General features: G+C 65.9%; 43 protein-coding genes (2 of these 43 cut by a window edge). 18 read left to right on the forward strand and 25 right to left on the reverse strand.

Features of this window, described 5'->3' with window-relative positions; all coding sequences use genetic code 11:
• From ACNFIA_RS14295 to yaaA, 14 genes are all read right to left on the reverse strand, one after another.
• Positions 1-202 carry the start of an Ig-like domain-containing protein gene (locus ACNFIA_RS14295; RefSeq protein ID WP_416785805.1) on the reverse strand. It extends 1,124 nt beyond the left edge of the window, so only the first 202 of its 1,326 coding nucleotides appear in the window; it begins with the start codon at positions 200-202; the stop codon falls past the left edge of the window.
• Positions 203-416: 214 nt separating this feature from the next.
• Positions 417-1,859 carry a mannose-1-phosphate guanylyltransferase/mannose-6-phosphate isomerase gene (locus ACNFIA_RS14300; protein ID WP_259757112.1) on the reverse strand — a complete coding sequence of 481 codons (1,443 nt, stop codon included), beginning with the start codon at positions 1,857-1,859 and terminating at the stop codon, positions 417-419.
• A gap of 348 nt (positions 1,860-2,207) precedes the next feature.
• Entirely contained in the window at positions 2,208-2,858 is a 651-nt protein-coding gene (locus ACNFIA_RS14305; RefSeq protein WP_259757111.1) for an alginate O-acetyltransferase AlgF, read from the reverse strand.
• 80 nt (positions 2,859-2,938) lie between these two features.
• Positions 2,939-4,123 (reverse strand): alginate O-acetyltransferase, encoded by a 1,185-nt coding sequence (locus tag ACNFIA_RS14310; RefSeq protein WP_416785809.1) that lies wholly within the window; start codon positions 4,121-4,123, stop codon positions 2,939-2,941.
• An 11-nt stretch (positions 4,124-4,134) separates the two neighbouring features.
• Complete coding sequence (locus ACNFIA_RS14315) at positions 4,135-5,697, reverse strand: MBOAT family O-acyltransferase (protein WP_416785811.1); 1,563 nt, start codon at positions 5,695-5,697, stop codon at positions 4,135-4,137.
• A gap of 354 nt (positions 5,698-6,051) precedes the next feature.
• Positions 6,052-7,167, reverse strand: coding sequence for a mannuronate-specific alginate lyase (locus ACNFIA_RS14320; protein ID WP_259759722.1), 1,116 nt, complete (start codon positions 7,165-7,167; stop codon positions 6,052-6,054).
• Between the two features lie 92 nt (positions 7,168-7,259).
• Complete coding sequence (locus tag ACNFIA_RS14325) at positions 7,260-8,672, reverse strand: alginate O-acetyltransferase (protein ID WP_416785815.1); 1,413 nt, start codon at positions 8,670-8,672, stop codon at positions 7,260-7,262.
• A gap of 13 nt (positions 8,673-8,685) precedes the next feature.
• Positions 8,686-10,401, reverse strand: a complete 1,716-nt coding sequence (gene algG / locus ACNFIA_RS14330) for a mannuronan 5-epimerase AlgG (RefSeq protein WP_416785818.1) — start codon at positions 10,399-10,401, stop codon at positions 8,686-8,688.
• 104 nt (positions 10,402-10,505) lie between these two features.
• Positions 10,506-11,939, reverse strand: coding sequence for an alginate export family protein (locus ACNFIA_RS14335; protein WP_259759720.1), 1,434 nt, complete (start codon positions 11,937-11,939; stop codon positions 10,506-10,508).
• Between the two features lie 101 nt (positions 11,940-12,040).
• A complete protein-coding gene (gene algK, locus ACNFIA_RS14340; RefSeq protein ID WP_259757098.1) occupies positions 12,041-13,438 on the reverse strand; it encodes an alginate biosynthesis TPR repeat lipoprotein AlgK in 1,398 nt (465 codons plus the stop codon).
• A gap of 13 nt (positions 13,439-13,451) precedes the next feature.
• Positions 13,452-14,624, reverse strand: coding sequence for an alginate biosynthesis protein Alg44 (locus ACNFIA_RS14345; RefSeq protein ID WP_416785821.1), 1,173 nt, complete (start codon positions 14,622-14,624; stop codon positions 13,452-13,454).
• Between the two features lie 33 nt (positions 14,625-14,657).
• Positions 14,658-16,139: a mannuronan synthase gene (gene alg8, locus ACNFIA_RS14350; protein ID WP_416785824.1), complete on the reverse strand. Its 1,482-nt coding sequence runs from the start codon at positions 16,137-16,139 to the stop codon at positions 14,658-14,660.
• 132 nt (positions 16,140-16,271) lie between these two features.
• On the reverse strand, positions 16,272-17,582 hold the full coding sequence (algD, locus tag ACNFIA_RS14355) for a GDP-mannose 6-dehydrogenase (protein WP_259757093.1): 1,311 nt from the start codon (positions 17,580-17,582) through the stop codon (positions 16,272-16,274).
• 1,237 nt (positions 17,583-18,819) lie between these two features.
• The gene (gene yaaA, locus ACNFIA_RS14360; protein ID WP_416785827.1) at positions 18,820-19,599 is read right to left on the reverse strand and encodes a peroxide stress protein YaaA; all 780 of its coding nucleotides are present in this window, start codon (positions 19,597-19,599) and stop codon (positions 18,820-18,822) included.
• Between the two features lie 513 nt (positions 19,600-20,112).
• Between yaaA and ACNFIA_RS14365 the strand changes: the two genes are divergently transcribed.
• From ACNFIA_RS14365 to glp, 7 genes are all read left to right on the forward strand, one after another.
• Positions 20,113-21,504 (forward strand): PhoH family protein, encoded by a 1,392-nt coding sequence (locus ACNFIA_RS14365; RefSeq protein ID WP_259757090.1) that lies wholly within the window; start codon positions 20,113-20,115, stop codon positions 21,502-21,504.
• A gap of 435 nt (positions 21,505-21,939) precedes the next feature.
• Positions 21,940-22,431, forward strand: coding sequence for a cyclic pyranopterin monophosphate synthase MoaC (gene moaC / locus ACNFIA_RS14370; protein ID WP_416785830.1), 492 nt, complete (start codon positions 21,940-21,942; stop codon positions 22,429-22,431).
• The gene (locus ACNFIA_RS14375) at positions 22,428-22,676 is read left to right on the forward strand and encodes a MoaD/ThiS family protein (protein WP_416785833.1); all 249 of its coding nucleotides are present in this window, start codon (positions 22,428-22,430) and stop codon (positions 22,674-22,676) included. The genes moaC and ACNFIA_RS14375 overlap by 4 nt, the downstream gene beginning before the upstream one ends.
• A gap of 4 nt (positions 22,677-22,680) precedes the next feature.
• Complete coding sequence (moaE, locus tag ACNFIA_RS14380) at positions 22,681-23,133, forward strand: molybdopterin synthase catalytic subunit MoaE (protein ID WP_416785835.1); 453 nt, start codon at positions 22,681-22,683, stop codon at positions 23,131-23,133.
• A gap of 160 nt (positions 23,134-23,293) precedes the next feature.
• Positions 23,294-24,808 (forward strand): C69 family dipeptidase, encoded by a 1,515-nt coding sequence (locus ACNFIA_RS14385; RefSeq protein ID WP_416785838.1) that lies wholly within the window; start codon positions 23,294-23,296, stop codon positions 24,806-24,808.
• A gap of 123 nt (positions 24,809-24,931) precedes the next feature.
• Complete coding sequence (moaB, locus tag ACNFIA_RS14390) at positions 24,932-25,486, forward strand: molybdenum cofactor biosynthesis protein B (RefSeq protein ID WP_416785841.1); 555 nt, start codon at positions 24,932-24,934, stop codon at positions 25,484-25,486.
• Positions 25,483-26,706: a gephyrin-like molybdotransferase Glp gene (glp, locus tag ACNFIA_RS14395; RefSeq protein WP_416785844.1), complete on the forward strand. Its 1,224-nt coding sequence runs from the start codon at positions 25,483-25,485 to the stop codon at positions 26,704-26,706. Before moaB ends, glp begins: the two co-directional genes overlap by 4 nt.
• Positions 26,707-26,842: 136 nt before the next feature.
• Here glp and ACNFIA_RS14400 read toward each other — a convergent pair whose 3' ends face one another.
• The 3 genes from ACNFIA_RS14400 to ACNFIA_RS14410 form a co-directional block, all read right to left on the reverse strand.
• Positions 26,843-27,211, reverse strand: coding sequence for a putative zinc-binding protein (locus ACNFIA_RS14400; protein ID WP_416785847.1), 369 nt, complete (start codon positions 27,209-27,211; stop codon positions 26,843-26,845).
• Between the two features lie 438 nt (positions 27,212-27,649).
• Positions 27,650-28,303, reverse strand: a complete 654-nt coding sequence (narL, locus tag ACNFIA_RS14405; RefSeq protein WP_416785850.1) for a two-component system response regulator NarL — start codon at positions 28,301-28,303, stop codon at positions 27,650-27,652.
• Entirely contained in the window at positions 28,300-30,162 is a 1,863-nt protein-coding gene (locus ACNFIA_RS14410) for a histidine kinase (RefSeq protein ID WP_416785853.1), read from the reverse strand. The genes narL and ACNFIA_RS14410 overlap by 4 nt, the downstream gene beginning before the upstream one ends.
• 174 nt (positions 30,163-30,336) lie before the next feature.
• Between ACNFIA_RS14410 and ACNFIA_RS14415 the strand changes: the two genes are divergently transcribed.
• The 9 genes from ACNFIA_RS14415 to ACNFIA_RS14455 all read left to right on the forward strand — a co-directional run bounded on the left by ACNFIA_RS14415 (position 30,337) and on the right by ACNFIA_RS14455 (position 43,389).
• The gene (locus tag ACNFIA_RS14415; RefSeq protein WP_416785855.1) at positions 30,337-31,635 is read left to right on the forward strand and encodes a nitrate/nitrite transporter; all 1,299 of its coding nucleotides are present in this window, start codon (positions 30,337-30,339) and stop codon (positions 31,633-31,635) included.
• A 12-nt stretch (positions 31,636-31,647) separates the two neighbouring features.
• Complete coding sequence (locus ACNFIA_RS14420) at positions 31,648-33,051, forward strand: NarK family nitrate/nitrite MFS transporter (RefSeq protein WP_416785857.1); 1,404 nt, start codon at positions 31,648-31,650, stop codon at positions 33,049-33,051.
• A gap of 90 nt (positions 33,052-33,141) precedes the next feature.
• Complete coding sequence (locus tag ACNFIA_RS14425; RefSeq protein ID WP_416785860.1) at positions 33,142-36,921, forward strand: nitrate reductase subunit alpha; 3,780 nt, start codon at positions 33,142-33,144, stop codon at positions 36,919-36,921.
• A gap of 11 nt (positions 36,922-36,932) precedes the next feature.
• Positions 36,933-38,468, forward strand: coding sequence for a nitrate reductase subunit beta (gene narH, locus ACNFIA_RS14430; protein WP_416785862.1), 1,536 nt, complete (start codon positions 36,933-36,935; stop codon positions 38,466-38,468).
• 5 nt (positions 38,469-38,473) lie between these two features.
• A complete protein-coding gene (narJ, locus tag ACNFIA_RS14435; RefSeq protein ID WP_416785864.1) occupies positions 38,474-39,226 on the forward strand; it encodes a nitrate reductase molybdenum cofactor assembly chaperone in 753 nt (250 codons plus the stop codon).
• A 2-nt stretch (positions 39,227-39,228) separates the two neighbouring features.
• Positions 39,229-39,915 carry a respiratory nitrate reductase subunit gamma gene (gene narI / locus ACNFIA_RS14440; RefSeq protein WP_416785867.1) on the forward strand — a complete coding sequence of 229 codons (687 nt, stop codon included), beginning with the start codon at positions 39,229-39,231 and terminating at the stop codon, positions 39,913-39,915.
• Positions 39,916-40,018: 103 nt separating this feature from the next.
• The gene (locus tag ACNFIA_RS14445) at positions 40,019-40,837 is read left to right on the forward strand and encodes a peptidylprolyl isomerase (protein WP_416785869.1); all 819 of its coding nucleotides are present in this window, start codon (positions 40,019-40,021) and stop codon (positions 40,835-40,837) included.
• A gap of 151 nt (positions 40,838-40,988) precedes the next feature.
• On the forward strand, positions 40,989-41,975 hold the full coding sequence (gene moaA, locus ACNFIA_RS14450) for a GTP 3',8-cyclase MoaA (protein WP_416785871.1): 987 nt from the start codon (positions 40,989-40,991) through the stop codon (positions 41,973-41,975).
• 637 nt (positions 41,976-42,612) lie between these two features.
• Positions 42,613-43,389, forward strand: coding sequence for an ABC transporter substrate-binding protein (locus ACNFIA_RS14455; protein ID WP_416785874.1), 777 nt, complete (start codon positions 42,613-42,615; stop codon positions 43,387-43,389).
• A 1,006-nt stretch (positions 43,390-44,395) separates the two neighbouring features.
• Here ACNFIA_RS14455 and ACNFIA_RS14460 read toward each other — a convergent pair.
• The 8 genes from ACNFIA_RS14460 to ACNFIA_RS14495 all read right to left on the reverse strand — a co-directional run bounded on the left by ACNFIA_RS14460 (position 44,396) and on the right by ACNFIA_RS14495 (position 55,551).
• On the reverse strand, positions 44,396-45,019 hold the full coding sequence (locus ACNFIA_RS14460; RefSeq protein ID WP_416785876.1) for a helix-turn-helix transcriptional regulator: 624 nt from the start codon (positions 45,017-45,019) through the stop codon (positions 44,396-44,398).
• 78 nt (positions 45,020-45,097) lie between these two features.
• Entirely contained in the window at positions 45,098-46,228 is a 1,131-nt protein-coding gene (locus ACNFIA_RS14465) for an NAD(P)/FAD-dependent oxidoreductase (protein WP_416785879.1), read from the reverse strand.
• A 13-nt stretch (positions 46,229-46,241) separates the two neighbouring features.
• Entirely contained in the window at positions 46,242-47,189 is a 948-nt protein-coding gene (locus ACNFIA_RS14470) for an ornithine cyclodeaminase family protein (protein WP_416785882.1), read from the reverse strand.
• Positions 47,190-47,905: 716 nt separating this feature from the next.
• The gene (locus tag ACNFIA_RS14475; protein ID WP_416785885.1) at positions 47,906-49,864 is read right to left on the reverse strand and encodes a methyl-accepting chemotaxis protein; all 1,959 of its coding nucleotides are present in this window, start codon (positions 49,862-49,864) and stop codon (positions 47,906-47,908) included.
• A 288-nt stretch (positions 49,865-50,152) separates the two neighbouring features.
• Complete coding sequence (rhlB, locus tag ACNFIA_RS14480) at positions 50,153-51,703, reverse strand: ATP-dependent RNA helicase RhlB (RefSeq protein ID WP_416785887.1); 1,551 nt, start codon at positions 51,701-51,703, stop codon at positions 50,153-50,155.
• A gap of 180 nt (positions 51,704-51,883) precedes the next feature.
• Positions 51,884-52,822, reverse strand: a complete 939-nt coding sequence (locus ACNFIA_RS14485; RefSeq protein WP_259757053.1) for a GGDEF domain-containing protein — start codon at positions 52,820-52,822, stop codon at positions 51,884-51,886.
• Positions 52,823-52,973: 151 nt separating this feature from the next.
• Positions 52,974-54,866: an acyl-CoA synthetase gene (locus tag ACNFIA_RS14490; RefSeq protein WP_416785889.1), complete on the reverse strand. Its 1,893-nt coding sequence runs from the start codon at positions 54,864-54,866 to the stop codon at positions 52,974-52,976.
• Positions 54,867-54,897: 31 nt separating this feature from the next.
• Positions 54,898-55,551 carry an alpha/beta hydrolase gene (locus tag ACNFIA_RS14495; RefSeq protein ID WP_259757051.1) on the reverse strand — a complete coding sequence of 218 codons (654 nt, stop codon included), beginning with the start codon at positions 55,549-55,551 and terminating at the stop codon, positions 54,898-54,900.
• A 512-nt stretch (positions 55,552-56,063) separates the two neighbouring features.
• Here ACNFIA_RS14495 and ACNFIA_RS14500 point away from each other — a divergent pair.
• Together ACNFIA_RS14500 and ACNFIA_RS14505 are read left to right on the forward strand one after the other, a co-directional pair.
• Positions 56,064-57,092 (forward strand): amino acid ABC transporter substrate-binding protein, encoded by a 1,029-nt coding sequence (locus ACNFIA_RS14500; RefSeq protein ID WP_416785892.1) that lies wholly within the window; start codon positions 56,064-56,066, stop codon positions 57,090-57,092.
• 118 nt (positions 57,093-57,210) lie between these two features.
• Positions 57,211-57,671: the start of an amino acid ABC transporter permease gene (locus ACNFIA_RS14505; RefSeq protein ID WP_416785895.1), read on the forward strand. 724 nt of this gene lie beyond the right edge of the window; 461 of the gene's 1,185 nt are visible here — the first part of the coding sequence; the start codon lies at positions 57,211-57,213; the stop codon falls past the right edge of the window.

Raw genomic sequence — 57,671 nt, forward strand, 5'->3', positions numbered from 1 at the left:
GGTCGGGGTGTTTCTCGTCATCGACGAACAGCTGCAGGTTCTGGCCTTCGCGCTTGACCGAAATGGCTTCCTTGAGGGGGCTGCCATCCACCGACTTGAGGATGTACTTCATGTGTGGCTCGGCCAGGACCTCGCCGCCTCCCTCCACGGTCAACCGGGTGGCGGTGTCGGTGGCGGCGGTGATGAGGGTGATCCGTCCCATGGGTGATTCTCCGGTGCTGTGATGGCGGGAAAATCACCGAGTATCCGGAGCGGTCGAGGGAGCGGAAATCCGAAGGCGCTGGGCTTTCGCGCGCAAGGGCTGGATACCACGTAGGAAAGTGGAGCGACGGCAGTGCGGCGCCCAGAAAAAAGCCCCCGCACCCAGAGGGGCGGGGGCATTGGCGCCGATGGGGGAAAGCGCCGGGGCCTGGGACTTAGCGCACCACGGCCTGGATTTCCACGTTTTCCGTGGTACGGCCGTAGACGTCTTCCAGACGCTCGATGTCGTCCTCGCCCAGGTAGCTGCCCGATTGCACCTCGATGATCTCCAGCGGGATCTTGCCCGGGTTGGCCAGGCGGTGGACCGAGGCGATCGGGATGTAGGTGGACTGGTTCTCGGTGAGCAGGAAGGTCTTGTCGTCACAGGTCACCTGGGCGGTGCCGGAAACGACGATCCAGTGCTCGGCGCGGTGGTGGTGCATCTGCAGCGAGAGGCGCGCGCCGGGCTTGACGGTGATGTGCTTGACCTGGAAGCGGCCGCCCATGTCCACCGAGTCGTAGGAGCCCCACGGACGGTAAACCTGGCAGTGGTTCTGGGTTTCGGTGCGGCCGGCGGCGTCGAGCTGGTTGACCACCTTCTTGACGTCCTGCACGCGGTCCTTGTGGGCGATCATCATGGCGTCCTTGGTCTCGACCACCACGATGTCTTCCAGGCCGACCACCGACACCAGCTTGCCGTTGCCGTGCACCAGGCAGTTGTGGCTGTCGTGGACGACCACGTCGCCCATGGTGACGTTGCCGTCGGCGTCCTTGTCGTGCACTTCCCAGATCGACGACCAGCTGCCGACATCGTTCCAGCCGGCGGCGAGCGGGACCACGCAGGCGCGGCGGGTCTTTTCCATCACGGCGTAGTCGATGGAGTTGTCCGGGCAGCACTCGAAGGTGGCGGCGTCGATGCTGATCAGGTCGCCGTCGTGCTGGCTGCGCTCCAGGGCGAGCAGGCAGGTGTCGTAGATGTCGGCGTCGTGCTTCTTCAGCTCTTCCAGGAAGCGGCTGGCGCGGAACAGGAACATGCCGCTGTTCCAGAAGTAGCCGCCGTCTTCGACGAACTGCTTGGCGCGGGCTTCGTCGGGCTTCTCGATGAAGCGTTCGACGCGGATGACGCCATCGGGCAGGCCGCGCTCGTCACCGGACTTGATGTAGCCGTAGCCGGTTTCCGGGCGGTCGGCCGGTACGCCGAAGAGCACCATCTCGCCTTTTTCGGCGGCGTTGGTGGCCAGGGCCAGGGCGCGCTGGAAGGCACGCTGGTCGTCGATCACATGGTCGGCCGGGAGGATCAGCAGCAGTTCGTCACGGCCTTCGGACAAGAGCTTCATGGCGGCGATGGCGACTGCCGGGGCGGTGTTGCGGCCGAAGGGTTCGAGGAGGATCGACTGGGTTTTCAGGTTCAGCGCTTCGAGCTGCTCCTGGACGATGAAACGGTGCTCCTGGTTGCTCACCACCACCGGCGGTTCCATGCCTTCGAACACCAGGCGCTCGAGGGTCTGCTGGAACAGGGTGTGTTCGCCGGTCAGGGCCAGGAACTGCTTGGGATACTGTTTGCGCGAAAGAGGCCAGAGTCGCGAGCCGCTGCCACCGGAAAGAATTACTGGGATCATCGGGTTTCTCCTAAAGCGTTTGCGTACTGTGGGCCGGACCGCGTCATGCGGGCCGACGTGCCGTTTGGGTGACCTCTCCTGTGCAGACCGTGGTTGCGGCGCACGGGTCTTGCTGCCGGTGTGGGGCCGGTCTTGTTGTTTGGCTTGGGAGTGGTTGCACAGCGCCCTCTCCCTGGCCCTCTCCCTGAAGGGAGAGGGAACTGTTCGGAGCGAAGCGGGGCATCCCCGCTCGCCGGGTAGTACTGAGCTTTTCGTTCGCACGGATGGCTCCCTCTCCGTTCAGGGAGAGGGTGGGGGAGAGGGGCGGGATTCGCCCCCAGTGCGAAGCGCGCCATCCGCATCAAGACTTCAGTCCGCCTTCACCGGGCGCTTGACCCACACCGGGTTCAGCTTGGCGCCGTCGCCGGTGACGTAGAGGCAGACCACTTCGCCGCGTTCGAGGGTGACCGGCTTGAGGTCGCTGACCTTCTTCGCGCCGTCGAACAGCGCCAGGTTCACCTTCACCGGGTTGATTTCGCGGTCGCCGTGGCTCTGCGGGGCGACGTTGCTGACCACTTCGGTCTTGCCGTCGGCGGTCTTCAGGGTGAGGGCCTTGCCGCTGAGGTTCTGCACGCGGACCAGGGCCTTCTGCTTGTTCTTGAACGGCGGCTCGGGCACCAGGCGCGGCTGGCCGCCGGGCTGGCTGACGAGGGTGTAGTAGGAGTCCGGGTCGAGTTTCACCGGCAGGCTCTGGGAGCCGACCTTGGCGGTGTAGTTGCCCGGCGGGAGGAACTTGAAGTCGCTGGAGCCCAGCGGCGAGATGTCGTTCAGGGTGGCGTTGCCGACCGCGACGGACAGCTCGCCGCTGCCGGCGTTGTAGGCCCGTACGAAGGAAGAGCCCTTGGGAGCCTGCGGGCCGTAGAGCGCGCCTTCACCGCCAGCGAAGGCGCCGAGGGATGCAGCGCCCAGGGCCAGTGCCAGGGCGGACGACGTCAGGGTGCGAATGCTCAGTCGGTTCATGGGGTGTACCTCCGTCTTCTCTTTCATGTGGGCACGGGGGGTGCCCTGTTCAGCGCGCGGTGCGCCGTGGGTTCGTGGGATCAGTGTTCGGCGGCCTGGTTGGATGCCAGGCGTTCGTCGCGGCCACCCGCTGCCCGCAGTTGCGCCACCCAGTCCGGGTTGAACTGGCTCAGGTCGCTGTGCATCGGCAGGTAGCGTTCGGGGAATTCCCAGACCAGCAGTTGCGCCGGCTTCTGCTTGAAGCCTTCGTCCTGCAGGAGTTCGAGCATGGGTTCCAGGGGGCCCTTGCCCTCCTTGGCGTAGTTGATGACATCCGCCGAGAGCGCCTGCTTGAGGGCGCCGGCGAAGTTCCAGCGCGGGTTGGCGCTGTAGCTGGTGCCGACCAGCGCGACCTGCGGCTGGGCGCTGTCGCCGAAGAGGTCGCCGCCACCGTTGTCGGCGGACGCGGCGTCCTCGGCCGGATGGGTCTCGCGCTGTTCCAGCTGGTCCTCGGGGGGCAGCAGGTTGGTGAACAACGGGTCCAGCGGCAGGAAGGTCAGCAGGTCGCCCTTGTGCGCGCCGCTCTTGCCCGCCTCGGTGACGAAGCTCTGGGTCGGCAGGTCGGAGCCGACGCTGGCGCGGATGCTTTCGCCCAGGCGCTGGGCCACGGCTTCGGCGCCCAGCGGGGTCCAGTGGGTGTCGGTGCGCAGGAACACCTGGCCGTTATCCTTGGCCTTCTCCAGCGTGCCGAGCAGCTCCGGCGCGGCCATGCCGGCCTGGCGGGCGCGCTGCAGGAAGTCGTTGTACAGCGACGCGTGCAGGGCGGCCGGTTGCTCCTTGCCGACGTACTCGGGGTAGAGGCGGGTCTTGGCCGGGATGATCGCCAGCACCAGCTTCACGCCGCGGCGTTCCAGCTCCTGCTGTACGCCACGCACCAGCGCCCAGTTGTCCTCGAGCTGCTGCTGGGTGGGGGCGGGCTTGAACTCCTCATCGGTGAACAGCCAGCCGTCCTTGCCGATCACCACGCCCGGGCGGCCTTCGTCGAAGACGGTGTAGTCCAGCGCGGCCCAGAGGTTGGTGCCCAGGCGCTTGATGGGGAATTCGTCGTCGTAGTGGCCTTCGAAGGCGTGGGCCAGCTTGCCGTTGAGCACGGTGGTGCCTTCGGCGGCGGAGAAGCTGGGGAATGCCTTCAGCGACCAGCCGGCCAGGCCCAGCAACATCCCGCCGAACGCGGCGATGTAGGCGTACTGGAGGGGTTTGGCGATGCTCTTGGTTTCTACTGTCATGATGGCCTCGCTCAGAACTGGAAGTAGAGGAACGGCGAGTAGCTCTGCGCCGAGAGCTTGAGCACCGAGGCGGCGAACAGCAGGAGCAGGGCGACGCGGGTGGCCAGCACCGGCAGCTGGGTCATCCAGTGCGGCTGGTAGACGGCGGCGCCGCTGGGCGAATAGGCGATGGCCGCCGGGTCCTGCTGGGCCATGGCCGGGGTGCGCGGCTGGGCGCTGGCCGGGCCGTCGGCGTCAACCGCTTCGGCCTTCGCCGCGGCCTTGGGCGCCTTGCTCGGCATTGGTTGGTTGTAGAACTGGCGCAGGCCGAAGAAGGCGAGCACGAGGTAGGCGATGACCAGGGTGCCGACCTGCAGGCCGGTGAGGCTGGCGCGATTGAGCTCGGAGAGTTTCCAGTCGCCGAAGCTGAACATGGCTTCGTACATGCGCCAGGCCACGTGCAGGTTCTCGGCGCGGAAGATCACCCAGCCGATGATCACCAGCAGGAAGGTGAAGGCCCACTTCAGCGGGTTGAGCACGCGCGGCGCGGCGTTCACGCCCAGGGCGCGCTCGATGGCCAGCCACACGCCGTGCCAGGCGCCCCAGATGATGTAGGTGACGTTGGCGCCGTGCCACAGGCCGCCCAGCAGCATGGTGAGGATCAGGTTGCGGTAGGTCTGGAAGGTGGTGCCGCGGTTGCCGCCCAAGCTGATGTACAGGTAGTCGCGCAGCCAGGTGGACAGGCTGATGTGCCAGCGCCGCCAGAACTCGGTGATGGACTGGCTGATGTAGGGCTGGTTGAAGTTCTCCATGAAGCGGAAGCCCATCATCAGGCCCAGGCCGATGGCCATGTCGCTGTAGCCGGAGAAGTCGAAGTACAGCTGCGCGGTGTAGGCCAGCGCGCCCAGCCAGGCGTCGCCGGTGGTGGGGTTCTGCAGGGCGAAGCAGTGGTCGGCCACCGCCGCCAGGGTGTCGGCGATGAACACCTTCTTGACGAAGCCCTGCATGAACCGGGTGCAGCCTTCGGCGAACTTGTCGACGGTGTGGGTGCGGTGGTTGAACTGGTCGACCAGGTCCTTGAAGCGCAGCACGGGGCCTGCGATCAGGTGCGGGAAGATCGCCACGAACGCCGCGAAGTCGATCAGGTTGTGCGTGGCCGGGGTGTCGCCGCGGTACACGTCGATGATGTAGCTGATCGATTCGAAGGTGTAGAAGCTGATGCCGATCGGCAGCAGGATGTGGGTCAGCACGAAGGGCTGCATGCCGAACGAGGTGATGATCTCGTTGAGGCTCTCCACGCCGAAGTTGGCGTACTTGAAGTAGCCCAGCACGCAGAGGTCGACCACCACGCCGAGGATCAGCCAGCGCTGCGCGGCCTTGGTGCGCACGCCGGCGGCGCCGATGCGCAGGCCGATCCAGTAGTTGAACACGGTGACGCCGGCGAACAGCAGGAGGAAGTCCACCCGCCACCAGGCGTAGAAGATGTAGCTGGCGACCAGCAACAGGAGGTTCCGGTAGCGGTTCCCGCTCAGGTAGTACAGGCCGAGGAAGACCGGCAGGAACAGGAACAGGAACACGTTGGAAGAAAAGACCATTCCGCGTCTCTCTCTGGAGCTTCAAACCTTGAGTGGCTCCGGACCTTCCGGCGTCTTCGCGACGCCTTGAGGAAAGGCCGGGGCAACCCGCCAATTCCTCCCCATGTGGTGCTCAATCTGCTGCGCCCGCCCGCGTCTTTATTGCGCGGGTCGGGGGTGTTGCTTGCCGGGGCTCCGGCGTTGGGGGTTCACTCTCCCCAGCCCTCTCCCTGAAGGGAGAGGGGGTATCCGTGTTGGCGGAACTGTCCGTGCCCGCCGGCTGACGCGAAACTGCCCATCGCTCGGACAGTCCCCTCTCCCTTCGGAGCGGGGCGCGTAGCCAGGGTTAGGGAGAGGGGCTCTTGCCGTGTAGCTTCAGCTCCCCGCCCCCTGGCGGTTGAAAACCTTGGTCACCTCGCCCCCCAGGCGGAAGCTGTTGAACGGCTCCATCTTCTTCTTCCAGTCCTGGGTCTTGGGCGCGCAGCTGTAGAGCGCGCAGTAGGGTTCCAGCCAGGCGAACTTGCTGTTCTCCTTCAGGTCGCCCATGTCCTGGTCGTTGCCGGTCTTCTCGTCGAACGCTTCCTGGTCGTCCACGCCCTGCATCACGCGGTTGGCCAGGCGCTGCAGGGCGCCGTTGTTTTCCTGGCGCAGGTCGACGCCGTTCACCTGGGCGAAGGCGGCGATCATGGTCAGCGGCGGCAACGAGTAGTTGTGGTACGACAGCGCGCGCTGGCGGCGCTTGAGTTCGTTGGGCAGGTAGCCGTCGGCGTCCACCTGGTTGGCGGCGACCTTGAACTCCTGCACCGACCAGTCGAACAGGTCGCGGCGGTTGGTCACCACGGCGGTGGACATCACCGACCAGGCGGCCCAGTAGGAGTGGTTGTTGATCTTCTTCAGCGGCAGATCGCTCCAGTCGCGCACCACCTGGCTGCCCAGGGTGCTGAACCAGTTCTCGATCTCCTTCGACTGCTCGGTGTAGGAGGCCAGCGGGCGGCTGCTGGAGAACTTCAGGCGCATGTAGGACGACGACAGGCTGCCCAGCGCCCATTTGCGCATGGACTTGCCGGTGTGGTTGTAGTCGCTGCTCTCCAGCGCGCCGGCCTTCGCCCAGCTGTCCAGCCAGGTCATCGCGCAGTCCAGGTCACCCTTGTTGCCGCTGCGCATGTACTGGGTGATGAGCTTGGTGGCGCCGCGCTCCATGTCGGTGATGTCCTTGATCTGGCTGCGGAATTCTTTCTCCGCATCCGCGTTCAGGGTGGCGCGCGCCGAGTCCGAGCCCTTGTACTTGCTGGTGAACTGCAGGCTGCCGGTATAGGGCGTCGGCGGGGTGGGGCAACGGTCGGAATCCTTCTTGCTGCCCTTGTCGCCAACGGCGGAGAAATAGCCCGGCGGCGGCACCAGATCGGCGGCGTAGGTGGTCGCCTCGCCACCGAACAGGGCGCCGAGCACCGCGACGCTCAGGCCGATGCGGGCGACCACGGGGGTCTTGATCTTGCGTAGGCTTGGCATGGAATTCACTCCCTCACGTCTGAGCCTGTTCGATGTCTGCCTGCGCGGCGCTCGGCGAGACCCTGAACAGGCTCCTAGTTGGCGGCCACGTCGGCCGACTTGGCTTTGGGCGTCTGACAGAGCTTGGCCTCGACTTCCAGGCCCGCCGGCATGTCTTCCGGCGCCTCGATCTCCAGGGAGAGGAACTGCTGGTTCGACCAGTCCTCGTCGTTGCGCAGCTCGAAGACGTAGCGTCCGCCGGTATCCACGGCCTTGGACTGCTCGATCTTCAGCTGCTCGCGGCGGCCGTTCATGTACCAGATGGTGTTCTTGAGTTCATGGATGCCGGGGTCGGAATAGGTGACGTCGGCGGTGTAGCTGCCCGAGCGGATCGGCAGGGCGCCGCTGTTGAGCAGCACCTCGTTGCTGCCGGCGTGCAGCTTGACCTTGCGGCTGATGGCCGGCTTGCCGTCGGCGCAGCCGTTGTCCACCAGCGGCATGGCCTGGCGATAGAAGCTCTTCTGCGCCATGTCGTAGTGGGTGGCGAATTCCCAGATGAGGATCTTCGGCGGCTTGTCGTGGAATTCCTTGCTGGTCATGTAGGCCAGCAGGGAGCTGTCGAAGCCGCCGCCGGACACGGCGTTGTTGAGGATGTCGACCTTGCCGTACTGCTCCAGGAAGCCGGCGAAGTTGTACGCCGGGCCGCTGTTGGAGGTGCCCACCAGCGCGACCTGGGCATCGCCGCCTTCGCCGAACAGGTCGCCGCCGCCCGAATCGCCCACCGGCTCGGTCTCGAAGCGGTCGACGTACTGCGGTGCGTAGCTGCTGCCGCACAGCTGCGCGGCGGCCTTGTGGAAGGTGCCCAGCTTGGACAGCAGGCCCACGCGCTTGCTCTCGAATTCCTTCTTGGGAATGTCGTTGTAGGCGGGGATTTCCTTCAGGGTCTCGGCCACGATCTTCGCGCTGCGCATGGCGCCGTACGGAGTCCAGTGGTGGTCGCCCTTGAAGTAGTAGGGGGGCTCTTCCTTCTCGTCGAACAGCGGCGAGAAGTCCGGGGTGTAGATGCCGGCCTTGCGGAACTGGGCGATGGTCGCCTGGTAGTTCTTCTTCGCCAGCTCGAAGTTGAAGCTGGCCTTCTCCTGCGGGTTGAGCTTCTCGCGGTTCACCAGGCCACGGGTGGGCTGGTAGACCACGACGAGGTCGATGCCCTTGCGCTTGAGTTCGTCGCGCAGCTGCTTGAGCTCGCGCCAGCCTTCGGGCGTGGTGCCGAAGTCGGTGCGCAGGTCGTAGGTGGTGCGGAACAGCCAGTCTTCCTGGGCCGGCACCAGGTGGGTGAAGAAGCCCAGGTACTTGGTGTTGTACGCCGTATCGTTGGCGGCGGTCGGGCACAGCCCGGCGGCCGGCTGAGCGGTATAGCTCGGCGCGTCGGCGGCGGTCGCCTGGTGGGCCAGCAGCAGGGCCGCGGAAAGGCCCGACAGGCGCAGCAGGTTGATGGTGATGTTCTTCATGACAGTCGGGTCCTCAGTTCTGCAGTTCGGCCTGGCTTTCGACGGGGTCGATCAGCACCGCGCGTTGCTGGCGCACCAGCAGGTCCAGGATCTGGTCCTGCTTCTCGCCGAGCACGCCGTTGAAGGAGATGCCGGAAGATTTGGTCGGGCCGAGCATGGCCACCTTGTAGAGCTCCAGCGACAGCGGCGAATCCACCGACAGCGGGCCGGAGCCGTTGCCGGCCAGCTTGCCGCCGACCACGATCAGCGAGACCTTGGTATCGAAGGGGTCGAGGTCGATGTTGCGGTCGGTGTCGGAGAGGTCCTTGATGTGGCCGTAGACGCCGATCAGCTTGTTGCCGGCCGCGAGGTTCTCGTACAGGCGGATGTTCACGCTGTTGCGCACGCGGATGCCGTGGCGCTGGTTGGCCAGCACCTGGTTGCCGTAGATGAGGTTGTCGCCCGACTCGTAGAGCGTGATGCCGTCGGAGTGGTTGCGGTACACCTCGTTGTAGGCCACCAGGTTGCGCTCGGAGTTACGGTCGAGGACGATCCCGGAGAGGTGGTTGTCGTAGGTCTTGTTGTGGATGATCCAGCTGTCGTTGACCTCACGCGAAACGATGATGCCGTGCTTCTTCTTGGTCCCGTAGACGGTGTTCTCGGCGATGATCAGGCGGTGCGAACGGTCGTGCGGGTCGATGCCGTAGATCACGTTGTTCTTGTACGTGTTGCCGCGCACCACCAGGTCGTCCGCTTCATAGCAGTAGAAGCCGTACCAGGCGTCCTCGAAGGTGGAGTTGAGCACCCAGCCCTGGGGCCGCGGGCGCTTCATGGTCTTGTCCATGCCCGGGCTGTACTGCGAGATGGAGATGCCGTAGGCCTTGGACGCGTTGTAGCCGAAGCTCGTGAAGTGGCTGTTGACCAGGTAGGCCTCGGCGCCGCCCCAGGAGATCAGGAAGGGGCGGAACTCGTTGGGCTCCTTGAACCAGGCCGGTTCGTTCTTCGCCTCGTTCCAGGCGGTGACCTTGGTGTCACGCACGAACAGCTTGCCGTCGTTGACCAGGAACGATCCGCGATCCTGGGACAGGCGCAGCTCCTTGACCTTGCCGTCGATCTCCAGGGTCGCGCCCTGGCTGACCACGATAGGCAGGCGGGCGACGTAGACGCCCGGCTCGGTCTGCTCCAGAGCGTTCTTGGGCAGCTTGCCGACCAGCTCGGTGAGGTTGACGTAGCCGCCCTCGATGAAGATCGCCTTGGGCATCTGGCGCTGGCGCTTCACCCATTCGCCGAGACGGTTCTTGCCGCCGGTGAACTCCTTCAGCGGCTGCTGCTGCACCATGCGCTGGATCTGCGCCTTGCCGCGCTTGTTGCGCACGATCTTCTTCTCCACCGCCTCGGGGGTGTAGCCGGAGAGGTCGGGCAGCTTGGGCGGCTCCAGGTGCAGCGGCTCGCTCGGAGCCGCGGTCACCGTGTAGTTGCCCGATTGCTTCAGCGTCTGGGTATGGCCCGGTTCTTCGGCCGGGGCGCTCTCGTCCTCGGCGGCCTTATCGGCTTTCGCGGCGTCGGCCTTCTTGGCCTGGGCGGCGCTGGCTTCGGTCTTGGCCGCGGGCTGCGCCGCCCAGGCCGGAGTGGTGGCCAGCAGTACGCTGCCCAGCAGCAGGCCGGCCCAGGGCGTGGCGGTCGATTTGCGTGGGCCTTGCGGCTCCCTCACCCCAGCCCTCTCCCGGAGGGAGAGGGCGCACCCCGGCATTGGGCGGAGCGCCGTGCAAGCCGGCGACTCCGAACAGCCCCCGCTCCCTCTGGGAGAGGGTTGGGGTGAGGCTAATAGAGTGAGAATGTTCATCGCCATACTCCTCAGAAGTGCCAGATCACGTCGACGAAGGCGTGGTGCATGGTCGAGTCGACGTGGCTGCCGTAGGCATCGCCGGGCTTGAACACGCCGCCACGGAAGCGGATCAGCGCCGACGGCTCGTCGATCGCCTGGCTCATCGACGCCGGCAGCAGGCCCTGCTTGAAGTACTTGGTGACGACCAGGTCGACTTCCTGGCCGATGTCCTTGGAGTCGTTGACCAGCGGAGCGGTGATGCCGCTGTTGCCGATGTCCGAGTCGCTGTCCACGCGGCGGAACTTGTTGTAGATGACGCTGGCGTCGTAGTCGTCGCGCAGCTGCCAGGAGCCGAACAGGGTGGCGGCTTCGAGGTTCGACAGCTCGCCACGGAACGCCTCGCCGAAGCGGTGCGCGCGGGCGCGGGTGCCGGTGAAGTTGGAGCGGTTGCTTTCAAGACCGGTCTGTTCGAACTGGTCTTCGCCATTCTTGCCGCCGCCACTGCCACGGGCGTAGGCACCGCCGACGCGCCACTGCTCGTCGATGTTCCAGCGCAGGCCCAGGTCGGCGCCGTAGGCGTCCACGTCGCCGCTCTGCTTGCCGGTGGCGATGCGCTCGCCATTCACCGGGGCGGTGGTCAGGCGGTCGCGGTTGCCGGTCAGCCAGGTGGCGCTGGCCCAGTAGTTGATGGGCATCTGCGAGCGCCAGTTGTAGCCGTCGCCGTTGGCCTCGATGCCGACCCAGGTGAGGTCGCCGGTGGAGCGCTTGTCCAGCGAGTCGACGGTGTCGCCCGGGTCCGGCAGGCTGCCGCTGTCATCGGAATGGTGCACGCGCAGGCCGACCCAGTGCTGCGGCATCCACTGCGTGGAGATGTCGCCGAAGACGTGGGTGCGGTCCTTGTCTTCCGGCGCCAGGTCGGTGATGTCGGTGCGGTAGTCGGAGAAGCGCTGGGCGGCGCCGAGGTGGGCGCGCAGCAGGGTGGTGTCGAAGGTCCAGTTCAGGGCCTCGATGTTGGTGTCCTGCCACATGCCGCTGTCTTCGCGCAGGCGCTGGCGACCGAAGCGCAGGTGCTCGCCGGGGTACTGGGTGAGGCCGGCATAGTCCACCCAGAACTCGCGCAGGGCGAGGTAGGCGTCGTCGGGCTCGCGCTTGTTGTCGCTGCTGCCGCGGCTGGTGTTGTTGACGTCGTCGTTCTGCAGGGTGTCGGTCTGGATGGTGTCGGTGGCGGCGACCGCCTGGCCCATCACGTAGGCGCTCCAGTCGCCCCACTGGCCGAACGCCCAGGGGCGCAGGTCGAGGCCGATGCCGTTGAGGTCGCCGCCGCGGGCGGTGCCCAGGTCGCGGTCATCCTCGGATTCGGCGGTCACCTTGATGTCGAGGCCGAAGTTCTTCGGCGGCTCTTCGGCGGCGTGGGCGAGGCTGCCGAACAGCGTGCCGGCCAGGCTCAGGCCAACGCCGAACATGGCGGGGAACAGGCGGGCGCGGCGGACAGCGGAGGCCAGGGCACGCGGCTGAACTCCATCGACGAGAGCAAACAGCGGGGTGGTCATCGGGTCGGTGCGCTTCATAGATTTTCTTGTTCCTGGTTGTTCTGCAGAAGGCTGACGGTGGCTTGCCAGTTGGCGCCGCGAGCCTGTTCTTCACGCTTGAGCAACTGCTGGGCGGCACTGCGGTCGGCCGGCTGGATCTGCGGTTCGATCTGCGCCATCAGGTCACTGGCGGTGGGCACCTGCTGGCGCTGCGCGAGCTCACCGAAGACGTAGGCGTTGACCAGGTTCGGGCGGATGCCGCGACCCTGGGAGTAGAGCTGGGCGAGGGCCATGTCGGCGCTGGCCTGGCCGGCGCGCGCGGCGATCAGCAGGTGGTCCACGGCCTTCTGCGGGTAGACCTGGCCGAGGAAGCCGCGGCGGTAGATCTGGCCCAGGTAGTAGTGCGCCTGGGGCTCGGTGGCGGCGGCCTTGAGCAGGTGCTGCTCGGCCTTCTGCGGTTCCTGCGGGGCCCACTTGCCGTCGTAGTAGAGGCGCCCGAGCAGCAGTTCCGCGCGGGGTTGGGCGGCGTCCTGGGCCTTCTTCAGGTACTCCAGCATCTGGTCCAGGTCGCCCAGGTCGGGGTTGTCGTACTGCAGCTTGGCGAGGCTGACCCAGGCGGCCGGGTAGGTCGGTGCGATCTCGTTGAGCAACGCCTGGGCGGCCTGCGGGTCGGCGGTGCCGATGTTCGGGTCGGCCAGCACGCCGGCTACCGACTCGACGCGCTCGGACGGCACGCGGCCTGCCTTCCAGCCGGCCTTGAGCGCCTCGAGGTGGGCCTTCTGCTTATCCGCGTTGCCCTGCTTCTGGTACACGGTGGCCAGTTCCATCCAGCACACGTCCATGCGGTTCAGCCAGCGCTGGCAGACCTGCTCGACCTCGCCCAGGTGCTGGTCGTAGGTGCCCTGGGTGCGGTACAGGATGATCTGCGCCAGGTCTGCCTGGGGCAGGCCCTGGGCGCGCCACTGGTCGATGCGCTGCTGCGGGTTCACGTTCGGCCACGCCTGCGGGTATTGCAGGTAGAGGACGATCAGCGGGACCAGCGCGCTGTCCTCGCCTTCGTTGAAGGCGCGGGTCAGCAGTTGCTCGGCTTCGCGGTGCTCGGCGTCGGTGCCGCCGGGCTTGGCCGCCAGCCACTTGCCCAGGCGAGCGCGGGCGCGCGGCGAACTCTCGGCGGCCTCGCGGTAGAGCTTCTCGGCGCGGGCCTGCTCGTCGGGGTCGCCGGTGGCGGCCTGCATGTCGGCCAGTCCAACCTGTGCGTCGGCGTAACCCATGGTGGCCAGGGCCTGGAAGTTGGCCTGGGCCGTGGCCATGTCGCCACGCTCCAGGGCTTCCTGGGCCAGGCGCTGGTCGGGCAGGCCGGCGCATCCGGCGGCTGCGCCGATGGCCAGCGCCAAGGCTAGGTGAGGGGCAAGTCGTGAGACAGGTCGATTCATGCGGGCGGTCCTCTTAGCGGGCGGTGGCCAGGGCCATCGCCTTGTTCAGCAGGGTGCGGCCCGGCAGGCCGCCGATGCTGACTTCAGTCGGGCGACCGGCCATCTGGCTGTCGAGCGGCTGGTCGGGGGTGATCTGCACGCGGATTTCCGAGGACAGGTCGCCGTCCACCGGTGCGGTGCGCTGGATGCGACCGCCGCGCACTTCGCTGTCGCCGGCCACCTGGAAGTTCACGTGGGTGCCGGGGGACAGTTCGGCGGCGTTGCGGTACGGGAAGCGCGCTTCGATGGTGGCGGTGCTGTCGCGCGGGGTCAGGGTGAAGATCACGTCGCCCTTGTTGGCGAACTGGCCGTTGGCGACGCGCTGCTCGACCACGCGGCAGTCGCAGGGGCTGGTGAGGGTGCCCTTCATCTGGTGGCCGAAGAGCTTCTCGATGTTGCTCGGGTTGAGCTGTTCTTCGGTCAGGTTGCCCTTGAGCAGGTCCAGCAGGTTGGCGGAGAAGGAGGCGATCGGCGCGCCCTTGGCGACTTCCGCGCCCGGCTCCACCAGGCTCTCCACGGTGCCTTCGCGGGGCATGGTGATCTGCTGGTTGGCCACGCTGACCACGCCCGAATCGGCATGGGTGACGAAGTACAGGTTGTAGATCTGGTTGAGGATCACCGCGAAGGCGCCGACGCCGACGACGAAGATCGCGGTGCTCACGGTGACTGCGCGGAAGCGGCCGAAGAAGCCCATGCCGCCGGAGCCGGCGCCGTGCTTGCGGGCCTTGGTGAAGTTCTCGCGCTGCAGGGTGTTGAGCATGTCGCCGACGCTGACCACTTCGCCGGCCAGGTAGGAGGTGATCAGGTAGCGCAGGGCGGCGATCTCGCGCGGCTTCAGGTGCTGGAATTCGCAGCCCACGCGGGCGCTTTCGCGGTCATAGGAACGCACCTGGAATTCCACCTCCAGGGAGAAGCTGATGCTGTCGATCTGGAACAGCAGCTTGCCCTTGTGCAGGTCGCCGACCTGCACCGGAGTGTTGTGCGCGGCAGCGAACGCGAAGCCACCGGCGGACAGGTCCAGCAGGCGGGCGTCGACGCCCTCGCGGTGGGAACCGATGAAGCGGATACGGGCGGGCAGCTTGACCCGGGCGTGCTGGCGCTGGGCTTCGGATTCGTGCACGACATTGACGTTGACGGCGGTATTCATGAGGTCGAGTCCTGTTCGTAGCTAAAAAGGAGGTCAGACGATGGTCAGCAGTACGGCGACGAAAATACTGGCCGCGGAGAAGGTCATGGCTCGCGAGGACCAGGTGTTGAACCAGCGCTGGAAGCTGGCCAGTCCGCGGTCGAGCTTGGTGTTCTGGCGGGTCCACGACTGCTGGTCGAGGCGGAAGAACACGTAGATCTTCACCAGGGCACCGACGATCTGGTTGTAATAAAGAATGGCGGGGTAGGCGGGCCCGATGTGGTGGCCCGACAGCGACAGCAGCAGGGTCAGCACGAAGCGGGTGATGCCGATCCACAGCAGGTAGATGAGCAGGAAGGCGATGCTGTACTTGATGCTGGCGATGATCGCGGCCACCAGGCCCAGCAGGCAGGTCCACATCGACAGGCGCTGGTCGAACAGCACCACGCTGGTGAACCAGCCCAGGCGTTGCGGGCCCAGGGCCAGGGCGCGGGAGTTCTGCCGCAGGTTGTTGCCGTACCAGCGGAACATCAGCTTGCGGCTGGCCTTGATGAAGCTCTTCTCCGGCGGGTGCTCGACCGTGTTGATCGCCGCGTCCGGCACGTAGAAGGTGTCGTAGCCCAGGCGCATCAGGCTGTACCAGCTGGACTTGTCGTCACCGGTGAGGAACTGGAAGCGGCCCAGGCGCCAGTGGTCCAGGTGGTCGCTTTCCACGTCGGTGATGAAGTCCGGGTCGGTGACGACCGCGGCGCGGAACACCGACATGCGCCCGGTCATGGTCAGCACGCGCTTGGACAGGGCCATGGAGCACATGTTGATGTGGCGCTGGGCGAAGCGCAGCTTGTGCCACTCGCTCATCACGTAGCTGCCCTGCACTTCGCAGAACTCGTTGGTGGTCAGGCCACCGACGTTGGGGAAGAGCTTGAACCACGGCACGGTCTTCTTCACAACGCCCGGTTCCAGCACGGTGTCGCCGTCGATCACCGCCACCACCGCGTCTTCGTCCGGCAGGTGACGGGAGATGGCACGGAAGCCGTGGGCCAGGCCGTCGCGCTTGCCGGTGCCGGGGATGCGCACGAAGTCGAGCGTCACGTGGTCCGGCGGGTTGAGCTTCTGCCACTGCTGCTTGATCAGCACCTCGTCGGACATCTCGACGATGGAGCACACCACGGTGGTGGGATAGCCGCAGGCAATGGCTTCTTCGATGACCGAGCGATACACCATGGAGGTGGTCAGCGCGTCGATGCGGAAACTGGTGACCATCAGGAACACGTGCGACGGGTCGGCCGCCTCGCCCAGCTTGCGAACCTTGCGGCGGTAGTGCGGGTAGACCACGTAGAGGAACAGCATGCCGCGCAGGAAGTGCAGGCCGCCCATGGAATAGCGCCAGATGCCGACTGCGCCGATCAGCAGCAGGAAGTCCTTGGATTCGGCGTTGAATACGGTCGGCGGCACGAGCAGCGCCAGCAGCATCAGCAGGCTGAGGAAGACCAGCCAGCCGGTGGCTTCACCGATCACTCGTTTGTAGGTTTCCATCGTCGAAATCCGTCTGTCGCTTCTGGGGAAGTGGAGCCCTTGTAGGAGCGAGCTTGCTCGCGAACCCGCTTGGCACGGTGGTGCGGCGGGAGAGCGTTCGCGAGCAAGCTCGCTCCTACGAAGAGCGGCGCGTTACCAGCAGATGCCTTCGGCGCGGTCATCCGTAACGCTGGGCATGAAGCCGATCAGGTCGACGACCTTCTTGCCCTCGGGCGCCTGCTTCACCACGTCGACGAACAGCTCGTCGCCGTTGCCCAGCACCAGGACGTCGGAGGACTTCACGACGGCGTCCAGGTCCGAGACCAGCAGCGAGGAGACGTGCGGGATCTTCGATTCGATGTACTCCTTGTTCGCGCCATGGACGCGGGCGTACTCGACGTTGCGGTCGAAGATCTGCAGCTCATAGCCCTTGCCGATGAGCATCTCGGCCAGTTCCACCAGCGGGCTTTCACGCAGGTCGTCGGTGCCGGACTTGAACGACAGGCCGAGCAGGCCGACCTTGCGGCTGCCGTGGGCGGCGATGATGTCGAAGGCCTTCTGCACCTGGTGCTGGTTGCTGCGCATGATCGAGCCGAGCATCGGGTGTTCGATGTCCAACTGGCTGGCGCGGTAGGTGAGGGCGCGCACGTCCTTGGGCAGGCAGGAGCCGCCGAAGGCGAAGCCGGGCTTCATGTAGTAGCGCGACAGGTTCAGCTTGCGGTCCTGGCAGATCACGTCCATCACCTCGCGGCCATCGACGCCGACGGCCTTGGCGATGTTGCCGATCTCGTTGGCGAAGGTGACCTTGGCGGCGTGCCAGACGTTGCAGGTGTACTTGATCATCTCGGCGACTTCGATCGACTTGCGGATGATCGGCGCGTCCAGTTCGCGGTAGATCTCTTCCAGCAGGTCGCCGGTCTGGGCGTCCAGCTCACCGATGACGGTCATGGGCGGGAAGTCGTAGTCCTTGATCGCGGTGGATTCGCGCAGGAACTCCGGGTTGGTGCCCACGCCGAAGTCGGCGCCGGCCTTCTTGCCCGAGCAGTCCTCGATGATCGGGATCACCACGTTGTTCACGGTGCCCGGCAGCACGGTGCTGCGCACGACCACGGTGTGGCGTTCCTTCTTCTCGCGGATGGCGTAGCCGATTTCGCGGCAGACCGACTCGATGTAGCCCAGGTCGAGATCGCCGTTCTTCTTGCTCGGGGTGCCGACACAGATGAACGACACGTCGGTGTCCAGTACGGCCTTCTTGAAGTCGGTGGTGCCCGACAGGCGACCGGTACGGATGCCCTGCTCCAGCAGCGGCTCCAGACCCGGCTCGACGATAGGCGACTTCCCGTTGTTGATCAGATCGATCTTGGTGGTGGACACGTCCACCCCAACGACTTCATGGCCTCGTGCGGACAGGCAGCCGGCACATACTGCGCCAACATACCCAAGACCAAAGATGCTGATACGCATCGCATTCACCTCTTCAATGGTCGAACTGTTTAAAGTTGCCCTCTCGGGCGCTTTTTAAAGGTTGCAAGAACCCCCGGAGTTCACTGTTGAAGTGAATTCCGTACTTCCTTCCAGGCAGGCATGGGAATCGAGTGCTAAACTTTCGAGCACAGTCTTGGAGCAAACTAAGAATGTTTGCCCTGTTATGTTTCAAGCGGATTGCAAAGTTGGTGCATTCTCCGCCTGGCGTGCTCCAGTCTGGTTAGATGATTGCCTCGTCATCTGAAAAGTTCAGTTATTTCATGGGGTTGTAGTTCTGGTTAAGGAATGGCAAGAGCCAATCGGAATAACCTTGGAACTAAAACTTCCACCTTCCATCGTGGCACTGTTGCGTGACCATCGATGGTCGTTGCGCAAATAGGATTTATCCGAAAGTCGGTTAGTTCCTTCCGCCCATCTCGTCTCTGAAATTATTTGAAATATCCATTTGATATCACCTGATGCTGCACTGGTGGCAAAACCTCGGGCGTTTTGCGTAATGCAAAGTGCAAGGTCAGGGAAAGTTCCATTGAATTTTTCGTTAAAAACGACCGGCTATCGTCGTCAACACATTCGTTCAGCTCCCGTTCAGCTTTCTCTCTTGCAAAGTGCAATCGTGAAATGCATGTCATGGCCAAATGCTGGTAATGGCGAATGGATTACAAGGCGGGTAGCGAATCAGGACGATTTCCATCCTTAGGACTGGTCCGGACCCCCGAAAAAATTTTTCACGATTAATCCTGAAGCAGACGAACGGTCATTTTGCCCCTTTTCGCCATAGGGTTTTTAAGGGGTGTTTTGGACATAAAACGTACAATTTCGCCCCCTCTCGATGTGCGCTTGTATGGTCAATGGCTTACAGGCCAGTTGGAATCAGCGGCCTTTCCCGGACGAAACAGAAGCGAATCGGGTGCCCCCTTTAGACGCAATGGGCTTTCTCTGAGTCTGTGCGGGGAGAGGGCATGCCCCAGCGCGACAGTTCAGGTACGAGCGCGCCATGCCCGCGATCCGTCGGCAACGCCGGCGCATGCCTCAGCGCGGTGCGGCAAGGCAGTGCGGCTTTCGTAGGAGCGAGCTTGCTCGCGAACCGCAGGGCACGGCATTCACGGTGCGGGCCGACCCCTTCTCAGGAACGCACCGGGCACTCCTGCCGTTTTTTCAGCCGAAGAAACGAAAACGGGAGCCTCGAGGCTCCCGTTTGGTGCAGCGGGTGGGGCGATCAGTCGTCGGCGTGGTCGCGCAGGAACACCAGCTGATCGGCCTTGGAGTGCTCGGCGCTGTAGGCGTAGCCGGCGTAGTTGAAGTCCTTCAGCCCTTCCGGATTGGTCAGGCGCTCCTTGATCACATAGCGGGCCATCATCCCGCGGGCCTTCTTGGCGTAGAAGCTGATGATCTTGTACTGGCCGTTCTTCAGGTCCTTGAACTCGGTATCGATCACCCGCGCGTTGAGGGCCTTGCGCTTCACCGCGCCGAAGTATTCGTTGGAGGCCAGGTTCAGCAGCACGTCATCGCCCTGTTCGGCCAGGGACTCGTTCAGCCAGCCGCTGATGCGCTCGCCCCAGAAGGCGTAGAGGTCCTTGCCGCGGGCGTTGGCCAGCTTGGTGCCCATTTCCAGGCGGTACGGCTGCATCAGATCCAGCGGGCGCAGCACGCCATAGAGGCCGGAGAGCATGCGCAGGTGGCGCTGGGCGAAGTCGAAGTCGTCCTCGCTGAAATCCTCGGCCTGCATGCCGGTGTAGACATCACCCTTGAAGGCCAGCAGCGCCTGTTTGGCGTTGGCGGGAGTGAACTGCGGGTGCCAGCTGCCGAAGCGCGCCGCGTTGAGCCCGGCCAGCTTGTCCGACAGGTGCATCAGCTCGGCGATCTGCGCCGGAGTCAGTTCACGCAGGATGCCGATCAATTCCTGGGCATCGTCCAGGTGCTCGGGCGGGGTGAAGCGCTGCGTCACCGGCGCGGTGTCGTAGTCCAGGGTCTTGGCGGGGGAAATCACCATCAGCATCGTGCGGTCTCCTACAAGCGCGCTCCTGCAATCGAGGCGCCATTGTAAGGAGTTGCGGGTGCAGGCTCCACCTATGGGAGCGATTAGCCTTGGCGAAGCCGCGCGACTCGCAGCGCTCCGGCTGCTTATGGAGGCGGCAAGAAGACCGCGCAGCGCAGGCTTTGCCGGCAGCGGCACGGAGGAGGGTAAAAGGCTGATCCGCCGGGGAAGTGGCGAGGTTTTGCGACAGGTGGGACCCCTAAAACTAGCGCTGTCCGAGGCCCTCGCCAAGGTATTTCGTCGTACGAAGAAAAAAACATCCTTGAGAAGGAAAAAGACTTTTTATCGTCATGTTTTTTCCTGTATTTGTTGAGTCGTAGACCGCCGAACCCTGCAGACAGGTGGCGGCCCCGGCCCGGCCCGTCCCCTTCTTGCAGTGCTCTTGAGCCCACGTCTTGAGAGCCGGTGGCTCACCGCACGGCGGAGCGCTGTAAAGGCATTCCGTCGAACGCTCCCACAAGAGGTGACCCGCGTATGGATGACCACGGACGCTCCCGCCCCACCCAGCCCACCCTGTACGTCCTCGACACCAACGTCCTGATCCACGATCCCAACGCCTTGCTGAACTTCCAGGAGCACCACGTCGCGATCCCGATGACGGTGCTGGAAGAACTGGACAAGCTCAAGACCGGAAAGCACACCGTGGCCGCGGAATGCCGCCAGGCGATTCGCCTCATCGATTCGGTACTGGGCGAGGCCTCGCCCGAGCAGGTGGAGGATGGCGTGCCCATCCAGCGCGGCAAGAGCGGGCCGTGCGGCAGCCTGTCGATCCTCATGAGCAAGCGCGCCGAGCCGATCACCTGGCTGCCCGAACACCTCAACGACAACAAGATCATCAACCAGCTGGTGGAGCTGAAGAGTCGCCATAGCAGCAAGCGGGTGGTACTGGTCACCAAGGACATCAACATGCGCCTGAAGGCGCGTGCCTGTGGGGTATTCGCCGAGGACTACCACACCGACCAGCTGGTCGATGACATCGCCCTCCTGTCGCGGGGCTACCACTCGCTCAACGGATCGTTCTGGGACCGCGTCAGCAAGGTGGAAACCCGCCAGGACCGCGGGCGCACCTGGCATCGCGTGCAACTCACCGACAACCTGCCGGCCGTGCACATCAACGAGTTCATCGTCGACGAGCAGGGCTTCGTCGGCTGGATCAAGGGCATCGACCAGGACGAGCTGACCATCCTCGACCTGCACCAGGAACCGCTGCTGCACCAGGAAGCCTGGGGCCTGCGCCCGCGCGACGTGTACCAGTCGCTGGCGCTGTATGCACTGCTCGATCCGGATATCCACCTGGTCAACCTGTCCGGCGCGGCGGGCTCGGGCAAGACCATCCTGGCCCTGGCTGCCGCCATCGAGCAGACCATGGTCACCAAGCGCTACAAGCGCATCATCGCCACCCGCAGCGTGCAGGGCCTGGACGAGGACATCGGCTTCCTGCCCGGCACCGAGGCGGAGAAGATGGAGCCCTGGCTCGGCGCCATCACCGATAACCTCGAAGCGCTGCATTCGGACGATGAGTGCACCCATGGCAGCGTCGACTACATCCTCAGCAAGGTACCGCTGCAGTTCAAATCACTGAACTACATCCGCGGGCGCAGCTTCCAGCAGAGCCTGATCCTGATCGACGAATGCCAGAACCTCACCCCGCACCAGATGAAGACCATCATCACCCGCGCGGGCAATGGTTCGAAGGTGGTCTGCCTGGGCAACCTGGCACAGATCGATACCCCCTACCTGTCGGCCACCAGCTCCGGCCTGACCTACCTCACCGAACGCTTCAAGGACTTCCCCCACGGCGTGCACGTGACCCTGCAAGGGGTACCGCGCTCGGTGCTGGCGGAGTTCGCCGAAGCGCACATGTAAGCAGAACCGGGCAACCGGCTTCTTCCAATCCCACCTCTACTCCGGACAACCCCCTCTCCCTTCAGGGAGAGGGCTGGGGAGAGGGTGGCGGGCTTCGGTTGTATCCCGGTTTTCGAGCTAGCTCCGTTTCCCCTCCCTAACCCTCCCCCTGAAGGGAGAGGGGACCGTTGGGTAGAACGGCCAAGCGATCCGTTAGCCGGATGCACCGGAGTCGCGAGCAAGCTCGCTCCTACGAAAAGCCAGCCAGCAGCACCGATGTCCACCGCGGACGCAGAACCTGTAGGAGCGAGCTTGCTCGCGAACCCGCCCAGACGCAGCCCCCCACTCGTACCTCTTCTTGTATACAATCCTCTCCCCAACGCGCCGCTTGCCGGTCCGCCGGCCGCGCCCCCGGGGAGTACACTGTTCCCCTGATCCACCGGAGAATTTCCAGCCGTGCTGACCCATCTCGATTCCCAGGGCCGCGCCAACATGGTCGATGTCACCGAGAAAGCCGTGACGTCCCGTGAGGCCGTGGCCGAAGCCCGGGTGCGCATGCTCCCGGCCACCCTGCAGCTGATCCAGGACGGCGGCCACCCCAAGGGCGACGTGTTCGCCGTGGCGCGCATCGCCGGCATCCAGGCGGCGAAGAAGACCCATGAACTGATCCCGCTGTGCCACCCGCTGCTACTCACCAGCGTCAAGGTTGAGCTGGCCGCCGAGGGTGAGGACACCGTGCACATCGTCGCCCGCTGCAAGCTGGCCGGGCAGACCGGCGTGGAAATGGAAGCGCTGACCGCCGCCAGCGTCGCCGCGCTGACCATCTACGACATGTGCAAGGCCGTGGATCGCGGCATGACCATCGAAGGCGTGCGCCTGCTGGAGAAGCTCGGCGGCAAGAGCGGCCACTACGTTGCGACAGAGAGCGTCGCAGGAGACACCCCATGATCCGCGTGCAGTACTTCGCGCGCTACCGCGAAGCCCTCGGCCTGGACGGCGAACAGCTGAACTGGAACGAGTCCCTGGCCAGCCTCGACGACCTGCGGCGCCTGTTGCTGCAGCGCGGCGGTGTGTGGGACGTGTTGGCCGAGCAGAACCTGATGTGCGCGCGTAACCAGGAGCTGTGTGCCCTGGACGAGCCCCTCGCCGACGGCGACGAGGTGGCGTTCTTCCCCACCGTGACCGGAGGCTGAGGCCATGGCGATCCGCGTCCAGCCGGCGCCGTTCGATCCGGGTGCCGAGCTCAATGCGATGCACGCCGCCAATGTCGGCGTCGGCGCCGTGGTCGGCTTCGTCGGCTACGTGCGGGATTTCAACGAGGGCCGCGAAGTGGGCGGCATGTTCCTCGAGCACTACGCCGGCATGACTGAAAAGGCGCTGCAGAAGATCGAGGCCGAGGCCCACCAGCGCTGGCCATTGCTGCGCCTGGAAATCCTCCACCGCATCGGCCGCCTGGAGCCGGGCGAGCCCATCGTCTTCGTCGGTGCCGCCAGCGCGCACCGCCAGGCGGCGTTCGACGCCTGCAACTTCGTCATGGACTACCTGAAGACCCGCGCGCCGTTCTGGAAGAAGGAAGACACCAGCGACGGTCCGCGCTGGGTCGAGGGCCGCTGCAGCGACCAGGCCGCCGCCGAGCGCTGGAAGCGCTGAGCCAGGCGCAATCTCGACGCTTGTCTATGCTCAGGGGCGATGCCAGGGAGGTGTCGTTGCTCTGCGCCAAGGACGCGTTCCTCGCCACGTTGTACATCTCCCGGCTCCGCCGCCGTGCCTGCCTTGGCCGCGCGGCGAATCGCAAGCCGAGGAGATTTCCATGACCAAGCCCAACTTTGCGCTCAAGACCCTCGCTGCCGCCCTGCTGGCCGGCGGCTTCTGCCAGGGCGCGCTGGCCTGCACCACCATCATCGCCGGGCGCAACGCCACCGCCGACGGCTCCGTGCTGGTCGCGCGGCTGGAGGACTACACCTACAACAACCACGCCAAGCGCTTCGTCGTGGTGCCGGCGCAGACCTACAAGGACGGCGACACGCTCAGCTTCGACAACGGCGTCAGCGTCCCCGCGCCCAAGGCCGGGATGCGCTACACCGCCATGCGTGACTGGAACGGCGACCAGCGCGGCGCGCTCGGCCCGTGGAGCGAGTTCGGCGCCAACGAGGCCGGGGTGATCCTCTCCGCCACCAACAGCACCGAGCCCAATGACAAGGCGGCCAAGGCCGACCCGCTGGTGGCCGACGAGGGCGGCGTGATCGAGGCCATCCTGCCGGACCTGATCCTGCCCCAGGCGAAGACCGCCCGCGAAGGCGTGGAACTGCTGGGCAAGTACGTGGAGACCCTCGGCGCCGGGGAAACCAACGGCATCCAGATCGCCGACGACAAGGAGGCCTGGCTGTTCGAGATCGGCTCCGGGCACCACTGGATCGCCGTGCGCGTGCCGGACGACGGCTATGTGGTGATGGCCAACGGCATGCGCGTGCACGACGCCGACCTCAACGACAAGGCCAATGTGCTGAGCAGCGCCGGTATCGCCGAGTTCGCCCAGAAGCACCAGTTGCTGGACAAGGTCGACCCGGCGAAATTCAACTTCGCCAAGGCCTTCGGCATCGTCGGCGACGCCTACAACGTCGACCGCGAATGGCTGGTGCAGAGCAAGCTGGAGCCGGGCCGCAAACAGGACATCCGCCAGCAGCAGTATCCCTTCTATACCAAGCCGGAGAAGCCCATCAGCGTCGAGCAGGTAGCGGCCATCCTGCGCATCGACAACTACGCCGGCACCCCGCTGGACGGCAAGAAGCCCGCCGGTGACCAGAAGCAGCGGCCGATCGCCATGGAGCGCAACGTCGAGGCGCACATCCTGCAGGTCCGCCCGCAGATGCCCAAGGGCTTGCAGGTGCTGTCCTGGCAATCCCTGGGCAACGTGCGCGACGGCCTGCTGCTGCCCTACTACCTGGAAAGCCTGCGCAGCACGCCGCGGGTGTTCCAGCAGGGCAGCGACGATTTCGACGAGCACTCCGCCTGGTGGACCTTCCGCAGCCTCACGTCCCTGGCCCACGCCAATGACAAGCAGTACATGCCACTGCTGCACGGCTGGCGTGACCGCCTGGAAGGCAGCCTGCGCGCCGCGCAGCCAGCCCAGGACGAGATGCTCAAGGCTCTGGCGCAGAAGGATGGTGAAGTGGCCCGCGCCGCCGCCGAACGTTTCAGCAACGGCACCGCGCTCTGGGCCCTGGACCAGGCTGGCGTGCTGCGCGCCAACATCCTCACCGACCTGACCAAGTCCACGGAGCAGAACTACAGCGCCGAGGAACTGGAGAAGATCAAGCACCTGTAGCGCGCTGACGGGCGGTACTGCCCCGCACGCGCCGGGGCAGTACCTCCTCGGAGGAATGGGCGCTGGAGGGGAAGCGGTGCAGGCTGGCGCCAGCCCTTTTGCTCCGCATCGGAGAGCCCTCTCATGAGCCATCTCAGCACCCCGGAATTCCAGCCGCTGGAGATCGCTGTCCTCACCGTCAGCGATACCCGCAGCCTGCACAACGATACCTCCGGCCAGGCCCTGGTGACCGCGCTGCAACGCGCCGGTCACGCTCTCGCCGAACGCCAACTGGTGATCGACGACATCTACCAGATCCGCGCCGTGATCTCGGCCTGGATCGCCGACCCCAAGGTCCAGGTCGGACTGATCACCGGTGGCACCGGCTTCACCGCCCGCGACAACACTCCGCAGGCGGTCGCTCCCTTGCTGGAGCGCACCGTGGACGGTTTCGGCGAGTTGTTCCGGCAGATTTCCCGCGAGGAAATCGGCACCTCCACCATCCAGTCCCGCGCCATCGCCGGCATCACCAACGGCACGCTGGTCTGCTGCCTGCCCGGCTCCACCGGCGCCTGTCTGACGGCCTGGGAAAAGATCCTCCTGGCGCAGCTCGACAGCCGCACCAGGCCCTGCAATTTCGTCCCCCATCTCAAGCGCCTGCCCGAGCGCCCGGTGCTGGCCTGCGGTACCCGCTCATGAGCGGCTGCGGCTGTTCCAGCAGCGGCCTGCGCCCGGTGGACGAGGCCATCGCCGCGCTGATGGCCTTCGTTCCCAAGGCGCCGCCGAGCGTGCGCGTCGACCTGGAAGATGCCCTGGGCCTTGTTCTCGCCGAGGACGTGCAGTCGCCCATCGACCTGCCGCTGTGGGACAACAGCGCGATGGACGGGTACGCCCTGCGCAGCGCGGATAGCGGGCGGCTGAAGATCACCGGCTGCGTTGCCGCCGGTGATGCCGCTGACGTCGAACTCAGGCCCGGCGAGGCTGTGCGCATCTTTACCGGCGCGCCGTTGCCGCCGGGAGCCGATAGCGTGGTCGCCCAGGAAGACTGCGATGCCGAGGGCGACTGGCTGCAGGCGCCCGCGGTCGCCCCTGGCAACCACGTGCGTCGACGCGGTGAAGAACTGTGCGTTGGCGATGCCTTGCTCAGCGCCGGGCAGAAGCTGCGTGCCCAGGACCTTGGCCTGCTGGCCAGTGTGGGCCTGGACCGCGTCAGCGTGCACCGCCCACTGCGGGTCTGCCTGCTGAGCAGCGGCGATGAGCTGCGCGAGCCCGGCGAGCCGCTGGCGCCGGGGCAGATCTACAACGCCAACCGCTTCAGCATCGGTGCGCTGCTACGCGGCTGGGGCATGGAGGTGCACGACTACGGCGTGCTCGCCGATACCCTGGCGGCCAGCCGCGATGCGCTGAGCCTCGCCGCCTCCGAATGGGATGTGCTGATCACCAGCGGCGGGGTGTCGGTGGGCGAGCGCGATTACCTCAAGCAGGCGATCCGCGAGCTGGGCGAGCTGCACCTGTGGAAGCTGAAGATGCAGCCAGGCAAGCCGCTGGCGTTCGGCAGCATCGCCGGCAAGCCGTGGATCGGCCTGCCGGGCAACCCGGCCGCCGCGCTGGTCACCGCCCTGGTGGTGGCGCGGCCGTTCCTCTGGCGTGCCCAGGGGCGCCGCTGGGCCGAGACGCTGCCGATCACCTTGCCGGCGGGGTTCGACTGGCCCGCGGCCAACTCGCGACGCCAGTACCTGCGCGCGCGCCTGGAGCTGGACAGCAGCGGCGTCGCGCGCGTCCGCCTGCATCCGCAGCAGGGCTCGGCCATGCTGCGCGCGGCGAGCTGGGCCGATGGCCTGGCGGTGGTGGAGGCCGGGCGCACGCTGTGCGCGGGGGAGCTGCTGCCCTTCCTGTCGTTCAGCGAACTCGGCGCCTGAGGCGCAGACCGGAACCGCTCCCGGTAGGATGACGTGGAGCGAAGCGATACCCATCGATAACCGCGTCCAAACAGCCGGGGTATCGCCAGCGCCTGCGCCCGCCGGTTGCCCTTGCGGCGTGCCGGGCTGCCCAGGCTCAGCGTGGGGCGCGGAGCAGGAACCGCAACTCCTCGTAGAGCATCTCGAAGTCCTCTGCGCGCGCATCCTGGCCGTAGCGTTTCTTCAGGCCGTATTCGGTCAGCGTGATTTCGTGCTCGGCCTTCACGCCGTGGCGCGCCAGGCAGTGCTGCACGCAGTGCAGGTGGCAGCCGTCCACGGCGACGATCGTGCGGCCTGAACAGGCCGTCTTCACCAGCGCCGGCACGTCGCCGCCGACTCCCGCGATGCAGGACATCTCCGCCAGGCCGTCACGGTCCAGGCGCAGGGCGAGGTCGTTGGCCAGCTGCGCGAGGTTGGAGCAGCCGGAACAGGAGTACACAAGGGGCAGGGATAGCGAGGACGGCATGGGGACCTCCTGGGCGAGTCCCGCAGTGTCCTGCTGCGATGGCTTGGCGCGACATGATCTGAATCAAGTTGATGGGGCGACTTCCTGTTTGGGGAGGGCGAATAAAGCAGAACGCTGTATCCGCCGTCGCAGGTAGTTGGCGGATAACGCCTGTGGCGTTAGGCGCCTTGCGCATCTTCTCCCTTCGCCGCGGGGGCTGGGAGTTCGTGTAGGAGCGGGCCCTGCCCGCGATGCGCCGGCAGGGCCGGCGTTGGGCTAGGCACAGATGTGGCCGGGAGCAGCAGAATCGCCGCAGCGAATGCCACAGAGGGTGCCCGCTGCCATGGCGGCCCGGAGCGGGATTGTGGACGCGCGCCTTGTCCGTGGTCGCGGGCATGGCCCGCTCCTACAACGGAGGGCGCATTCAGGTTCGCGGGGGTACGCCGAGGAGCGTGGCGGTCAGACCAGGTGGTTCTCCACCGCCCACACCGCCGCTTCGACGCGCGAGCGCATGCCCAGCTTGTGCAGGACGCGCTTGACGTGGACCTTCACGGTGCCTTCGGTGATGTCGAGTTTGCGCGCGATCATCTTGTTGCTGTAGCCGTGGGCGAGTTGGCGGAGGATCTGCCGCTCGCGGTCGGTCAGCTCCTCGATACCCTTGGGGCGGTCGTCGCCGCGCAGCGCCTGGGCCAGCACCTGGGTCAACTGCGGGCTGATGGTGAGCTGGCCGGTGGCGGCCTGGCGGATGTGTTCCAGCAGGCGCTCGGGCTCCATGTCCTTGAGCAGATAACCGTCGGCGCCGGCGCGCAGCACGTAGATCACGTCGTTGCGGTCGTCGGAGACGGTGAACACCACGATGCGCGCGTCCTCGCCGTTCTCGCGCATGGCGCGCAGGGTGTCGAGGCCGGTCATGCCCTTCATGTTCAGGTCGAGGAGGATCATGTCCGGCTCCAGCTCCGCCGCCAGGCGCAGTGCTTCCTCGCCGCTGCCGGCTTCGCCCACCACTTCCAGGTCGTCCTCGAATTCCAGCAGCTGCACCACGCCCTTGCGCATCATCGGGTGGTCGTCGACGAGCAGGATGCGCGCGCGGTCATCGGTGGGGGTGGCCGTCATGGATGGGTCTCCGGGCGTTGCGACAGGGGTTTGTGGGTGAAGCGCACGCTGACGCGGGTGCCCTGCGGTTGGCGCGGGGCGATGTGGAAGGTGGCGTCCAGGGTCTGGCTGCGCTCCCGCATGATGCTAAGCCCATAGTGGCCATTGCGACTCTGCGCTGGGTCAAAGCCGACCCCATCATCGTCCACGGTGATGCACACCTGTTCCTGCGCATCCTCGAACAGGGTGACCCTGGCGTGGTGCGCCCGGGCGTGGCGCACCACGTTGGAGAGCGCCTCGCGGACGATCTGCAGGATGTGGATTTCCTCGTTGGGGTTGAGCGGGATATGCGCCAGGCGGTTGTCCAGTTCGATGGACAGGTCGCCGCGTTCGCCGAACTCTTCCACGGTATTCACCAGCGCCGCTTCCAGGCTGGATTGCTCCAGGCTCAGGCGGAAGGTGGTGAGCAGTTCGCGCAATTGGCGGTAGGCGCTGTTGAGCCCCTCGCGCAGTTCGTCGAGGGTCTCGTCGATCTTTTCGGCGGGCACGTCACGCTTGAGCAGGGTTGCCAGGCGGCTGACCTGGATCTTCAGGTACGACAGCGACTGCGCCAGCGAATCATGCAGCTCGCGGGCGATGGTGCTGCGCTCGGCGAACAGCGCCAGGCGGTTTTCCTGCTCCTGCTGCAGGGAGAGGGCGAAGCTGCGCGCGATGTTGTCGCAGAAGCCTTCGACGAACTGTTGCTGCCAGTCTTCCAGGTGGCCGTCGGTGGTCTCGATGAACAGCTCGCCGAAGCGGTGCTCGCCGATGGCCAGCGGCTGCATCAGCAGCGGGTTGATGCCGCGGATCGGGTTGTTGCAGTTCTCGGCCTGGGCGCGGCATTCGCCGCAATTGCCCTGCCGACAGAAGCTGCCGCTGAGGCCGTCGGTGGTCAGCGAGGAGTAGGCGCGCTCCACGCCGTCCTTGTTCAGGCACAGCGTCACCTTGCCGGCCTGCAGCACCCGTTCGAGCTGGTTCAGTAAAGGTTGCAGAGAGCGTTCGTCGTACGGGTCCTGGCCGAGGCGGCGGGCGCTGTCGTAGAGCAGTTCCAGGCGCTGGTGGCTGTTGGAGAGGTCGCGGGTCTTGTCCTCCACCCGTGCTTCCAGTTCGCGGTAGCTGGCCTGCAGCTCCGCGGCCATCTGGTTGAAGCGCTCGCCCAGCTGGCTCAGCTCGTCTTCGCCGCTGCTGCTGACCCGCGCGTCGAGGTCGCCTTCGCCCAGGCGGCGGGCGGTGCCGGTCAATTCCCGCAGCGGGCCGACCACGTGGTAGCTGAGGTCGTAGAGGCTGATGAACACCACCAGCAGGCTGAGGAACAGGCACAGGCCCTGCACCGTGCTGAGCATCTGCGAGCGGTATTCGGCGTTGCGCTGCAGGGTGCCGACGAAGCCGTCGATGTGTCCGACGAAGGTGTCCAGGGTGGCCAGAGCCGGGGCCTGGGAGAGGTCGAGGTTCTGCAGTTCCCTGCGCAGTTGTGCGTGCTGCTGGCGGATCGGCGCGTCGGCGTCGGCGCGGCGCAGCAGGCGGGTGATTTCGTCGTTGTCCAGGCGCGCGGCGAGGGTCGCTTGCAGAGCCTGGCGGTTGATGGTCGAGGGGTCCAGCGCCAGGCGATAGGTGAGCATGCGCAGCGAGCCGGCCTGGTTGATCACCGCCGCGTCCTGGTGCGAATAGTCGGCGAACAGCAGGGCGCTGAACATCCCGGCCAGGGCCAGCGACACCAGCAGGGTGAGGTAGCAGCCAAAGCGCACGACGAGGGATTTGCGCAGGGCAGGGCGTGCGGCGGGGGGACTACCCACAAAGAGTCGGTCGCTGGCGGAAGGCTCGGAAGAGTGCGCCGTCTTCATAAAAAATGCCTTTAATAACAATTAGTTAAGAATCTGTTTCGGTGATACCTCCGAGGAGGTAGCGGCGCGCATCTGCTCATGAATCGCCCGTTGGCTCATTGATGGCGATCAACAGAAGGCGCCCTGTCCTTACCTACCGTGCGAGCAAAGGCTGGTCAGGAAGTGAGCGTAGCCATGTTGTCCCACCGTCAGAAACAGTACTCCGTGCTCGGCATGAGCACACTGGCGTTCGCCGTGAACTTCGCGGTCTGGACGATGTTTTCGATCATCGGCATCCGCATCAAGGAGGAGCTGGGCCTGTCCGAGGCGCAGTTCGGCCTGATGGTGGCGCTGCCGATTCTTACCGGTTCGCTGGTGCGCCTGCCGCTGGGGCTGATCACCGACCGCTTCGGCGGCCGCATCGTGTTCTTCATCCACATGCTGCTGGTGGCCATCCCGATCTACGGCCTGGCCTTCGCCACACTGTACTGGCACTACCTGGTGCTCGGGCTGTTCGTCGGCCTCGCCGGCGGCTCCTTCGCCGTGGGCATCGCCTACACCTCCTCGTGGTTCGAGAAGGAGCGCCAGGGCACCGCCATGGGCATCTTCGGCGCCGGTAACGCGGGCGCGGCGATCACCAACCTGGTGGCGCCGATGATCGTGGTCGCCTTCGGCTGGCGCATGGTCCCGCAGATCTACTCGGTGGCCATGCTGGTGACCGCGCTGCTGTTCTGGTTCTGCACCTGGACGGACCCGGCCCACGCCCAGGGCGGCGAGGCAGACCCGAGCCGTCCGCGGCCGACCCTGGCCAAGCAGCTGGCGCCGCTGGGCGAACTGCGCGTGTGGCGCTTCGGCCTGTACTACTTCTTCGTCTTCGGCGGCTTCGTCGCCCTGGCCCTGTGGCTGCCCAAGTACTACATCGCCGAGTTCGGCCTGGACCTGCGCACCGCGTCCTTCATCACCATGCTGTTCACCCTGCCGTCGGGGCTGATCCGCGCCCTGGGCGGCTGGTTCAGCGACCACTACGGCGCCCGCTCGGTGAACTGGGGCGTGTTCTGGATCTGCCTGGTGTGCCTGTTCTTCCTGTCCTACCCGCCGACCACCATGACCATCCACGGCATCAAGGGCGACGTGAGCCTGAGCGTCGGCCTGAACGTCTGGCTGTTCACCTTCCTGGTGTTCGTCGTCGGCATCGCCCAGGGCTTCGGCAAGGCCAGCGTGTACCGGATCATCCACGACTACTACCCGCAGAACATGGGCACCGTCGGCGGCATGGTCGGGGTCATCGGCGGCCTCGGCGGCTTCTGCCTGCCGATCCTGTTCGGCTACGCCGCCGACCACATCGGCGTGCGCTCCTCCTGCTTCATGTTGCTGTTCGGCCTGACCGTGGTCTGCATGGTCTGGATGCACTACGCGATCAAGCAGCAGCAACGCCTCGACGGCCAGGCCCGCGCGGCCGACGTCGACGCCGCTTCCCTTCCTTCCAAATCCTGAGGTAGTGCCGTCATGGGCATGATCAACACCCAACTCAAAGCCGCCAGCGGTCCGCTGCTGATCGACTGGCGCCCCGAGGACCCCGAGTTCTGGGCGCACAGCGGCAAGCGCATCGCCGCGCGCAACCTGTGGATTTCCATCCCGGCGCTGCTGCTGGCGTTCTCCGTGTGGATGATCTGGAGCACCGTCACTGTGCGCCTGAACGCCGCTGGCTTCAGCTTCAGCAACGACCAGCTGTTCCTGCTCGCCGCGCTGCCGTCGATCTCGGGCGCCACCCTGCGGGTGTTCTACTCGTTCATGGTGCCGGTGTTCGGCGGTCGTCGCTGGACCGCGCTGTCCACCGCCTCGCTGCTGATTCCCTGCCTCTGGCTGGGCTTCGCCGTGCAGGACCCGACCACTCCATACTGGGTGTTCGCGACGATCGCGCTGCTGTGCGGCTTCGGCGGCGGCAACTTCGCCTCCAGCATGTCCAATATCAGCTTCTTCTATCCCAAGAACCAGCAGGGCACTGCCCTGGGCCTGAACGCAGGCCTGGGTAACCTGGGCGTCTCGGTGATGCAGTTCGCCGTACCGCTGGCCGTGGCCGGCGGCCTGTTCGGCGCCTTCGGCGGCGAGCCGCAGCAGCTGTCCGACGGCGGCCGCCTGTGGCTGCAGAACGCCGGCTGGATCTGGGTGCCCTTCATCGCCGTGGTGGCCATTGCCGCCTGGTTTGGCATGAACGACATCGCCGACGCCAAGGCCTCGTTCCGCGAGCAGTCGGTGATCTTCAAGCGCAAGCACAACTGGCTGATGTGCTGGCTGTACGTGGCCACCTTCGGCTCGTTCATCGGCTTCTCCGCCGGCTTCGCCATGCTCAGCAAGACCCAGTTCCCGGACATCAACCCGCTGCAGTACGCCTTCCTCGGCCCGCTGGTGGGTGCTCTGAGCCGGCCGCTGGGCGGCTGGCTGGCGGACAAGTTCGGCGGCGCGCGCATCACCCTGTGGAACTACGCGGCGATGATCGCTGGCGTGTTCGCGGTGATCAGCTTCCTGCCGGGCGCCAATGGCGCGGGCAGCTTCTTCGGCTTCCTCGGTTCGTTCATCGCGCTGTTCTTCTTCGCCGGCATCGGCAACGGCAGCACCTTCCGCATGATCCCGGTGATCTTCCGCAACGAGTGGAGCGCACGCCTGAAACAGGGCGGCTTCAGCGAAGCCCAGGCAACCCGCAACGCCAGCATGGAATCGGCCGCGGTGATCGGCTTCTCGGCCGCCATCGGTGCCTTCGGCGGCTTCTTCATTCCCAAGGCCTTCGGCACCTCGCTGCAGATGACCGGCAGCGCCGAAGGCGCCCTCTACGTGTTCGTCGCGTACTACCTGAGCTGCATCCTCGCCACCTGGTGGTGGTACGCGCGCAAGGGCGCGGAAAGCCCCTGTTGATTGCCGTGGCGGGTGCGCCTGCGTCCGCCACCGTTTCGCGAGCTTGATTAGCGTTTGAACGCCCGGCGCAGACCGGGTGAGGAGATACCGATGAGTTACCTGCTCGACCGCCTGCAATTCTTCAAGAAGAAGCAGGGTGAGTTCGCCGAGGGTCATGGCGAAGTCACCAACGAAAGCCGTGCCTGGGAAAACAGTTACCGCCAACGCTGGCAGCACGACAAGATCGTGCGCTCCACCCACGGGGTGAACTGCACCGGTTCGTGCTCCTGGAAGATCTACGTGAAGAATGGCCTGATCACCTGGGAAACTCAGCAGACCGACTACCCGCGGACCCGCCCGGACCTGCCCAATCACGAGCCGCGCGGCTGCCCCCGTGGTGCCAGCTACTCCTGGTACATGTACAGCGCCAACCGCCTGAAGTACCCCAAGGTGCGCAAGCCGCTGCTCAAGCTCTGGCGTGAAGCGCGCGCCGCCCACAACGACCCGGTGGACGCCTGGGCCAGCATCGTCGAGGACAAGGCCAAGGCGAAGAGCTACAAGAGCGAGCGCGGCCTGGGCGGCTTCATCCGCTCCAGCTGGAACGAAGTCACCGAGATAATAGCCGCCGCCAACGTCTACACCGCCAAGACCTATGGCCCGGATCGCATCATCGGCTTCTCGCCGATCCCGGCCATGTCCATGGTCAGCTACGCCGCCGGCGCCCGTTACCTGTCGCTGATCGGCGGCGTGTGCCTGTCCTTCTACGACTGGTACTGCGACCTGCCGCCCGCCAGCCCGCAAATCTGGGGCGAGCAGACCGACGTGCCGGAATCGGCCGACTGGTACAACTCCAGCTACATCATCGCCTGGGGCTCCAACGTCCCGCAGACCCGTACCCCCGACGCGCACTTCTTCACCGAAGTCCGCTACAAGGGCACCAAGACCGTGGCCGTCACCCCGGACTACTCCGAAGTGGCCAAGCTCACCGACCTCTGGCTCAACCCCAAGCAGGGCACCGACGCCGCGCTGGGCATGGCCTTCGGGCACGTCATCCTCAAGGAATTCCACCTCGAGAAACCCAGCGCCTACTTCGTCGACTACTGCCGCCAGTACACCGACATGCCGATGCTGGTGCTGCTCGAACCGCACGAAGGCGGCGTGCTCAAGCCGACCCGTTACCTGCGCGCCGCGGACCTGGCGGGCAATCTTGGCCAGGACAACAACCCCGAGTGGAAGACCATCGCCCTGGACGAACTCAGCGGCGAGCTGGTCTCGCCCACCGGCGCCATCGGCTACCGCTGGGGCGAGTCGGGCAAGTGGAACATCGAGGAAACCGAAGGCGGCGCGAAGCGTGAAACCCGCCTGGCGCTGACCCTCATCGATGGCCCGGAAAAGGCCTGTGACGTGGCCTTCCCGTACTTCGCCGGGCAGGAGCACCCGCACTTCAAGGGCGTGGACAACGACGAGGTCCTGGTGCGCCGCGTGCCCTTCCGCGAAGTGATCGGCGCCGACGGCCAGACCCTGCGCGTGGCCACCGTGTATGACCTGCAGATGGCCAACTACAGCGTCGACCGTGGCCTGGGTGGCCGCAACGTCGCGGCCTCCTACACCGACGCCGACGTGCCCTATACTCCGGCCTGGCAGGCCCGCATCACCGGCGTACCGGCGGCCCGCGCCATCCAGGTGGCCCGCGAGTTCGCCGACAGCGCCGACAAGACCCGCGGCAAGGCCATGGTCATCATCGGCGCCGCGATGAACCACTGGTACCACATGGACATGAACTACCGCGCGGTCATCAACATGCTGATGATGTGCGGCTGCATCGGCCAGAGCGGTGGCGGCTGGGCGCACTACGTCGGCCAGGAAAAGCTCCGCCCGCAGACCGGCTGGGTCCCGCTGGCCTTCGGCACCGACTGGAGCCGTCCGCCGCGGCAGATGAACGGCACCAGCTTCTTCTACCTGCACAGCTCGCAGTGGCGCCACGAGAAGATTTCCATGCACGAAGTCCTCTCGCCGCTGGCCGACACCCGGCAGTTCCCCGAGCACGCCCTGGACTACAACATCCGCGCCGAGCGCATGGGCTGGCTGCCGTCCGCCCCGCAGCTCAACCGCAACCCGCTGCGCCTCGCCGCCGACGCCGAACGCGCCGGCCTCCCGGTGCAGGACTACGTGGTCCGTGAACTCAAGGCCGGCAACCTGCGTATCGCCAGCGAAGCGCCGGACGATCCGCAGAACTTCCCGCGCAACATGTTCATCTGGCGCTCCAACCTGCTCGGCTCCTCGGGCAAGGGCCACGAGTACATGCTCAAGTACCTGCTGGGCGCGAAGAACGGCGTGATGAACGATGACCTCGGCAAGGCCGGCGGCCCCTGCCCGGGCGAAGTGGATTGGGTTGACGACGGCGCCGAAGGCAAGCTGGACCTGGTCACCACCCTGGACTTCCGCATGTCCTCCACCTGCATGTACTCGGACATCGTCCTGCCGACCGCGACCTGGTACGAGAAGGACGACCTCAACACCTCCGACATGCACCCCTTCATCCACCCGCTGTCGGCCGCCACCGACCCGGCCTGGGAAGCCAAGAGCGACTGGGAGATCTACAAGGCCATCGCCAGGAAGTTCTCGCAGGTTGCCGTCGGCCACCTGGGCGTGGAGAAGGACCTGGTCACCGTGCCGCTGCTGCACGACACCGCCAACGAACTCGCGCAACCCTTCGGCGGCAGCGACTGGAAGAAGGGCGAGTGCGAACCGCAGCCGGGCAAGACCATGCCGACCCTGCACGTGGTCGAGCGTGACTACCCGAACACCTACAAGAAGTTCACCTCCCTCGGCCCGCTGCTGGACAAGCTCGGCAACGGCGGCAAGGGCATCGGCTGGAACACCGACAAGGAAATCAAGCTGCTCGGCGAGCTGAACCACAAGGTCACCGAGCCGGGTGTCAGCGAAGGTCGTCCACGCATCGAGAGCGCTATCGACGCCGCCGAGGTGATCCTCGCCCTGGCGCCGGAAACCAACGGCCAGGTGGCGGTGAAGGCGTGGGAGGCGCTGTCGAAGTTCACCGGCCGCGACCACACCCACCTGGCGCTGCCCAAGGAAGAAGAGAAGATCCGCTTCCGCGACGTCCAGGCGCAGCCGCGCAAGATCATCTCCAGCCCCACCTGGTCGGGCCTGGAAGATGAGCACGTGAGCTACAACGCCGGCTACACCAACGTCCACGAGATGATCCCGTGGCGCACCCTCACCGGTCGCCAGCAGTTCTACCAGGATCACCCCTGGATGCAGGCCTTCGGCGAGGGCTTCGTCAGCTACCGGCCGCCGGTCAACACCCGCAGCACCGACAAGCTGTTCAACAAGAAGCCCAACGGCCACGCCGAGATCACCCTGAACTGGATCACCCCGCACCAGAAGTGGGGCATCCACTCCACCTACAGCGACAACCTGCTGATGCTCACCCTGTCGCGCGGTGGCCCGATCATCTGGATGAGCGAGCACGACGCGAAACGCGCCGGCATCGAGGACAACGACTGGGTCGAGGTCTTCAACGCCAACGGCGCCGCCACCTGCCGCGCGGTGGTCAGCCAGCGCGTGAAGGACGGCATGGTGATGATGTACCACGCCCAGGAACGCATCGTGAACCTGCCCGGCAGCGAGACCACCGGCACCCGTGGCGGCCACCACAACTCGGTGACCCGCGTGGTCCTGAAGCCCACCCACATGATCGGCGGCTACGCCCAGCAGGCGTGGGGCTTCAACTATTACGGCACGGTTGGCTGCAACCGCGACGAATTCGTCGTGGTGCGCAAGATGAACAAGGTCGACTGGCTCGACGAGCCGGAGCAGGGCGGGCTGGGCGGTGACGCCCTGCCGCAACCGCTGCCCCAGGACATTTGAGGAGTTCTGCCATGAAAATTCGTTCGCAAGTCGGCATGGTGCTGAACCTCGACAAATGCATCGGTTGCCATACCTGCTCCATCACCTGCAAGAACGTCTGGACCAGCCGCGAAGGCGTCGAGTACGCCTGGTTCAACAACGTCGAGACCAAGCCTGGCATCGGTTACCCGAAAGAGTGGGAGAACCAGGAGAAGTGGAAGGGCGGCTGGAAGCGTAACGCCGATGGCTCCATCGTTCCGCGCATCGGCGGCAAGTTCCGCGTGCTGGCGAACATCTTCGCCAACCCGGACCTGCCGGAAATCGATGACTACTACGAGCCCTTCGACTTCGACTACCAGCACCTGCACACTGCGCCCAAGGCCCAGCACCAGCCGGTCGCCCGGCCGCGCTCGCTGGTCTCCGGCCAGCGCATGCAGAAGATCGAGTGGGGCCCCAACTGGGAGGAGATCCTCGGCACCGAGTTCGCCAAGCGGCGCAAGGACAAGAACTTCGACCAGGTCCAGGCGGACATCTACGGCGAGTACGAAAACACTTTCATGATGTACCTGCCGCGCCTGTGCGAGCACTGCCTGAACCCGGCGTGCGTGGCCTCGTGCCCGAGCGGTGCGATCTACAAGCGCGAGGAAGACGGCATCGTCCTCATCGACCAGGACAAGTGCCGTGGCTGGCGCATGTGCATCAGCGGCTGCCCGTACAAGAAGATCTACTTCAACTGGAAGAGCGGCAAATCCGAGAAGTGCATCTTCTGCTACCCGCGCATCGAGGCCGGCCAGCCCACCGTCTGCTCGGAAACCTGCGTGGGCCGCATCCGCTACCTCGGCGTGCTGCTGTACGACGCCGACCGCATCCATGAAGTGGCCACCTGCGAGAACGAGCGCGAGCTGTACCAGAAGCAGCTGGAAATCTTCCTCGACCCGTTCGATCCGAAAGTGATCGAGCAGGCCCGCAGGGATGGGGTGCCGGACAGCGTCATCGAGTCCGCGCAGAAGTCACCGGTGTACAAGCTGGCCATGGACTGGAAGCTGGCCCTGCCGCTGCACCCGGAATACCGCACGCTGCCGATGGTCTGGTACGTGCCGCCGCTGTCGCCGATCCAGAACGCCGCCTCCGAAGGCCATATCGGCAGCGACGGGGTGATCCCGGACGTCGATTCCCTGCGTATTCCCGTGCAGTACCTGGCCAACCTGCTCACCGCAGGTGACACCGCGCCGGTGCTGCTGGCCCTCAAGCGCCTGCTGGCGATGCGCGCCTACAAGCGTGCCGAACACGTGGAAGGCAAGCAGGACCTGGAGGTGCTGGCGAAGGTCGGCCTGACCGTCAACCAGGTGGAGGAGATGTACCGCTACCTGGCGATCGCCAACTACGAAGACCGCTTCGTCATCCCCAGCGCGCACCGTGAAGAGGCGCTGTCGGATGCCTTTGCCGAGCGTTCGGGGTGCGGCTTCAGCTTCGGCAACGGTTGCTCCGGCAACTCCGGCGTGAACCTGTTCGGCGGCAAGGCCGTGGACCGGCGCAACGTCATCCAGACCGTGCAGATACAGGAGTGACAGCGATGGGAATCTCCCTTGAGAGTCATAGCCAACTGCTCAAGCTCAGCGCGCTGCTGCTGGACTACCCGCGCATCGAACTGCGCGAGGAAAGCCTGGCGCTGCACGCCCTGATCCGCACCGGCGACCTCTCGGAAAGACAGCGCGACGGCCTTGCCGCGCTGCTCAACGAACTGTGCCAGGGCGACATCCTCGACGTGCAGGCCCGCTACGACGGCCTGTTCGAGCGTGGCCGCTCGGTCTCGCTGCTGCTGTTCGAACACGTGCACGGCGAATCCCGCGACCGTGGCCAGGCGATGGTCGATCTGATGGACCGATACACCCAGGCGGGCCTGGTGATCGACGTCAACGAGCTGCCGGACTACCTGCCGCTGTACCTGGAGTTCCTCGCCCTGCAGGACGCCGAGTCGGCCCGCGCGGGCCTTGCCGAAGTCGCCCACATCCTCGCGCTGATCGCCCTGCGCCTGGAAGAGCGCGGCAGCAGCTACGCGGCGGTGTTCAACAGCCTGCTGGAGCTGTCCGGCGAGCAGCCCGACCTCGGCGCACTCAAGCGCGACCGCGAGCAGGAAGTGCGCGACGACAGTCTGGAAGCCATCGACAAGGCCTGGGAGGAAACCCCGGTGAGCTTTAGCGAGCCCGCCGTCGGTTGTCCGTCCACCAGCGCCCGGCGGATCTCCTCGGCCGCCGAACAACCCATGCAGTGGGTCGCCCAGCCGGTGCCGCAAATGCAGTACCGGGCGGCCAGAGAAGGAGTCTGATCATGTCCCTCGATCTTCTAGCGTTCGGGATCTACCCCTACGTCGCGCTCGCCATCTGCCTGATCGGCAGCTGGGCGCGCTTCGACCTCGCGCAATACACCTGGAAAGCCGGCTCCAGCCAGATGCTGAGCAAGAAGGGCATGCGGGTCTACAGCAACCTGTTCCACATCGGTGTGCTGTTCATCCTCGCCGGCCACTTCGTCGGCCTGCTGACCCCGCACGCGGTCTACGAGCACCTGATCAGCACCGAGCAGAAGCAACTCTTGGCGATGGTCTCCGGCGGCTTCTTCGGCATCCTCTGCTTCATCGGCCTCACCGGCCTGATCCTGCGCCGCCTGACCGATGCGCGCGTGCGCGCCACCGGCAACGCCTCGGACCTGATGATCCTGCTGGTCCTCTATGCGCAGCTGATCCTCGGCCTGTCCACCATCGTCGCCTCCACCCATCACCTGGACGGCTCGGTGATGGTCATGCTGGCCAACTGGGCGCAGTCCATCGTCACCTTCCAGCCGCTCGCCGCCGCCGAAGCCATCGCGCCGGTCTCGCTGGTCTACAAGCTGCACGTGACCCTCGGCCTGACGCTGTTCGTGCTGTTCCCCTTCACCCGCCTGGTGCACATCGTCAGCGCCCCGGTGTGGTACTTCGGCCGCCGCTACCAGGTGGTCCGCACCAAGCGGCGCGCTGCGTGATGAAGCGGCGGATGGCGCTCGCGCGTCGTCCGCCCCACCTGAAGCTCTTCCCCCTCTCCCTTCAGGGAGAGGGCCGGGGAGAGGGTTACCGGAGGTAAGCGAAATGAGTTGCTCCCACTACGAAACCAAGGTCGAACACGTCGATCTGCCCGCCATCTCCGTCAACGGCGTCGCCATCGTCGAGGACGAACTGGCCCGCGAGCTGCAGTACCACCCGGCCGCCAGCCACGCCGAAGCCCTGTACTCCGCCTGCCGCGCGCTGGTGGTACGCCAGCTGCTGGTGCAACGCGCCGACGCGCTGGGCCTTGCAGCCGACGCGGAAGAGGGCGAGGCGCTGGAAGAAGCACGCATCCGCGCCCTGATCGACCGTGAAGTCGGCGTCCCCGAAGCCGACGAGGCCAGCTGCCGCCAATGGTACGAAGCGAACCCCGCGCGCCTTGCTTCACCCTGGCGCATGCGCCTGCGCCACGTGTTGCTGGGCTGCGCACCGGACGACCTGGAAGGCCGCGCATCGGCGCGCAAACAGGCCGAAGAACTGCTGGCCGAATTGCGCGAACACCCCGCGCGCTTCGCCGAGAAGGCCATGCGCTTCTCCGACTGCCCGTCCAAGGACGACGGCGGCGAACTGGGCTGGATCGAGCCGGGGCAGACCGTCCCCGAGTTCGAGAAACGCCTGCTGCAACAGCCCCCCGGCCTGCTCGGCCATCCGCTGGAAAGTCGCTACGGCCTGCACGTGGTCGAACTCATCGAGCGCGAGGGCGGCGAGCCGCTGGACTTCGCCCAGGCGCATCCGCGTATCGCCGCCTACCTGCGCGCGCAGGTGCTGCAGCGTGCGGTCAGCCAGTACATCAGCGTGCTGGCCGGCGAGGCGCGGATCGATGGCTTCGTCTTCGATGGTGCGGAGAGCCCGCTGGTGCAATAGAGCGAGAGCCCCTCTCCCAGAAGAGAGAGGGAGCTGCCCGTGCCGGCTGACACCAGGGTTTTATCCTGCACCGAACGAGTCCCCTCTCCCTTCAGGGAGAGGGTTAGGGAGAGGGATCGCCCAACTCTGATCTGCCATGGAGCACTATCAGATGTCCGAATGGATCGACGGCCAAGGCCGCAAGATCGACTACCTGCGCCTGTCCGTAACCGACCGCTGCGACTTCCGCTGCGTCTACTGCATGGCGGAGAACATGCGCTTCCTGCCGCGTCAGCAGGTGCTGACCCTGGAAGAGATCGAACGGGTAGCGCGCCTCTTCGTCGAACGAGGCGTGAAGAAGCTGCGCCTCACCGGCGGTGAGCCACTGGTGCGCCCCGGCATCGTCCACCTCTGCGAACGCCTCGTGGCGCTGCCCGGCCTGCGCGAACTGTGCATGACCAGCAACGGCTCGCAGCTCACCCGGCTGGCCGGCGACCTGCATGCGGCCGGCCTGGCGCGCCTGAACATCAGCCTCGATACCCTCGATGCGCAACGCTTTGCCGCCATCACCCGTACCGGACGCCTGGAGCAGGTGCTGCGCGGCATCGACGCCGCCCGGCACGCCGGTTTCGAGCACATCAAGCTGAACTGCGTGGTGATGAAGGGCCGCAACGCCGACGAGGTACCGGCGCTGGTGGATTACGCCATCGCCCATGGGTTGGACATCAGCTTCATCGAGGAAATGCCCCTGGGCCAGGTCGGCCGGGAGCGTGAGGAAAGCTTCTGCTCCAGCGACGAGGTTCGCGCGCTGATCGCCGAGCACCACGAGCTGCTGGACAGCGCCGAACACAGCGGCGGCCCGGCGCGCTATGTACGTCTGGCGCAGCATCCGCGCACGCGCATCGGCTTCATCTCGCCGCACTCGCACAACTTCTGCGCCACCTGCAATCGCCTGCGGCTGACCGCGGAAGGCCGCCTGCTACTGTGCCTGGGCCACGAACATTCCCTGGACCTGCGCGGCCTGCTGCGCCGCCATCCGCTGCACGATGAACCCATCCTCGACGCCCTGCGCGGCGCCCTGCAGCGCAAGCCGGCGCGCCACGAATTCACCGTCGGCGATGTGCAGGTGCTGCGCTTCATGAACCTCAGCGGCGGCTGAAACCGACCTCCCTCGGCGGGCAATGCCCGCCGCGTGCCTTGCGTGCTGAACATCCCCTACGGCTATCTCCGGGTGCAATTGTAGGAGCGGGCCATGCCCGCGATCGCGCGCATGGCGCGCTCCTACAGGTCGATGGCGGGCTTCTCCTACATAGAGGCAGCCATAAAAAAGCCCCGGCGACATGAGCGTATCGCAGGGGCTTCGGGCATTTGCCAAAGGTGGAACCGTGGAAGCTGTGGTCGATCATGCGAAAGAAACGTTCGAATCCTCCTCGAATCGCAGTGCAACGCCTCCAGACTAAGCCGGCTGCCCGCTGCACGACATTCCCCCGAAGGAGTAGCGACGCGCACGCAAAGGAGAGTGCGCCGTGCGGTCGCAGGATGCCGCACCGGAGCAACCCGTAGGGCGTATCGGGAACGATTGACGTTGTGTACTTTTTAGTCCAGATTGGATTTTAAGTTTACGCGCGCGTGCGCGTGGACTGACCAGAACAAGAAGTCGTTCGCCTGGGTGAGGGCAAGGCAATGCCGCTGCGAGCTGATGCATCGCGCCCCTGGACGAACCCCGACATGCCGTACTCACTGCCAGACGTAACGGCCGGCGCTCGACCCCGGCGACCACACAACGGAGTTCATCGATGAATCGCAAAGCCCTGCTGGGCGGCCTGATGCTGGCCGCTTTCGCCACCTTCTCCCACGCTGACGACAAGCCGCTGCGCATCGGCATCGAGGCGGCCTATCCACCCTTCGCCTACAAGACCCCGGAAGGCGGTATTGCCGGCTTCGACTACGACATCGGCAACGCGCTGTGCGAAGAGATGAAGCGCAAGTGCCAGTGGGTCGAGCAGGAATACGACGGCCTGATCCCCTCGCTGAAGGTGCGCAAGATCGACGCCGCGCTGTCCTCCATCACCATCACCGAAGAGCGCAAGCACTCGGTGGACTTCACCCACAAGTACTACTTCACCCCGGGCCGCCTGGTGATGAAGGAAGGCGCGCAGCTGGACGATCAGTTCAGCCAGCTCAAGGGCAAGAACATCGGCGTGCAGCGCGGCTCCACCGCCGACCGTTTCGCCACCGAGGTGCTGGGCAAGGCGGGCGCCAACGTGGTGCGCTACACCAGCCAGGACGAGATCTACCTGGACCTGCTGGCGGGCCGCCTGGACGGCACCTTCGCCGACTCCATCCCGCTGCAGATCGGCTTCCTGGACACCCCGCGCGGCAAGGGCTTCGCCTTCATCGGGCCGGAGTTCAAGGACCCGAAATACTTCGGCGAGGGCGCTGGTATCGCGGTGCGCAAGGGCAATACCGAGCTGGTCGGCCAGCTCAACGCCGCCATCGACGCGCTGCGGGCCAATGGCAAGTACAAGGAAATCGAAGGCAAGTACTTCAAGAGTGATATCTACGGGGACTGATCCCTCCGTCGAGCTGTAGCAAAGGCCGCCTTCGGGCGGCCTTTTGTTTTTCGTAGGACCGAGGGGGACGTCGCGCCAATGGCTCCCTGTAGGAGCGGGCCATGCCCGCGATCCGTCGGCAGGGCCGACGCTTCTTTTGCTGGGGGATATCAGGTTTGCTGCGTTGGCTTTGGGAGTATTTCGCCGCCTCGGTGTTTGCGCGGACTCTGTGTTTCGCCCCCTCGGGCGAGTCACTTTTCCAGACGCCGAAAAGTAACCAAAAGGCTTGCCCCGGCATCCGGGTCCCGCTTCGCGGGACTCCCCTCGCTCCATCGAAGTTTCAGGGGCACGCCACGACGGGCCGTCCCTGGCCCATCGTGGCTCTCGCGACATCCATGTCGCTCAACCCCTGAAACTCCGATTCCGCTCGGCCTCCTGAACGGGGCATTCGGAGTGCGCGGATGTTTCTCTGGAAGCTTCACCGAGGCAGAGCCAGAGCCGGGGATTGGGATTCGGCTCTTCGTAGGAGCGAGCTTGCTCGCGAACAGTGCTGTCGGCTACGTCGGTACTGGGGCAGTTCGCGAGCAAGCTCGCTCCTACAGGTGTTCATCCTGCAATGTCCTGGAGCGGTTAACCTTCGCGGACAAGGTCCGCTCCTACGGGAGCGTATCTTCGGCGCTGGCCCTTGATGGTTTCAGAGGAACTTCCGCGCACGCCGGAGCGCCCCTTCAGGAGGCCGAGCGGAATCGGAGTTTCAGGGGTTGAGCGACATGGATGTCGCGAGAGCCACGATGGGCCAGGGATGGCCCGTCGTGGCGTGCCCCTGAAACTTCGATGGAGCGAGGGAAGTCCCGCGAAGCGGGACCCGGATGCAGGGGCAAGCCTTTTGGTTACTTTTCGGCGTTTGGAAAAGTGACTCGCCCGAGGGGGCGAAACACAAAGTCCGCGCGTACACCCAAGCGGCGCACAAACACGCAAGCAAGACGCGTGTTGCGAGCAAATCCAAGCGGAGCGAAAAGAGGGGCCATCAAACCTCCTCCTTCAACTCCTTCAGGTGCTTGTACACCGTCGCCCGGCCCATGTTCAGCACGTTGGCCACGTAGTTCGCCGCGCTCTTGCCCTTGAACGCGCCCTCGGCATGCAGCGCCAGGACCAGCTCGCGCTTGTGGTCGCGGCTGAGGGTGGAGAGGCTCAGCTGGCGCTGCTGCAGCCAGCCGTGCAGGAAGGTGTTGATGCGTTCCTGCCAGTCGTCGCGGAACAGCGCGTCCGGCTGCGGGATGACCTTGCTGGAGGAGAGAAACAGGTCCAGCGCCGCCTTGGCCGTCTCGAACAGGGTGATGTTGAGGTTGATGCACAGCACCGCCAGCGGCTCGCCCGTGGCGTCGCGCAGCACGGTGCTGATGGAGCGGATCTTCTGGCCGTCCCAGTTGAGCTTCTCGTAGGGGCCGATGTTGCGCTCGTCGTGGCTGCCTTCGAGCATGTCCTCCAGCGCCGAGTCGTCGCCGATCTCGCGCTTGGAGATGTTGTTCGCCAGATACGCCACGCGCTGGTTGCGCAGGTCGTGGATGACCACTTCGGCATGGGGAAAGAACAGCGCGGCGATGGCGTCGGCGATGGCCTTGTAGTTGTCCAGTGGGTCGGCGGCGGTCATGGGCAAGGCTCTCAAGGCGGTGGGGACGGGCGCTGGCGAGTGTGCCGCAAGCGCCCGCGGGCTGTCACGAACGGCGACTCACTCGACCAGCAGGCGCGCCGGGGACAGCATTTCGGCGGTCAGGCCGTGGCGGGTCAGGTGCTCGGGCAGGGCCTCGCGGCGGATCAGCGCGGCGCTGGCCTCGCCCATTGCCGCCGAGGTCTGGATGCCGTAGCCGCCTTGACCTGCGACCCAGTACAGGCCGGGCGTGGCCGGGTCGTAGCCGGAGACCAGGTCGCCATCGGCGAAGAACGAGCGCAAGCCCGCCCAGGTGTGGCTCGGGCGGCGGATGCTGAGGGTGGTGTGCTCCTCGATCTGGTAGATGCCCAGGGCGATGTCCAGCTCTTCGGGCTGCACGTCGTGGGGCTCCACGGGGTCGGCGTTGGCCGGCGAGCCCAGCAGCATGCCGGCGTCGGGCTTGAAGTAGAAGGATTCGTCCAGGCTCACCAGCACCGGCCAGGCGTGGCTGTCGACACCCTCCGGCGGGCTGAACAGGAAGGCCGCGCGGCGCTTGGGCACCAGGCCCAGGGGAGCGGCGCCGGCCAGTTCGGCGATCTTGTCGGACCAGCCGCCAGCGGCATTGACCAGCACCGGCGCACGGTAGGTCTGCTGCGCGCAGCGCACCTCCCAGGCACCGTCGATGCGGCGGATTTCCAGGGCTTCGCTGTCGAGTTGCACGCTGCCGCCGTTGCGCCGTATGCCGCGCAGGTAGCCTTGCAGCAGGCCGTCGGTGTCGATGTCGGCGGCGCTGGGGTCGAGCATCGCGCCGTGGACCTTGTCGCGACGCAGCACCGGCACGATGGCGCAGGCTTCGTCGGCGCTCAGCAGGCGCATCTCCGGGACGCTGGCCAGTGCGCTTTCGTATTGGCGCTTCAGTTCCTCGGGATTGCCTTCGAAGTCCACGGTCATCTCGCCGCGCGGGGTGAGGATCGGATGTTCGACGAAGCCTTCGGGCGGGTTATCGAAGAAGTCGCGGCTGGCGGCGGTCAGCGCGCGCACCTGCGGCGTGCCGTAGGCGACGGTGTAGAGCGCCGCCGAGCGGCCGGTGGAGTGGTAGCCGGCGTGGGATTCGCGCTCCAGCACGGCGACCTTGCCGTGGCGGGAGAGGAAGTAGCCGGTGGAGGCGCCGGCGATGCCGCCGCCGATGATGAGGTAGTCGACTTCGATCATGTTCGTCTCCGGCTCAGGCGGTCTTGCGTTGCAGATGGTAGAGCGCATTGGCCAGGGCGACGTCTTCCAGGCCCAGGCCGATGGAGCGGAAGAAGGCGTGACGCTGGTACGCCGGCTTGGCCGCCCGGCCGCTGACCAGTTCCGGCAGGTCGCCGCGGATGGCGCCGTCCCAGCCGTGCTCCTCGCGGGCCAGGCGCATTTCGCCGGCGGCGGCCGGGGTGGTGGCGCGGTAGTCGCAGTAGACGTCCATCTGCGCCAGCGACGCTGGCGGCACTTCGTGGGCGCGGGCGACGTTGGTGCTGATGGAGGTGATCAGCGCCGGTTTGGTCAGGATCGCCGGGTCGAGCACCGGGGTGCCGGAAGAGGTGCACAGCAGCACCACGTCGGCGTCAGCCACGGCGGCTTCGACGCTGGCGGCCGGTTCCGCGCGCGAGTCGATGGCGCCGAACTGGGCCAGGACGCCGGCGTTCAGGTTCGGCGAGTACACGCGGATGCTCTGCCAGTCGCGCAGGCCGGCGGCGTAGCGCAGGTGCGCGCGGGCCACCGGGCCGCTGCCGACGATGGCCAGGCGCTTGGCGTCCGCAGGGGCCAGTTCGTCCACGGCCAACGCGGTGGTCGCGGCGGTGCGGGCGGTGGTCAGGCTGCCGGCGTCGCACAGCAGCAGCGGCTGGCCGCTCTCCATGGACATCAGCAGGCTCCACGCGGTGACCAGCGACTTGGGCTGGCGCACGATGTACGGCGAGGTCTTCACGCCGTAGACCTTCTGCGATGCCAGTACGCCCAGGTAATTGATGAAGTCGCCGCCGCCATTGGGGAATTCCACCAGCTGTTGCGCAGGCTGCACGGCACTGCCGCCGGCGAGCTCGGCGAACATGTCGCGCATCGCCTGGAGCACGTCGACCTGTTCGAGCAGGCGTTCGGCGTCGGCCTGGTTGAGGGTGAAAGGCGTGGCGGCGGACATGGCGAGACTCCAGGTGTGGATTTATTTTTCCATTCTGGACTCGTTTGTCTTGATCGGCAAGAGCAGGTGGACGGGTGGAGAGGCTCTTGTAGGAGCGAGCTTGCTCGCGAACCGCTGGGCACCGGAACGACCGGCAGCATGCGTTCGCGAGCAAGCTCGCTCCTACGAAAAGCCGGACTACAGGATCGTAGGGCGCATAACGCGTCAGCGTTATCCGCCGCGGGGCCATCGGCGGATAAGCTGTTCCGGTCCATGTGGCTACGGTCTTGTAGGAGCAACTGTCTTCATCTGAAACCCCGTACTGGCTATCTCCCCTCTCCCTGAAGGGAGAGGGGACTGGGCCGGTGCCGGCTGAAACTGTGGCGTCAGCCGGCTCGGATGGCTCCCTCTCCCTTCAGGGAGAGGGCGGGGGAGAGGGCGGGCTCCGGCTCGATTTTTCAGGTGGGAGCAGCTGCTTATCTGAAACCCCGTACTGGCTATTTCCCCTCTCCCTGAAGGGAGAGGGGACTGGGCCGGTGCCGGCTGAAACTGTGGCGTCAGCCGGCTCGGATGGCTCCCTCTCCCTTCAGGGAGAGGGCGGGGGAGAGGGCGGGCCGGCACGATATCCCATGTAGGAGCGGACCTTGTCCGCGATCACCGCGACAGCGGTGCCTTGCGATGAGCGCCGGCCTGTCGGCCGGATCGCGGGCATGGCCCGCTCCTACAGGGGGCTGGCCCTACAGCTTGAACTGCGCCACCAGTTCTTCCTGGCTACCGGCCACGCGGCGCAGGTGCTCGCCGCAATCGCGGGTGTGCGCGGCGGTCTTGCGGTTCTCCACGGTCATGTCGCTCAGGCGGTGCATGTGCTGGTTCACTTCCTGGGTGGTGGCGGCCTGCTGTTCGGCGGCGGCGGCGATCTGGAAGGCCATGGCGTGCACGCCCTGCAGCGAGTCGTCCAGCGCGCCGAGGGCCTCCAGCACGGCCTGGGTGTCCTGCTCCAGGGTGTGGGCCTGTTCGCTGGCGCCGCTCATGCTCGACTGCGCCTGGATGGAGGAATCGCCCAGGCTGCCGACGATGGCGACGATCTCGTCGGTGGCGCTGCGGGTGCGCTGGGCGAGGCTGCGCACCTCGTCGGCGACCACGGCGAAACCACGACCCGCTTCACCGGCGCGGGCAGCCTCGATGGCGGCGTTGAGGGCGAGCAGGTTGGTCTGTTCGGCGATGGAGCGGATCACGTCCAGCACCGAGCCGATCTGCTGGCTCTCGCCGGCCAGGGTCTGCACGACGCCGTCGGCCTGGCGCAGGCCGCTGAGCAACTCGTCCTGGCGGCCGATCATGTGCTGCAGGGTGTTCTGCATGGCGGTGAAGGCCTCGCGGGCGGCAGCGCTGCCGTCCGCGCTGCGGCTGGCGCTGCCGGCGATTTCCTGCACGGTGGCGGCCATCTGGTCGACGGCGCTGACCACCATTTCCAGGGCTTCCTGCTGCTGGTCAAGGTGATGGCTGGTGCGCCCGGCGGCGTCGAGGATGTCGCCGCTGGCGTCCCCCACGGCCTCGCTGGCCTGGCGCAGGCGTTCGACCACCTGGCGCCACGCGGCGGTCATCTCGCGCAGGGCCTGCATCAGGCCGCTGCTGGCGTTGGCGTCGTCGCCCAGGCGCAGTTCGCCGTTGGCCAGGCGCTGGGCCAGCGCGGCCATGCTGGCCGGCTCGCCGCCCAGCGGACGCATCACGCTGCGGCTGACCAGCCAGGTGCCGGCGGCGACGCCCACCAGGGTGAGCAGGCCGAGCACGAGGATCTGCCACATCAGCTTGCGCACCGGGGCGAAGGCCTGGGCCTGGTCCATTTCCGCGACCAGTGCCCAGTGCAGGCCGTCCAGGTTCAGCGGGACGAAGGATTTCAGCGCCGGCTCGTTGCTCAGGCCCGCCTCGGCGAGCCGGCCCTGTTCGCCGGCCAGGGCTTTTGCGATGGCCTGGCCGGGAAGTGCGGCGGGGCTTTCCTGGTCGCGGCGCACGTGGTGATCGGCGAAGCGCACCGAATCCGAGCGCAGGCTGCCGTCGCCGCCCACCAGGTAGGTTTCGCCGGCGTCGCCCAGCCCCTGGCGGTTCTGCATCACCTCGTTGATCGCCGCCAACGGCAACTCGAGCACCAGTAGCAGCTGCAGCTTGCCGTTGTCCTTGATCGGCGCGGCCAGCCATTGCACCGGCTGCTGGTCGTTGGGGGCCTGCTGGATGTCGCTGATGCTGGCCTTGCCGCTGTCCAGGGCGGCACGGACGAACCGGCCGAAGGCGGTGTCGCGCCACTCCGGCGCGCCGATGTTCTGCTGGTAATCCACGCCGCGGCCGAGGCTGAACACCACCTTGCCGTCGCCGCCCACCAGGCGCAGCTCGCGGTAGCCGAAGGTCTTGATGAAGTTCTCGAACACCGGGCGGTCGTAGTTGGCGGTGGTCACCAGGGACTCGCTGTCCAGCCCGGCGTAGTTGCTGCCCAGGTTGGTGGCAAGGCTGCTGAGCTGGTCGTTGCGGGCCTTCCAGGCGTCCATCAGCTGCCGCTGCTTGATGCTGGCGACCGCCTCAAGGGCATTCAGGCTTTGTTCTTCGAGAGCACGGCTGGCCTGGAGATAGACCACGATGGCCATCACCAGCACGGGGATCAGGCCGACCGAGAGGAAACTCAGAGCAAGTTTGGCGCGCAAGGGCATGGGAGGATTCCGACGAGTCTTGGAATTGTTCTCGCGTGCTTTGCAAGAAGCGTGCGAATTTTTTTACGTCTGTAAATAAATCTGATCATGACGGGCCGGGGGCGGGCCTGTTGCGCGGGTAATGGCGCGTTGCCATTGTTTGCGGGGGAATAGCGTACGGTCGTCCCAGCGGGTCCGGCGGGAGAAACGGGCGGCTCTAGAAAGGGCGATGCGTCACCGGCAGTAACGCCGCTGGAAACAAAAAAGGCGAAGCCGGGTGGCTTCGCCTTTTTCTGGTGCAAGCAGCGATCAGTGTTTGCGCGGGACCGGCTTGAGCAACTCGGTGGGCGGCATCTCGCAGGTGATCTTGCGGCCCAGCAGTTCCTCGATCGGCGGCAGGGCGAAGGCATCGTCTTCGCCGGCGAAGCTGATGGAGGTGCCGGTGCTGCCGGCGCGGCCGGTACGGCCGATGCGGTGCACGTAGTCGTCCGGATCTTCGGGCAGGGTGAAGTTGATCACGTGGCTGATGCCGTCGACGTGGATGCCGCGACCGGCGACGTCGGTGGCGACCAGCACGCGAATCTTGCCTTCACGGAAGCCTTCCAGAACCTTGATGCGCTTGTGCTGCGGCACGTCGCCGGACATCTGGGCGGCGCTGATGCCGTCCTTGGTCAGGCGTTCTTCGATGCGGCGCACTTCGTCCTTGCGGTTGGCGAAGACCATGACGCGGGTCCAGTCGTTCTGCGCGATCAGGTTGTACAGCAGCTTGTACTTGTCGCTGCCGGCGACGGCGTAGACGTGTTGCTCCACGGTATCGCTGGCGACGTTTTCCGGCTCGATCTCGACGATGGCCGGGTCGACCGTCCACTGCTTGGCCAGGTTCATCACGTCGTCGGTGAAGGTGGCGGAGAACAGCAGCGTCTGGCGCTCGCCCTTGTACGGGGTCTGGCGGATGATCTGGCGGACCTGCGGGATGAAGCCCATGTCGAGCATGCGGTCGGCTTCGTCCAGCACCATCACCTCGACCATGTCCAGGTGCACCTCGCCGCGCTGGTTGAAATCCAGCAGGCGGCCCGGGGTGGCGACCAGGATGTCGCAGAAGCGCGATTCCAGGGTGCGGAGCTGCTTGTCGAAGTCCATGCCGCCGACGAAGCTCATGACGTTCAGGCCGGTGTACTTGGCCAGGCCGATGGCGTCGTTGGCGATCTGCACCACCAGCTCGCGGGTCGGCGCGATGATCAGCGCACGCGGCTCGCCCATGTAGCGCTCTTTGGGCGGCGGGGTCTGCAGCAGCTGGGTGATGATCGAGATGAGGAACGCGGCGGTCTTGCCGGTGCCGGTCTGGGCGCGGCCGATGGCGTCCTGGCCACGCAGGGTGAAGCCCAGCACCTGCGCCTGGATCGGCGTGCAGTAGGGGAAGCCCAGGTCATGGATGGCGTGCATCAGGCGCGGGTCGAGGTTGAAGTCGTGGAAGCGCGTCTTGCCTTCGGCCGGTTCCACCACGAAGTCTTCCTGCTTCCAGTTGTCCACCACCGGCGGGCGCGGCTTGCGCTCGCGGCGCGGTTTCGGCTCGCGGGGCTTGTCGGCGCCTTCGGCCTTGGCATGCTCGTGCCGGGGAGCCTGTTCGCGTTTTTCGCCGCGTTCGCCTTTCTCGGAACGCTCGGCGCGGGGTTTGTCGCTCTTCGGACCGCGGGCCGGCTTCTCCGCGGCTTCGCCGTCGGGGCGCGGATTGCGCGGTTTGCGCGGACGCTTCTCGCCGCTCGGGGCGGGCTGGGAGGCAGCGGGAGCGGGGGCTGCCGGCGTGGCGACGGGCTGTTCGCCATCGCCCTTGCTGAAGATTTTCTTGAGTGCTTTGAGCACGGTGGTCTCGTACTGGTTAAGGAATGAACGGCCGCCAGTGTAATGCAAGATGCCCGCAGGGCGAAATGCCACGGGTAATCCGCGCGTGGCGCGGGGCGCACGCGCATTGCGGATGTCGGCGCGGCGGGCAGGTTGCAGGGGCGGCAGCGACGGCGGATGGGCGCAGCAAAGGCCGCGGCGTCAGCCGCAGAGGCAGTTGCGGCCCTTCTGCTTGGCCTGGTAGAGGGCGCTGTCGGCGCGCAGGATCAGGCTCGGCAGGTTTTCCTGGATGTCCATCTCGGCCAGCCCCAGGGACACGGTGACACCGGGCAGCACGCCCACCGGCGAATAGAAGGAGGCGATCTGTTCCAGGCTCTGGCGCAGGCGGTTGCCGATGCGCCGGGCTTCGTCGATGGCGATTTCCGGCAGGAGGATGACGAACTCCTCGCCGCCGTAGCGCGCCATGCTGTCCTTGGGTCGCAGCTGGCTGCGCAGGGTATGGGCGACCAGGCACAGGGCGTAGTCGCCGGCCAGGTGGCCGTGCTCGTCGTTGTAGTTCTTGAAGTGGTCGACATCGAGCATGAGCATGCACATCGGCTGTTCGTTGAAGGCGCAGCGTGTGCTCTCGCGGTCGTAGATGTGCTCCAGCCAGCGCCGGTTGAAGAGGCCGGTGAGGGTGTCGATGTTGGCGTTCTGCTCGGTGTCGAGGATGATCCGGTTGCCCTGGCGCACCCGCTCGCAGAGCACCGCAAGCAGGTTCTGCATGACCTGCGGGGAATGCTCGAACAGGCCGATCAGCGCTTCGCGGTGCAGGCGCAGCACGGTGGTCGGTTCGCTGGCGACGACGTAGGCGGAAGGGTGGTCGCTGTCGATGAAGCTGATTTCGCCGGCGCAATCGCCCGGATGCAAGGTGCTGACCGGCTGGTTGTCCAGCGAGCCCAGGTACACCGTCAGGTGCCCGGAGAGGACCATATAAAGGAAGTGGTTGCGGTTGAACGGTGACAGCAGGATTTCCCCGCGCTCGAGTTCACAGGCGCGAAAGTCCTTGAGCAACTGCTGCAGGTTGGCCGCGGCCACGTTCTGGAACAGACGCAGGTGCTGGAGCTGGCGGATGTCCTCGTTCCACTGCGCGGCTTTCATGGCGCAGCGGAATTCGGGGGGCGGCTGATGATGTGCACGACTGACTCTCCCTGTAGTCCTCTTCGCACATTGAGCCATCAGTATTAGTCAGATTTGAGTACTGGCAATTCGCATACAGACCCGGCCGACCGGCGGTCGGCCGGGTGTTTCATCAGTGTTCCAACAGTTCCAGGTGCACCGCGTAACCGCCCAGGCGCTCGGCCAATGCGGCGCGCGAGTCTAGGTCGAGGCCGCCGACGAAGAGGCGGACTTTCTGCCCATGGCGGTCATCGGCCACCACCTCCACGCGCGGTGGCGGGGACAGGTGGCGGGTCTCGTCCTCGAACACACGACGAATGGCATCCAGGCGCAGCGCCGGCTTGAAGGTCTTGCCCACGGCGGTGACCGGGATGGCGTCCAGCAGCCAGACGTCCTTGGGCACCGCCGCGCGTTCGGGCACATGGCGGGCGGCGTGCTCCAGCAGCTCCGCCTCGCTGGCCTGCATGCCCGGCTTGAGCTGGATGTAGGCCACCGGCAACTCGCCGGCCTTCAGGCACGGCTTGCCGACGGCGGCCGCCAGGGCCACGGCGGGGTGGCGATGCAGGGCTTCCTCGATCATCTGCGGGTCGATGTTGTGGCCGCCGCGGATGATCAGGTCCTTGCTGCGCCCGGTGAGCCAGATGTAGCCATCGGTATCGATGCGGCCCAGATCGCCGGTGTTGAACCAGTCGCCGTCGATCCAGATGTCCTTGTTCTTGCTGGCCTGCAGGTAGCCCTTGAACACGGTGGGACCGCGCAGGCAGAGGGTGCCGATCTCGTCCACGGCGGCGTCGCGCAGGTACTGGCCGTTGCCGTCGAGGATCACCGACTTCACCTCGCAGTAGGGCAGGCGCAGGCCGATGGAACCGGGCCGGCGTTCGCCGCCGCGCGGGTTGCAGCTGGTGCCGCAGGTGCCTTCGGTCATGCCGTAGCCTTCGATGACCGCCAGACCCGTCTTCGCCTCGAACTGGCGGATCAGCTCCACCGGCATGGGCGCTGCGCCGCACAGTGCGAAGCGCAGGCTGGACAGGTCGCGGCCCTCGCTGGGCACCTGCAGCAGGGCGGCGTAGATGGTCGGTACGCCGCTGAAGCTGGTGACCTTGTAGCGTTCCACCAGCTTCCAGAAATCCTGGATCAAGGTGGGGTTGCGATAGCCCTGTGGGCCGGCCAGCAGCACCTCGCCGCCGCGCATGAAGGGCGCAAGGCCGGTCACCATGACGCCGTTGACGTGGAACAGCGGCAGACCGCAGAGCAGCACGTCGTGGCCGTCGTAGTCGGCATTCAGGCCCATGATCTCGGCCATCGCCACTTCGTTGAAGTGGCTGTGCGGCGCGAGCTTGGGCGTGCCGGTGGTGCCGCCGGTGTGGAAGTAGGAGGCGACTTCGTCCGGGCCGATCACCCGGCCGCTTTCCAGGTGGTCGTCCGGGCACTCGGCGAGCAGGGCGTCGAAGTCCAGCACGCCCTCGGGCAGCGCGCCGCGGGCCGCCTTCAGCGCCGCGCGTTGCGGCTCGGGCAGCAGGTTGGCGATATCGACCGTGACGATGGCGTTCAGTTCCGGCAACTGCCCGCGCAGGCCGGCGACCTTGTCCCAGAGATCGGTGCCGGGGAAGGGCGCCAGGGTCACCAGCACGCGGGAATCGGCGGCGCGCACCAGCTCGGCGATGTGCTCGGGGTCGAGCAGCGGGTTGATCGCATTGACGATCCCCGCCGCCTCGCCGCCCCAGATCACGTAGTGGGTCTGCGGCAGGTTGGGAAGCAGGAACGACACCGCGGTGCCCGGCCGCACGCCCAGGCGGTGAAAGGCATTGGCGGACTGGGTGACGCGGGCGAACAGCTCCGCGTAGCTGACCTTGAGCGGCTCCTCCGCCGCCGAGCCCTGCAGCAGGAAGCTCAGCGCGGTGGAGGGGCCGTACTGCCGGGCCGAGCGGCGCAGCAGTTCATAGGTGTTGGGCGGCAGGTCGCGGTCCTGCAGCGGGACCTGTTCCAGGGCTTCGACGTCACGCAGGCTGCTGATCGGGGCGTTCATGCTTCTTCTTGTTCTCCGCAGGGTCAGGGGATCACAGGCGCTCCCGCAGCCAGGCGCCGATATCGCCGAGTTCCTCGTTGCTCACTTCATGGCTCATCGGGTAGGTGCGCCACTGGGCGGGCACCTCGTTGGCCTGCAGGAAGTCGTACGCGGCGCGGCCCATGGGCAGCGTCACGACGTCGTCGAAAGTGCCATGCAGGCAGAGCGCGGACAGTTGTCTTTTTGTAGCCGGCAACGTTATGTCGTCACTGAATGTCGGGCCATAGGTGGACAGGGCCATGACCCCGCCCAGCTCGCCGTCCCAGCGCAGGTAGCCGGTGTGCAGCACCACCGCGCCGCCCTGGGAGAAGCCGGCGAGGACGATGCGACGGGCCTCGATGCCCTGGTCGATCTGCGCCTGGATCAGGGCGATCACGCTGTCGGCCGAGGCGTTGAGCTGGTCTTCGTCGATGGCGCGGGCCGGGGACATGGCGCGGATGTCGTACCAGCTGGGGGCGGGCATGCCGTTGAACACGGTGACCGGGCGGGTCGGCGCCTGGGGCAGGATGAAGCGTGTCGAGGTGAAGCTGCGTTGCAGCATCTGTGCTACCGGCTCGAAGTCGTAACGGTCGGCGCCCAGGCCGTGCAACCAAATGACGCAGGAATCGACGCGCTGGCTGGGTTCGAGGATCAGGGGCTGGGTCATGGAGGCTCCAGGATGGGGCGGGCGCTCTAGGAAGGGGCGCCGCGCGCGGGATCGGGTAGGTGGGGCATGCAAGAAGATGTCGCATGGCCATAACTTGTGGGACTTGACTGCACGAAATTGTGAGAGCGTTCCTGAGCTGGTACGCCCCTTGCTATCGCATCCGTAGGCTGTGCGGCCCCGTTTTCCGGTAACACTCTACCGACCCCATCCGGAAAGCTGTACTGGAAGTGGCGCCGCGAAAGTCTTGGGCTGTTTCAGGGCCCGCCGTGCTGGCTGCGGTCAACAGCCGGCGCGGCGGGCCTTCGCCTTCACGCAATGATCCCTTGATGACCCGTTCCGGCGCGCATGACCTGCGCGCTCGAAGGTGTGTTCGCGGCGTCCGTAGGATTTTTCACAGGCCGTCTAGACTCACCTTCAGGTCTCCATCCCGTTTGTTGTCTTGCTGGTGCCTCACGAGGGTACGGCGGTGGAACCGGGACTCCAAAACACTAAAAAAGCAACGGAGAAGATCGATGAAGATGGTGAAATCCACCCTGGCAGTGCTGACCACCGCCGCCGTGTTCGGCATCAGTGGGCTCGCCCATGCCGGTGCCACCCTGGATGCAGTGAAGAAGAAAGGCTACGTGCAGTGCGGTATCAGTGACGGTCTTCCCGGCTTCTCGTATGCCGATGCCAAGGGCCAGTACAAGGGCATCGACGTGGACGTCTGCCGCGCCGTGGCGGCGGCCGTGTTCGGCGACGCGACCAAGGTCAAGTACAGCCCGCTGACCGCCAAGGAGCGTTTCACCGCGCTGCAGTCCGGCGAGATCGACATCCTCTCGCGCAACACCACCTGGACCAGCTCGCGTGACAGCGCGATGGGCCTGAACTTCGTCGGCGTGACCTACTACGACGGCCAGGGCTTCCTGGTGAACAAGAAGCTCGGCGTCTCCAGCGCCAAGGAACTCGACGGCGCCACCGTGTGCATCCAGGCCGGCACCACCACCGAGCTCAACCTGTCCGACTACTTCCGCTCCAACAACCTCAAGTACACCCCCATCACCTACGACACCTCCGACGAGAGCGCCAAGTCGCTGGAGTCCGGCCGTTGCGACGTGCTGACCTCCGACCAGTCGCAGCTCTACGCCCAGCGCATCAAGCTGGCGGCGCCGGACGACTACGTGGTGCTGCCGGAGGTGATCTCCAAGGAACCCCTCGGCCCGGCCGTGCGCCAGGGTGACGAAGAGTGGTTCGACATCGCCCGCTGGACGCTGTTCGCGATGGTCAACGCCGAGGAGCTGGGGATCAACTCGAAGAACGTCGAGGAACAGGCCAAGAGCACCAAGAACCCGGACGTCGCGCGCCTGCTCGGCGCCGAGGGCGACTACGGCAAGGACCTCAAGCTGCCCAAGGACTGGGCGGTGCAGGTCGTCAAGCAAGTGGGTAACTACGGCGAGATCTTCGACCGCAACGTCGGCGACGGCAGCGAGCTGAAGATCAAGCGTGGCCTCAACGCCCAGTGGAACAAGGGTGGTCTGCAGTACGCACCGCCGGTGCGCTGACCTGACCCGTTCCGGCGCCCGGAGTGTGGGCGCCGGAGTGTTTCGAACGACGTGAAGCCTGTCGGGCGGTCGCGGGCGTAGCCCGTGCCCGCCCGGCGCGGCTTGCGAGAGGGCTTACATGCAGAATTCCATCAAGGCCCAGCGCCCGCGGGGGGTATCGCTCAACGATCCCGTCGTGCGCGGCTGGGCATTCCAGATCATCGCCGTCATCGCCGTCGTGGCGGTCGGCTGGTTCCTCTTCGACAACACCCAGACCAACCTCGCCCACCGCGGCATCCAGTCCGGTTTCGGTTTCCTCGACCACAGCGCCGGCTTCGGCATCTCCCAGCACCTGATCGACTACAGCGAAAGCGACACCTACGGACGGGTGTTCCTGGTCGGCCTGCTGAACACGCTGCTGGTCACGGTGGTGGGGATCTTCTTCGCCACCTTGCTGGGCTTCATCCTCGGTGTGGCGCGGCTGTCGCCCAACTGGCTGATCCGCAAGCTGGCGACCCTGTACATCGAGACCTTCCGCAACATCCCGCCGCTGCTGCAGATCTTCTTCTGGTACTTCGCCGTGCTCGGCCCGCTGCCGAA

It is taken from the genome of Pseudomonas sp. NY15437 (genome assembly GCF_048068435.1).
GTDB lineage: Bacteria > Pseudomonadota > Gammaproteobacteria > Pseudomonadales > Pseudomonadaceae > Pseudomonas > Pseudomonas nitroreducens_B.

Coding starts and splice junctions, on each gene's coding strand:
- ACNFIA_RS14325 (WP_416785815.1), bottom strand. CDS start 8,672: ATGAAGAACATCACCATCAACCTGCTGCGCCTGTCGGGCCTTTCCGCG.
- ACNFIA_RS14465 (WP_416785879.1), bottom strand. CDS start 46,228: ATGATCGAAGTCGACTACCTCATCATCGGCGGCGGCATCGCCGGCGCC.
- ACNFIA_RS14335 (WP_259759720.1), bottom strand. CDS start 11,939: ATGTTCGGCGTTGGCCTGAGCCTGGCCGGCACGCTGTTCGGCAGCCTC.
- algK (WP_259757098.1), bottom strand. CDS start 13,438: ATGAATCGACCTGTCTCACGACTTGCCCCTCACCTAGCCTTGGCGCTG.
- ACNFIA_RS14410 (WP_416785853.1), bottom strand. CDS start 30,162: ATGAAGACGGCGCACTCTTCCGAGCCTTCCGCCAGCGACCGACTCTTT.
- ACNFIA_RS14365 (WP_259757090.1), top strand. CDS start 20,113: ATGGATGACCACGGACGCTCCCGCCCCACCCAGCCCACCCTGTACGTC.
- ACNFIA_RS14345 (WP_416785821.1), bottom strand. CDS start 14,624: ATGAATACCGCCGTCAACGTCAATGTCGTGCACGAATCCGAAGCCCAG.
- moaB (WP_416785841.1), top strand. CDS start 24,932: ATGAGCCATCTCAGCACCCCGGAATTCCAGCCGCTGGAGATCGCTGTC.
- ACNFIA_RS14500 (WP_416785892.1), top strand. CDS start 56,064: ATGAAGATGGTGAAATCCACCCTGGCAGTGCTGACCACCGCCGCCGTG.
- glp (WP_416785844.1), top strand. CDS start 25,483: ATGAGCGGCTGCGGCTGTTCCAGCAGCGGCCTGCGCCCGGTGGACGAG.
- ACNFIA_RS14495 (WP_259757051.1), bottom strand. CDS start 55,551: ATGACCCAGCCCCTGATCCTCGAACCCAGCCAGCGCGTCGATTCCTGC.
- ACNFIA_RS14425 (WP_416785860.1), top strand. CDS start 33,142: ATGAGTTACCTGCTCGACCGCCTGCAATTCTTCAAGAAGAAGCAGGGT.
- moaA (WP_416785871.1), top strand. CDS start 40,989: ATGTCCGAATGGATCGACGGCCAAGGCCGCAAGATCGACTACCTGCGC.
- ACNFIA_RS14315 (WP_416785811.1), bottom strand. CDS start 5,697: ATGGTCTTTTCTTCCAACGTGTTCCTGTTCCTGTTCCTGCCGGTCTTC.
- ACNFIA_RS14310 (WP_416785809.1), bottom strand. CDS start 4,123: ATGACAGTAGAAACCAAGAGCATCGCCAAACCCCTCCAGTACGCCTAC.
- ACNFIA_RS14485 (WP_259757053.1), bottom strand. CDS start 52,822: ATGAAAGCCGCGCAGTGGAACGAGGACATCCGCCAGCTCCAGCACCTG.
- ACNFIA_RS14475 (WP_416785885.1), bottom strand. CDS start 49,864: ATGCCCTTGCGCGCCAAACTTGCTCTGAGTTTCCTCTCGGTCGGCCTG.
- narJ (WP_416785864.1), top strand. CDS start 38,474: ATGGGAATCTCCCTTGAGAGTCATAGCCAACTGCTCAAGCTCAGCGCG.
- narL (WP_416785850.1), bottom strand. CDS start 28,303: ATGACGGCCACCCCCACCGATGACCGCGCGCGCATCCTGCTCGTCGAC.
- ACNFIA_RS14305 (WP_259757111.1), bottom strand. CDS start 2,858: ATGAACCGACTGAGCATTCGCACCCTGACGTCGTCCGCCCTGGCACTG.
- ACNFIA_RS14385 (WP_416785838.1), top strand. CDS start 23,294: ATGACCAAGCCCAACTTTGCGCTCAAGACCCTCGCTGCCGCCCTGCTG.
- narI (WP_416785867.1), top strand. CDS start 39,229: ATGTCCCTCGATCTTCTAGCGTTCGGGATCTACCCCTACGTCGCGCTC.
- ACNFIA_RS14400 (WP_416785847.1), bottom strand. CDS start 27,211: ATGCCGTCCTCGCTATCCCTGCCCCTTGTGTACTCCTGTTCCGGCTGC.
- yaaA (WP_416785827.1), bottom strand. CDS start 19,599: ATGCTGATGGTGATTTCCCCCGCCAAGACCCTGGACTACGACACCGCG.
- ACNFIA_RS14455 (WP_416785874.1), top strand. CDS start 42,613: ATGAATCGCAAAGCCCTGCTGGGCGGCCTGATGCTGGCCGCTTTCGCC.
- ACNFIA_RS14415 (WP_416785855.1), top strand. CDS start 30,337: ATGTTGTCCCACCGTCAGAAACAGTACTCCGTGCTCGGCATGAGCACA.
- ACNFIA_RS14470 (WP_416785882.1), bottom strand. CDS start 47,189: ATGTCCGCCGCCACGCCTTTCACCCTCAACCAGGCCGACGCCGAACGC.
- ACNFIA_RS14445 (WP_416785869.1), top strand. CDS start 40,019: ATGAGTTGCTCCCACTACGAAACCAAGGTCGAACACGTCGATCTGCCC.
- ACNFIA_RS14420 (WP_416785857.1), top strand. CDS start 31,648: ATGGGCATGATCAACACCCAACTCAAAGCCGCCAGCGGTCCGCTGCTG.
- alg8 (WP_416785824.1), bottom strand. CDS start 16,139: ATGGAAACCTACAAACGAGTGATCGGTGAAGCCACCGGCTGGCTGGTC.
- ACNFIA_RS14300 (WP_259757112.1), bottom strand. CDS start 1,859: ATGATCCCAGTAATTCTTTCCGGTGGCAGCGGCTCGCGACTCTGGCCT.
- algG (WP_416785818.1), bottom strand. CDS start 10,401: ATGCCGGGGTGCGCCCTCTCCCTCCGGGAGAGGGCTGGGGTGAGGGAG.
- narH (WP_416785862.1), top strand. CDS start 36,933: ATGAAAATTCGTTCGCAAGTCGGCATGGTGCTGAACCTCGACAAATGC.
- ACNFIA_RS14375 (WP_416785833.1), top strand. CDS start 22,428: ATGATCCGCGTGCAGTACTTCGCGCGCTACCGCGAAGCCCTCGGCCTG.
- algD (WP_259757093.1), bottom strand. CDS start 17,582: ATGCGTATCAGCATCTTTGGTCTTGGGTATGTTGGCGCAGTATGTGCC.
- ACNFIA_RS14460 (WP_416785876.1), bottom strand. CDS start 45,019: ATGACCGCCGCCGACCCACTGGACAACTACAAGGCCATCGCCGACGCC.
- ACNFIA_RS14490 (WP_416785889.1), bottom strand. CDS start 54,866: ATGAACGCCCCGATCAGCAGCCTGCGTGACGTCGAAGCCCTGGAACAG.
- moaE (WP_416785835.1), top strand. CDS start 22,681: ATGGCGATCCGCGTCCAGCCGGCGCCGTTCGATCCGGGTGCCGAGCTC.